The 57,671-nt window shown below is 43.6% G+C and carries 49 protein-coding genes and 1 pseudogene; 32 read left to right on the forward strand and 18 right to left on the reverse strand.

Features of this window, described 5'->3' with window-relative positions; genetic code table 11:
- Positions 1-243: 243 nt before the first annotated feature.
- Positions 244-546, reverse strand: a complete 303-nt coding sequence (locus QUB16_RS03600) for a hypothetical protein (protein ID WP_333304954.1) — start codon at positions 544-546, stop codon at positions 244-246.
- A gap of 200 nt (positions 547-746) precedes the next feature.
- On the opposite strand from QUB16_RS03600, the gene QUB16_RS03605 reads away from it, so the two are divergent.
- The 5 genes from QUB16_RS03605 (at position 747) to QUB16_RS03625 (ending at position 4,870) form a co-directional block, all read left to right on the forward strand.
- Positions 747-1,049 (forward strand): hypothetical protein, encoded by a 303-nt coding sequence (locus QUB16_RS03605; RefSeq protein ID WP_333314074.1) that lies wholly within the window; start codon positions 747-749, stop codon positions 1,047-1,049.
- Positions 1,050-1,165: 116 nt separating this feature from the next.
- Positions 1,166-1,840 (forward strand): hypothetical protein, encoded by a 675-nt coding sequence (locus QUB16_RS03610; RefSeq protein ID WP_333314075.1) that lies wholly within the window; start codon positions 1,166-1,168, stop codon positions 1,838-1,840.
- Between the two features lie 247 nt (positions 1,841-2,087).
- Entirely contained in the window at positions 2,088-3,359 is a 1,272-nt protein-coding gene (gene iscB, locus QUB16_RS03615) for an RNA-guided endonuclease IscB (RefSeq protein ID WP_333314076.1), read from the forward strand.
- An 88-nt stretch (positions 3,360-3,447) separates the two neighbouring features.
- Positions 3,448-3,921, forward strand: coding sequence for a hypothetical protein (locus QUB16_RS03620; RefSeq protein WP_333204904.1), 474 nt, complete (start codon positions 3,448-3,450; stop codon positions 3,919-3,921).
- Positions 3,922-4,213: 292 nt separating this feature from the next.
- Positions 4,214-4,870 carry a response regulator transcription factor gene (locus QUB16_RS03625; protein ID WP_333204906.1) on the forward strand — a complete coding sequence of 219 codons (657 nt, stop codon included), beginning with the start codon at positions 4,214-4,216 and terminating at the stop codon, positions 4,868-4,870.
- Here the strand turns inward: QUB16_RS03625 and QUB16_RS03630 are convergent.
- Together QUB16_RS03630 and QUB16_RS03635 are read right to left on the reverse strand one after the other, a co-directional pair.
- Positions 4,842-6,041 (reverse strand): hybrid sensor histidine kinase/response regulator, encoded by a 1,200-nt coding sequence (locus tag QUB16_RS03630; protein ID WP_333304946.1) that lies wholly within the window; start codon positions 6,039-6,041, stop codon positions 4,842-4,844. The genes QUB16_RS03625 and QUB16_RS03630 overlap by 29 nt on opposite strands.
- A gap of 208 nt (positions 6,042-6,249) precedes the next feature.
- Positions 6,250-8,214 carry a type IV secretion system DNA-binding domain-containing protein gene (locus QUB16_RS03635; protein WP_333304944.1) on the reverse strand — a complete coding sequence of 655 codons (1,965 nt, stop codon included), beginning with the start codon at positions 8,212-8,214 and terminating at the stop codon, positions 6,250-6,252.
- Between the two features lie 246 nt (positions 8,215-8,460).
- Between QUB16_RS03635 and QUB16_RS03640 the strand changes: the two genes are divergently transcribed.
- The gene (locus QUB16_RS03640; protein WP_333314078.1) at positions 8,461-9,549 is read left to right on the forward strand and encodes a DUF5895 domain-containing protein; all 1,089 of its coding nucleotides are present in this window, start codon (positions 8,461-8,463) and stop codon (positions 9,547-9,549) included.
- 190 nt (positions 9,550-9,739) lie between these two features.
- Here the strand turns inward: QUB16_RS03640 and QUB16_RS03645 are convergent, their stop codons facing one another.
- The 3 genes from QUB16_RS03645 to QUB16_RS03655 form a co-directional block, all read right to left on the reverse strand.
- Positions 9,740-10,315, reverse strand: a complete 576-nt coding sequence (locus tag QUB16_RS03645; RefSeq protein WP_333314079.1) for a hypothetical protein — start codon at positions 10,313-10,315, stop codon at positions 9,740-9,742.
- A 28-nt stretch (positions 10,316-10,343) separates the two neighbouring features.
- On the reverse strand, positions 10,344-12,443 hold the full coding sequence (locus QUB16_RS03650; protein WP_333314081.1) for a hypothetical protein: 2,100 nt from the start codon (positions 12,441-12,443) through the stop codon (positions 10,344-10,346).
- Between the two features lie 182 nt (positions 12,444-12,625).
- Positions 12,626-12,847, reverse strand: a complete 222-nt coding sequence (locus QUB16_RS03655; RefSeq protein ID WP_333314082.1) for a hypothetical protein — start codon at positions 12,845-12,847, stop codon at positions 12,626-12,628.
- A 201-nt stretch (positions 12,848-13,048) separates the two neighbouring features.
- On the opposite strand from QUB16_RS03655, the gene QUB16_RS03660 reads away from it, so the two are divergent.
- A complete protein-coding gene (locus QUB16_RS03660) occupies positions 13,049-15,061 on the forward strand; it encodes a bifunctional 3'-5' exonuclease/DNA polymerase (protein WP_333314085.1) in 2,013 nt (670 codons plus the stop codon).
- A 193-nt stretch (positions 15,062-15,254) separates the two neighbouring features.
- Complete coding sequence (locus QUB16_RS03665; protein ID WP_333314087.1) at positions 15,255-15,488, forward strand: hypothetical protein; 234 nt, start codon at positions 15,255-15,257, stop codon at positions 15,486-15,488.
- A gap of 152 nt (positions 15,489-15,640) precedes the next feature.
- Here QUB16_RS03665 and QUB16_RS03670 read toward each other — a convergent pair whose 3' ends face one another.
- Positions 15,641-17,314: an AAA family ATPase gene (locus QUB16_RS03670; protein ID WP_333314088.1), complete on the reverse strand. Its 1,674-nt coding sequence runs from the start codon at positions 17,312-17,314 to the stop codon at positions 15,641-15,643.
- A 163-nt stretch (positions 17,315-17,477) separates the two neighbouring features.
- Between QUB16_RS03670 and QUB16_RS03675 the strand changes: the two genes are divergently transcribed.
- From QUB16_RS03675 to QUB16_RS03685, 3 genes are all read left to right on the forward strand, one after another.
- Positions 17,478-18,203: a hypothetical protein gene (locus QUB16_RS03675; protein WP_333314089.1), complete on the forward strand. Its 726-nt coding sequence runs from the start codon at positions 17,478-17,480 to the stop codon at positions 18,201-18,203.
- Between the two features lie 283 nt (positions 18,204-18,486).
- A complete protein-coding gene (locus QUB16_RS03680) occupies positions 18,487-18,846 on the forward strand; it encodes a hypothetical protein (protein ID WP_015179737.1) in 360 nt (119 codons plus the stop codon).
- Positions 18,847-19,027: 181 nt separating this feature from the next.
- Entirely contained in the window at positions 19,028-19,549 is a 522-nt protein-coding gene (locus QUB16_RS03685; protein ID WP_333314091.1) for a hypothetical protein, read from the forward strand.
- Positions 19,550-19,681: 132 nt separating this feature from the next.
- Here QUB16_RS03685 and QUB16_RS03690 read toward each other — a convergent pair whose 3' ends face one another.
- The 5 genes from QUB16_RS03690 to QUB16_RS03710 all read right to left on the reverse strand — a co-directional run bounded on the left by QUB16_RS03690 (position 19,682) and on the right by QUB16_RS03710 (position 24,227).
- Positions 19,682-19,969, reverse strand: coding sequence for a hypothetical protein (locus tag QUB16_RS03690; RefSeq protein WP_333054956.1), 288 nt, complete (start codon positions 19,967-19,969; stop codon positions 19,682-19,684).
- A 216-nt stretch (positions 19,970-20,185) separates the two neighbouring features.
- Complete coding sequence (locus QUB16_RS03695) at positions 20,186-21,244, reverse strand: DUF6753 family protein (protein WP_333314093.1); 1,059 nt, start codon at positions 21,242-21,244, stop codon at positions 20,186-20,188.
- A 106-nt stretch (positions 21,245-21,350) separates the two neighbouring features.
- A complete protein-coding gene (locus QUB16_RS03700; protein ID WP_333257340.1) occupies positions 21,351-22,196 on the reverse strand; it encodes a mobilization protein MobD-like protein in 846 nt (281 codons plus the stop codon).
- Between the two features lie 68 nt (positions 22,197-22,264).
- Positions 22,265-22,795, reverse strand: coding sequence for a hypothetical protein (locus QUB16_RS03705; RefSeq protein WP_333314095.1), 531 nt, complete (start codon positions 22,793-22,795; stop codon positions 22,265-22,267).
- Positions 22,788-24,227 carry a ParM/StbA family protein gene (locus QUB16_RS03710; protein ID WP_333314097.1) on the reverse strand — a complete coding sequence of 480 codons (1,440 nt, stop codon included), beginning with the start codon at positions 24,225-24,227 and terminating at the stop codon, positions 22,788-22,790. Before QUB16_RS03710 ends, QUB16_RS03705 begins: the two co-directional genes overlap by 8 nt.
- Before the next feature lie 627 nt (positions 24,228-24,854).
- Between QUB16_RS03710 and QUB16_RS03715 the strand changes: the two are divergent.
- Positions 24,855-25,769, forward strand: a pseudogene (locus QUB16_RS03715) (two-partner secretion domain-containing protein); the annotation flags it as partial.
- Here QUB16_RS03715 and QUB16_RS03720 read toward each other — a convergent pair.
- Positions 25,733-26,059: a ParA family protein gene (locus QUB16_RS03720; RefSeq protein WP_333314099.1), complete on the reverse strand. Its 327-nt coding sequence runs from the start codon at positions 26,057-26,059 to the stop codon at positions 25,733-25,735. The pseudogene QUB16_RS03715 and the gene QUB16_RS03720 overlap by 37 nt on opposite strands.
- An 846-nt stretch (positions 26,060-26,905) precedes the next feature.
- Here QUB16_RS03720 and QUB16_RS03725 point away from each other — a divergent pair.
- Together QUB16_RS03725 and QUB16_RS03730 are read left to right on the forward strand one after the other, a co-directional pair.
- Positions 26,906-27,604, forward strand: a complete 699-nt coding sequence (locus QUB16_RS03725; RefSeq protein WP_333314102.1) for a leucine-rich repeat domain-containing protein — start codon at positions 26,906-26,908, stop codon at positions 27,602-27,604.
- 683 nt (positions 27,605-28,287) lie between these two features.
- Positions 28,288-29,436, forward strand: coding sequence for a tetratricopeptide repeat protein (locus tag QUB16_RS03730; protein WP_333314104.1), 1,149 nt, complete (start codon positions 28,288-28,290; stop codon positions 29,434-29,436).
- A 223-nt stretch (positions 29,437-29,659) separates the two neighbouring features.
- Here the strand turns inward: QUB16_RS03730 and QUB16_RS03735 are convergent, their stop codons facing one another.
- Entirely contained in the window at positions 29,660-29,956 is a 297-nt protein-coding gene (locus QUB16_RS03735) for a type I restriction enzyme endonuclease domain-containing protein (RefSeq protein WP_333314106.1), read from the reverse strand.
- Positions 29,957-29,962: 6 nt separating this feature from the next.
- Here QUB16_RS03735 and QUB16_RS03740 point away from each other — a divergent pair, with 6 nt between their 5' ends.
- From QUB16_RS03740 to QUB16_RS03770, 7 genes are all read left to right on the forward strand, one after another.
- On the forward strand, positions 29,963-30,196 hold the full coding sequence (locus QUB16_RS03740) for a site-specific integrase (RefSeq protein ID WP_333314107.1): 234 nt from the start codon (positions 29,963-29,965) through the stop codon (positions 30,194-30,196).
- Positions 30,197-30,446: 250 nt separating this feature from the next.
- Positions 30,447-32,858, forward strand: coding sequence for a dynamin family protein (locus tag QUB16_RS03745; protein WP_333314109.1), 2,412 nt, complete (start codon positions 30,447-30,449; stop codon positions 32,856-32,858).
- Complete coding sequence (locus QUB16_RS03750) at positions 32,855-35,071, forward strand: dynamin family protein (protein WP_333314111.1); 2,217 nt, start codon at positions 32,855-32,857, stop codon at positions 35,069-35,071. The genes QUB16_RS03745 and QUB16_RS03750 overlap by 4 nt, the downstream gene beginning before the upstream one ends.
- Positions 35,072-35,111: 40 nt before the next feature.
- Entirely contained in the window at positions 35,112-36,164 is a 1,053-nt protein-coding gene (locus QUB16_RS03755; protein WP_333314112.1) for a diguanylate cyclase regulator RdcB family protein, read from the forward strand.
- A 6-nt stretch (positions 36,165-36,170) separates the two neighbouring features.
- The gene (locus QUB16_RS03760; protein ID WP_333314113.1) at positions 36,171-37,178 is read left to right on the forward strand and encodes a patatin-like phospholipase family protein; all 1,008 of its coding nucleotides are present in this window, start codon (positions 36,171-36,173) and stop codon (positions 37,176-37,178) included.
- A 314-nt stretch (positions 37,179-37,492) separates the two neighbouring features.
- Positions 37,493-37,789: a transposase gene (locus tag QUB16_RS33470; protein WP_445251091.1), complete on the forward strand. Its 297-nt coding sequence runs from the start codon at positions 37,493-37,495 to the stop codon at positions 37,787-37,789.
- A 20-nt stretch (positions 37,790-37,809) separates the two neighbouring features.
- A complete protein-coding gene (locus QUB16_RS03770; RefSeq protein ID WP_333314115.1) occupies positions 37,810-38,331 on the forward strand; it encodes a transposase in 522 nt (173 codons plus the stop codon).
- 458 nt (positions 38,332-38,789) lie between these two features.
- Here the strand turns inward: QUB16_RS03770 and QUB16_RS03775 are convergent, their stop codons facing one another.
- Both QUB16_RS03775 and QUB16_RS03780 read right to left on the reverse strand, forming a co-directional pair.
- Positions 38,790-40,379: an ATP-binding protein gene (locus QUB16_RS03775; RefSeq protein ID WP_333314117.1), complete on the reverse strand. Its 1,590-nt coding sequence runs from the start codon at positions 40,377-40,379 to the stop codon at positions 38,790-38,792.
- Positions 40,376-44,299, reverse strand: a complete 3,924-nt coding sequence (locus QUB16_RS03780; protein ID WP_333314119.1) for an N-6 DNA methylase — start codon at positions 44,297-44,299, stop codon at positions 40,376-40,378. The genes QUB16_RS03775 and QUB16_RS03780 overlap by 4 nt, the downstream gene beginning before the upstream one ends.
- 255 nt (positions 44,300-44,554) lie before the next feature.
- On the opposite strand from QUB16_RS03780, the gene QUB16_RS03785 reads away from it, so the two are divergent.
- The 4 genes from QUB16_RS03785 to QUB16_RS03800 all read left to right on the forward strand — a co-directional run bounded on the left by QUB16_RS03785 (position 44,555) and on the right by QUB16_RS03800 (position 46,495).
- Entirely contained in the window at positions 44,555-44,938 is a 384-nt protein-coding gene (locus tag QUB16_RS03785) for a GGDEF domain-containing protein (RefSeq protein WP_333314182.1), read from the forward strand.
- Between the two features lie 196 nt (positions 44,939-45,134).
- Positions 45,135-45,296, forward strand: a complete 162-nt coding sequence (locus QUB16_RS03790; RefSeq protein WP_333304888.1) for a hypothetical protein — start codon at positions 45,135-45,137, stop codon at positions 45,294-45,296.
- A 10-nt stretch (positions 45,297-45,306) separates the two neighbouring features.
- Positions 45,307-45,636 (forward strand): hypothetical protein, encoded by a 330-nt coding sequence (locus QUB16_RS03795; protein WP_333314120.1) that lies wholly within the window; start codon positions 45,307-45,309, stop codon positions 45,634-45,636.
- Positions 45,637-46,357: 721 nt separating this feature from the next.
- Positions 46,358-46,495, forward strand: a complete 138-nt coding sequence (locus tag QUB16_RS03800; RefSeq protein WP_333314122.1) for a hypothetical protein — start codon at positions 46,358-46,360, stop codon at positions 46,493-46,495.
- Between the two features lie 736 nt (positions 46,496-47,231).
- Here QUB16_RS03800 and QUB16_RS03805 read toward each other — a convergent pair.
- Entirely contained in the window at positions 47,232-47,414 is a 183-nt protein-coding gene (locus QUB16_RS03805) for a hypothetical protein (protein ID WP_333314124.1), read from the reverse strand.
- Positions 47,415-47,628: 214 nt separating this feature from the next.
- Between QUB16_RS03805 and QUB16_RS03810 the strand changes: the two genes are divergently transcribed.
- From QUB16_RS03810 to recG, 5 genes are all read left to right on the forward strand, one after another.
- On the forward strand, positions 47,629-49,386 hold the full coding sequence (locus QUB16_RS03810; RefSeq protein ID WP_333314126.1) for a hypothetical protein: 1,758 nt from the start codon (positions 47,629-47,631) through the stop codon (positions 49,384-49,386).
- 51 nt (positions 49,387-49,437) lie between these two features.
- Positions 49,438-49,761: a plasmid mobilization protein gene (locus QUB16_RS03815; protein WP_333314128.1), complete on the forward strand. Its 324-nt coding sequence runs from the start codon at positions 49,438-49,440 to the stop codon at positions 49,759-49,761.
- Between the two features lie 29 nt (positions 49,762-49,790).
- Positions 49,791-51,500, forward strand: a complete 1,710-nt coding sequence (locus QUB16_RS03820) for a relaxase/mobilization nuclease domain-containing protein (RefSeq protein WP_333314130.1) — start codon at positions 49,791-49,793, stop codon at positions 51,498-51,500.
- A gap of 138 nt (positions 51,501-51,638) precedes the next feature.
- Positions 51,639-53,237, forward strand: coding sequence for a BRO family protein (locus QUB16_RS03825; RefSeq protein WP_333314132.1), 1,599 nt, complete (start codon positions 51,639-51,641; stop codon positions 53,235-53,237).
- A 78-nt stretch (positions 53,238-53,315) separates the two neighbouring features.
- Positions 53,316-55,385: an ATP-dependent DNA helicase RecG gene (gene recG, locus QUB16_RS03830; protein ID WP_333314184.1), complete on the forward strand. Its 2,070-nt coding sequence runs from the start codon at positions 53,316-53,318 to the stop codon at positions 55,383-55,385.
- A 140-nt stretch (positions 55,386-55,525) separates the two neighbouring features.
- Here recG and QUB16_RS03835 read toward each other — a convergent pair whose 3' ends face one another.
- Positions 55,526-56,503, reverse strand: a complete 978-nt coding sequence (locus tag QUB16_RS03835) for a hypothetical protein (protein WP_333314133.1) — start codon at positions 56,501-56,503, stop codon at positions 55,526-55,528.
- A 101-nt stretch (positions 56,504-56,604) separates the two neighbouring features.
- Between QUB16_RS03835 and QUB16_RS03840 the strand changes: the two genes are divergently transcribed.
- Together QUB16_RS03840 and QUB16_RS03845 are read left to right on the forward strand one after the other, a co-directional pair.
- Entirely contained in the window at positions 56,605-56,787 is a 183-nt protein-coding gene (locus QUB16_RS03840) for a hypothetical protein (RefSeq protein WP_333304871.1), read from the forward strand.
- Positions 56,787-57,431, forward strand: coding sequence for a siphovirus Gp157 family protein (locus QUB16_RS03845; RefSeq protein ID WP_333304869.1), 645 nt, complete (start codon positions 56,787-56,789; stop codon positions 57,429-57,431). The genes QUB16_RS03840 and QUB16_RS03845 overlap by 1 nt, the downstream gene beginning before the upstream one ends.
- The last annotated feature ends 240 nt before the right edge of the window (positions 57,432-57,671 follow it).

The following is a 57,671-nucleotide window of genomic DNA, read 5'->3' on the forward strand; positions in this document are numbered from 1 at the left end:
TGCATGGATGCCAAAACCATTAATCTATCAATCGCTATGCACCCTAAACGCCGATAATTTAGGGTGCATGGATGCCAAAACCATTAATCTATCAATCGCTATGCACCCTAAACGCCGATAATTTAGGGTGCATGGATGCCAGAATTACTAATCTATCAATGTCTATGCACCCTAAACGCCGATAATTTAGGGTGCATAAACGTCAGAATTACTAATCTATCAATCGCTATGCACCCTAAAAACTTAAGGCTTGAGCTTGCCCAGATAGAACGAATGATGCGTGCCGCCCTTACGAAATCTCAAGTAGGCATAGGGGCCGCATCCTTTGATTGTCTTGGATTCGATGTATCCCGTACTACCGCGCGCACCAGTAGCAGCCATTTTTTCTTCCCGTTTTTCTTCCCAGTCTGAGTCGGCTTCCAACTCCGACAACCTTTTCTCTTCAGCGTCAATTAGCACGTCAATTGCATCGAGAAGGTACTTGAGCTCTTCCAGCTTAAGTTGATAGCAATCCTGCAACACGCTGTGCAGCGTTGCAATTTTCACGGAACAACTGCGCTTTTTGGGCATAACCAGTCAAATTTATGGGGCAAAAGCGATAGCATACTCTGCAAATATCGAGTCATTGCACCCTAAACTGATAGAGCACAAGCGGGCTAAAGTTTCCACTCACACCTCGTGTCTTGTACAATTTTTAGTATAGGCTTACCGCTTGTTAAAACTGTAGCACAGATATAAGGTCGAGCATGGGACGGAAACAGAGATCGCCTTCAGGCATTGTTTTTCGGGCACGAGTTGCACAACAGACACCAGAAAAACTTGAAAAGCTAGCAGCTTCTATGGGTCACTTGTACGGAGGGAAGGGAAAACCCGGTGCCCTACTAGATATGCTGGCATCGGGAGATTTGGTTCTCGTACCCAAAACCGCAACAGATGTCATCAAATCTGTGGCACAGTTTTTAGAAGAAACCGAGCAGCCAACCGTCAAATTGGATCTTTTGCATGGGGACGGTAGTCAAACAATTCCTGCAGGGTCACAGCAAATCTAGACCAATCTGTTCCTGATCGTGAGCAGATGTGGCTATAAACTTTTAATCCTATTATGCGCTCTCGGACTTTTTCTGCGGCGATCGCCACTATTGCTCAGCCTTTTATGCTCTGAGCAATGTATCTTCTTACTCTGTCCAACCTCAATCAAACTGTCCAGCCTAACCAACTACAAAAACCATCTTTAGTTCCCAACTATCTCCAACAACATTTGCAGCTACTTGTCAAGCAAATTTTAATGGGATTACCTGTTGAGCCAATTCTCAATAACTATCCGCAGTTACAGCAGTGGGTTAACGAACTTAAAGAATTATCGCCAACACTATTTTTACCGCAGCGAAAACTGTTTGTTGACATTACACTTCAAGCAAAACTACACCTAAGAAAGCAGGGAGAAACAGTAAAACACCCTTCCCCTTCATTTAAAGTAATACAAGTTCCTGCAAATGTTGGTTTTGTCAAAGAACGACCAAAGCTATTTGAGTGGGCGATTCGGCATCCTGTAATGACTTGGGAAGACCGGGTAAAGTTATGGGTAGCTGCTCAATTCTTTAAGATAGAGCCTGAAAAGCTGCAACTAATTGTTTTGGCACTGCACCCAACTCAACCTGCACAAAAAGTTAAATTTGTCTGGGACACTAAGCAACATCGACAAACCAGAAATTGGTTGCAAACCCAAATTCATTCTCAAACAATCAGTGAATTTGTTAGTTTCGGTTATGCTTTAGGGGCAAAACCAGAGTCAATAGCAACTGCTATTAATTTCGATGAAATCGATGAAGTTACGCTTTAACTCGTTCAGTCAGTAACTCAGGGCTAAGTGCCACTGAGCTTGTAAGAAATTGCAAGCTATGCTGACCAGCCTAAGATTCTCGAAATCTACGTTATTTGAGTCACGACACCCTGTGGATGCGAAGCTAGTCCCTTGCCCTGTCATCTGCAATTAAACAGCCTTAAAGTCACTGAGGCAGTGTTGCAGGTTTAAAAAGCTCTTATAACATTGGCGAAGCTAACATTACACGCAAGTGGAGGACACAACAATGTCCAATTTTATTTTCGTACTCGATACAAACAAAAGACCACTAACACCTTGCAAACCGTCAATGGCTCGCAAATTGTTAACTGCCGGTAAAGCGGCTGTTTTCAGAATGTTCCCAATCACAATTATCCTCAAAAAGGTGGTAACAGCAACGATTAAATCAATCACTCTCAAATTAGATCCAGGTTCAAAAACTACTGGTATCGCATTATTGCAAGGTGAGAAAGTAATTTTTGGCGCTGAACTAACTCATCGAGGTCAAGCCATCAAAGCAAGTCTTGATTCCCGTCGCGCACTACGTCGAGGGCGACGAAACCGTCATACTCGCTACCGCCGAGCAAGGTTTTTAAACCGTACCCGCCAAAAAGGATGGTTAGCGCCATCCTTGCAGCACCGGGTAGAAACCACCCTAACTTGGGTTAATAAATTACGCAGACTTGCACCAATCAGTTCGATCATTCAAGAGCTTGTCAGATTTGACCTACAACAACTAGAAAACCCAGAAATTAGTGGGCTGGAATACCAGCAAGGTATTTTATGTGGGTACGAAATTCGCGAATATTTATTGAACAAGTGGAATAGGAAATGTGCTTACTGCAACATTGAAAATGTACCCTTGCAAGTTGAACATATTCATCCAAAAGCTAAAGGAGGAAGTAATCGAATTTCTAATCTCTGCCTTGCTTGTGAGAAGTGTAACCAGAAGAAAGGCAGTCAAGATATTCAGCAATTTTTAGCCAAGAAACCTGACATCTTGAAGCACATTCTTGCACAAGCAAAACGTCCGCTCAAAGATGCCGCTGCCGTGAATTCGACCCGATGGGCGTTGTTTTCTCGACTAAAAGAAACGGGGTTGCCCGTTTTGACTGGTTCAGGTGGACTGACAAAGTTTAATCGTACTCGACTGCAACTACCTAAAACTCATTGGATTGATGCTGCTTGTGTTGGTCAACTTGAATCATTGTCTGTAGTCACGAGTAAACCATTACTAATCAAAGCAACTGGACATGGAACTCGTCAAATGTGCCGTACCGATAAATTTGGCTTCCCATCTCGGTACGTTCCGAGAAACAAGTTTGTCAAAGGTTTTCAGACTGGTGACATCGTAAAAGTAATCGTTACCAGTGGTAAAAAGATAGGTGAGTATGTTGGTCGGGTTGCGGTTAGATCGACTGGTTCATTCAATATCTCGGCATCAGAATTGGTGCAAGGGATTAGCCATAAATACTGCAAAACTATTCACTCTAAAGATGGGTACAGCTACTCATTTTGAATTTAAAGATTCAAGGCGATTGAAATCGCCGAGCCGTTTTCCTCTCAGGACTGAAGTCGCTGAGTTTCCCACTTACCGAGTGTTTTTTATGAAAGCTGCGGAATTTGAATGTCCCGTAGTTTGTGAAGAACTTGATTTCTCGGCTAAAAAGCAATCCCTAGGAGAGAAAGGTAGAAAATATGCCCGGATGTTGTCGGGCTGGGCATACAGCGAGTTCTACAAACAACTCAATTCTATTTTGTCGAATCGCGGAATTGAGTTAATTGCAGTCAACCCGGCTTATTCGAGTATTATCGGCTTGGTAAAATACCTAAAAATGTATGGCTTAGCCAGCGATGAATCAGCCGCACTGGTAATTGCTCGCAGGGCTATGAAATTAAGTGAAAAAATACCTCGCTCCTTAACCGCCTATTCCGAGATGAACCCGGAAAAGCACGTTTGGAGCGAGTGGAATCAACTGAATAGAAAAATCAAGCGTTCCGCTGTAATATCACGTCGTTGTGATTATTATAGCGTTTCTAACTGGAGTTTCTTGGTCAATCTCGATACCGAGGAAGCGTAAGCGCGCTTGTAAGAACGTTTAAAGCTTATACCGCAGAGCTTACCCAGGTTTGCCTAGGTTTTTATAAGCGGTCATTGATAGGGAGGTGGACTTCAAGGGAGACTAGCTCAACTATAGTTAATGTACCTCCTCCCTACGACTCTCAAACCAAAGACAGACTAGCAGTATTAAAAATCTTCCCAACAGATGAGGACAATACTAGCTTACAAGTTCAACAATTTAGGAACGAGCTAAAGCTTTCTGTCAAATTTCGGCAGAAAGTTCGCCTCCTACCTTTAATCTGGAGAAAAAAATGATCGCTGGAGTAAAAGCAACCAAACCATCAACCATCCTAATTGTCGAAGACGATCCCATGATGCAATTGGGACTATCACGACTCCTAGCAACAGAACCTCAATTTACTATTGTCGGGCAGGTAGAAGATGGCAATTCAGCAATAGATGTAGCTTCAAAGCTAAAACCCGATATTATCCTCATGGATATTGGCTTACCTGATATCGACGGCATTGCTGCTGCCAGTCAAATAAAAGCATTGCTACCCCATACCCGCATCCTCATGCTAACTTCACACACCAGTGATACAGAAGTATTGGCTTCCTTATCTTGTGGAACAGAGGGTTATTGCATTAAAGGGACTAGCACAGAACAGCTATTAACAGCCATCAATGCTGTCCGAGAAGGTAGCACCTACCTAGACGCTAAAATTGCCACTTGTGTCATTCAAAATCTCAGAAAACCCACAACCAACTGCGAAGAATCCCTGTTTACCGCGCGAGAATTGACGGTATTAAAACTAATGGCAGAGGGCAAAAGCAATAAAGATATCGGTTATCAACTGCACTTAAGCCCTAATACTATCAAAGGTTACATTAAAGCGATTTTCAACAAAATGGAGACTAACGATCGCGTACAAGCTGCGGTTATTGCCCTGCGTAGTGGTCTGGTTTAAACACTGGCAAAGTGAACCAAAAAGTAGTACCCTTACCTAGCTCACTCTCTACACCAATTTCTCCACCATGCGCCTCGACTATTTGCTTCGAGATGTAAAGCCCTAAGCCAACCCCAGCAGTACGCTTAACACCACTACCTCGCACGTACAGTTCAAACAATGAAGCACAATGCTCTGATTTTATTCCCACCCCATTATCTCTCACCGTGCAGCGTAGATAAGAGGCCTCTGGCTCCAGCGATGCACCTAATGTTAACGTAAATCCAATTGGATTGTATTTGAGAGCATTGCCAATCAAATTTTCAAAGACTCGCCTGAGCTGAGCGGAATCGGCATTAACTAAAGGTAAATCAGGAGTAAATTGATAATTGAGGACAACTTGGCGTTTTGCCAACATTAATTCCCACTCTAAGAGAATGCTGCGTGTCAAACTGTAGAGATCCATTGGCTGTAACTCCAAAGGGACACCTACAATATCACCCTGCTGCATTTCAATCAGAGAATTAATCAGTTTGATTTGGCGCAAACAGCTTTGCAGGATACTTTCTAAACTTGACTTATCAATAACAACTTCATTTTCTCCTACCACTTTCTTCGGTTTAACTGACTGCTCTTTGAGGAAACATTGCAAAATAATTGACATTCCTGTAATGGGATTTCGCAAGTCGTGGGAAACAGCGTGCATAAAAACTTTCAAACCCATTTCAGCCTGTTGTCTTTCCTGAATTTCCTGAGCGAGTTGGCTATTTTGTGTAACCAGTTGTTTGTTAGCACAAAGAAGTTGCTGCTGCAATCGGCTCATTTTTAGCTGAGCTTCCACTCGTACCAGCACTTCCATCGGCTCAAAGGGTTTAATAATGTAGTCAGCGCCACCTGTTTCAAACCCTTTTACTTTGTCAAAAATATCATCCAAAGCACTAATAAAAATAATCGGAATTTCTGCCGTATTCTCTTGTGCTTTTAAGTGACGGCAGACTTCATAGCCATCCATCCCTGGCATTTTTACGTCCAACAAAATTAAGTCGGGAGGCTGGAGGCTCACTGCTTTTAACGCTCGCTCTCCACTAATGACCTTCCTGACTTTGTAGCCACTTTCAACCAGCACTTTAGACAGTAAGTGAATGTTGTCACGGCTGTCATCTACAATCAAAATATCAGCTTTTATTTGCATAATTTAAGAGGGGGAGGGGGAAGGGGAAGGGAAGGGGAAGGGGGGAGAAAGGGAAGGGAGGGGATTAGAGGTTTACTTCCTACTCACTTCTTTGTACTTTTGAGAAGGCGAGGGGAAAGGAGAAGGAAGGATAAATTTTCGCTTTTCTTTATTCAATAAAAGCAGGATTTACGCAATTGGTACATTATCCCCAAATAATCAGCTTTTTCTACCCTTCCCCTTCCCCTTCCCCCTCCCCTTCTTTCCCAATCTCAGCATTTAGCAGTTTCTTCCTAAGACTGCTAAAAATTAATGCTTCCGCAGCCAGAGACTTAGAAGAATTGGCAACATTCCTAACCTCCACCTCTCCAGTTGTCACTGGTTCATCTGGGTCATTGGGATGAGGCAGCATTTTTTCAGCAGCTCGAATCCGATTTTCCAATTCCTGATCGATATTAATTAATTGTCCTGTCAATCGGTTAACAGACAGCAAGGCTGCTCTTTGAGACAACTGCGGACAGATATGACTGTCCCAGAGAGCTTCTGACTCTTTAGCTTGCTTTAAGTCTCGTTGTCGAACCGGGATTTTCAAGGAATAGGGAAACAGAGCTTCTGAATCCGAACTGTAAGCCGGTGAAGTGATAACGCACTTCCCTTGCGGAAACCTCAGAATCTCATCGGCACTCAAAAGCGGTTTCTTTTGCAACTGCTCGCTCCAATTGACAGAACGGCTTGTTTGTTGCCCCGTCGAGCTACCTGTAGAGCGATTTTTTACCAGCACTTCCACTTCCCCATACCGCTTAGAATACTTCTCCGCTGTATCAAAATCACCGGGGTTGAACAACACATGAGTTGACAAAGCACTTGCGATCGCCGCCCCTTTTTTATCCCCATAGAGATTATAGAGTTGATTGAGGGATTGAATGCCAACAATCGGCACGCCACCAGCCGAACGATATTCGTTAGCCCACTGATCCATTCTATCGAACTTGAGAGACGGAAACTCATCGAGACAGTACACAAATGGGTCAGAACGTACTCGACTCAAATTAGACACTACACATAAGTGAATAGCAGCAGCTAATAGCGGCCCCACTACAGTGCGCCTTTGGTCGTCTAATTTAAAAATAATGCACTTTTTGCCCGACAAAACAATGGGAATTGTACTGTGACCAATAAATGCCCGCAGCAAATCTTTTTGAATAAAACTTGAATAAGTTGCCTCTGCACTTGCCTTGATACCCGCCACTGTTTTTTCAGCATCTTTTGAACTTAATAACTGTGAAAAACTAGAGGCAATCCACCTGTCCATTTTGAGAGGATGACCCTCCGGGCGGTGGACAGCATGGTGAATGCGACTAACTAAATCGGGAAGCTGAATAATCGCATAAACAAAAGCCAAATCCGGGTAAGGACTGCCTTTTGCTAACTGCACTAAACCCTTCGCCATTAACTCCCCTGCTTTCTCAAAAAACTCATTACCTTTACTCTCTCCCGGACTTGCATTGCGAGCAATAACTTGCCCAATTTCTGCTGCCATTACAGCATCTTGTGCATCCCTCATAAAATCCAGAGGATTAATAGTACCACTGTAAGCTTCCCCCGGTGCAAACACTTGCACGTCATAGCCGTAGCGCACTGCCAGGGGCGCGTGCAGCTTCATCTGGTCTCCTTTTTTATCGTAAATAATCACAGGAAAGCCTTGCTGAAATGCACTCTCAACCATCCGATCAATCACACTAAAGGTTTTGCCAGAACCCGGAGCACCAATTACTAAAGTACCGCGTTCAGCATGAGGAAACCAAACAGTAGGATTTGCGCCTAATAGCGTTTGTAACTGAGCGCTCAATACCTTTATATTTTTGAACCAATAAGTCGGCGTGCCGCTCCATAAAGTAACGGGTTGCCGCTTTTTTTCTTTCATTTGTTTGAGCGCTAAACTGGTCGCTGCCATCTTTTCAGCCGTACCGCACAACCGACCGGAAGTAACTTTCCCTTTGCCACTTCCAATGATCTTGGAGAAAACAAACAAAGCTAGTAATAAGCCTAGCATTGAAAGTCCTTCTGGATTGATAAATTGACCAATCAAACCCTTGAAGTCTATACCAATAAGCGGGCGTTTAGTGACAGGCTGGGTTTGGACTTGAAGCACTAATTTTGGGTTGTTTTGAGAAAACAATTGAAGATTTTTCATAGGAAGGGGAAGGGGAAGGGGAAGGAAAAACTAGGTTATTGGGGGAGGGGGAAAGGAGAAGGGGAAGAAGAAGGCTGCGCCGTGAGATATACCGAACGGAAAAACAGGTTATTGTTAGCTTTTATTGCTACTAAGCTGTCATCTACAAACCTGCAATCTGCTGTATCCTTCCTTCCCCTTCCCCTTCTACATTAAAAGAACGGCTATCGCCTATGAAGGGTTGATAACGACTCAAATAAGTAAATAATGGTCAGAACTAATAACGCCACACCCCAAACAAAGACTAAAATATCAACACCTAAAAGTGCAAAGGAAGCTACTCAAGAAAACACAACTTCTGAAGCATATCAAGTTGACCCAGAACTATTCGGCAGTGGATACAATCAAGCACGCAAACCGTCTTTACCCTACGGTATTGTCATCAATGACAACCCTGCTGGCATCTTAATTCCTACTGACCAACTCATCAAAGCTGAGTGGTACTCCATCCCGTCTGAATCAGACTTAACAACAGTTGAGTTAACTGAAGAAGTGACAGGATTGCTGCTCCAAAAAGTGAAAATTTTGGTATTAGCTTTTATGCCAGAGTACATTCGATACAAGGATATTGAAGAAAATGGTGAATTAGCTGGTGCATTTGTTGGATTGTATGACGAATACCGCCATAGTTTCAACAAAAAGATGCAGGAAGTCTGTTCAGAACACGCTCTCATTTTCTTAAATTCCCAGAATTTACCATTGCACAAATCCCCCATAGTAGTGCGGTTCAAAAATGTATCTCTTTGGAGCTTTAAGAGTGCTAGAGAAGAGTTTTACCGCAACTTAGAAAGGGCATTTGCTGATTACTTTGAGGTAGAATACAGTGGCAAAAATGACCGATGGCGCTCATTAGGAGTTTTGAATGTTCACTTCCGAGCTATCAAAGAAGGGGAAGGCAAAAATAAATCGTTCTGCTGCAAAACTTACAGCATTACTAAGCCAACTCAGGCGAATTTGCCTAAACTATATCTCGGTAAGCCGAAGCAGAAAAAAGAGGTTTGGAATTTACACAATAGCATTGGTGGCTTTCTTGAAGCTGGAGAAGCTCAATTACCAGCTTTAGCGGCTGATACTGATAACCAACCAGAACGTTCAGCATCCCTTAAAGTTCAGGTGTTGCCTGCTTTAAGTAAAAATTCAGACCACCGTAAAGGTCAAGCGAAAAGTCAATCCAAGCTACCTCGTAAAATAGCACAAGTTGAGTCAGAATTTGATACAGAACTAGAGGAATTGGATGACTTTGAAGAACCGACAGAGGTTCAAATTGAGGTGGATGGAGAAACTGACCTTGATTAAGTTTTGAAGAACAGAGGGAAGGGGAAGGAAAGATAATTTTAGCTTTCCTTTCTTCAATCAATACTTCGGAAAGTTTGGGGAAAATGACTACAAGGGTTAATTGGCTCTTGGTGGTAATTTTTCTCAAACTCTTATCCTGTCGTTGGTCATCAAAAACTGTCCGATACTCTCCATTCTGCATTCCCCTTTTCTATGTCAATTGATAGACAAGCCCATTATAGCAAAACTTCAGCCTGCGTTGGCTTTTTTTCACGAGTTGGTTGACCAGTAAACAGGGCAATTCCACGTCACCTTGTTCGCCTCTTTCAACTTCAAATAAAGCTGTTTTTGGGGCAATATTGGGGTTAAGGTAAGCTGTGAAAACTTCGCTCTGAGCCTGATTTTTATCATTAGGGATTAAGTAGCCAACGTAAAGACAGCCCATCTTGCCACACAGCTTGGAATTGTTAAAGTCGTACAAATTTAGTTGACCTTTCTTACCCGTCACTTGTTCGACACGCATAGTGGCGATCGCTTCTTTTGGCTCCAAAATACTGCCATGAGATTGTACAATCTCGATCAAGGTTTCTGGGGGAACAATTCTACTAGCTTTCTCCCAGGATAATTGAGAAAAAGTTGTCTCGCTACTTGCACTACAAGCTGCGGTTCCCAATAGCATGGCTAAACCAATAAAGATTGTTAAACCAATGCGAAACCAATAGCCAGCCCGATTCAACCAAGCTGGGGGTTTACTGCATTTGACTACCTGTTCATTCAAGTCTTGCATATTTTCCTCTATTCAGACACTAATAAATTCAATGAGTGAGTGTAGTTGCCGCTATTGCTACTGCTAAACCCAAGATGACTTGTAGTAGGAATGATTGTTTCGGGCGTACTGAAAATTCTCCCCTAAAGAACTTTATTGACCCTAAAACCATGCTGATAGTCGCGGCTATTGGCAACCAACGAGTACGCCAACTCCATGTCTCACCGCCAGAGTGGTTGCTGATCGAACTCGAAATGCAACTGCTATTGTTGCGGTTATAGTTGTAAAGCGTTTTGACTTTTTCTCCGTACTGCTTAAGCGAGTAGCCTCCTAAAATATCCGAGTAGCTGGCATCCACCTTACTGCTAGAACCGCCAAAGTGCTTTTGTGCCACTCGTTCAATTAAGCGATCGCCACTGAATAACTGCGTACTTCTCGGGTCAATTTCCTGCTGCGTGCCAACTACACTCTCAGCCAGAGAATTTTGCAAAACCCGATCTTGAACCGCTGGGGGAAAGTATTGAAAAAGCTCCTCTGAAGTAGGCTGGGTGCCACTATTAACTTTTTTGAGGAACTCCGCACCCCCAGGTACAGAAGCGATCGCCTCCTGCACATCTTCCCGGTAGCTCATCAATTGATAGCGACCGAATGCCCGCCCGCAGTTGCGATCGCCATCTGCACAGGTAGCAGTACCGATTGCTTCGTAGTCACCACTACCTGCACTTTCCAAATTGGCGATCGCCTCGGATAAAGCAGCCACATCAACATTGTTAATGTAGGTGGCAGGTTGGACGCAATCTCCCTTTGATTCGGGAATGGCCTTCTTTGTGGGCAGACGGTTTTGTTTAAGCTGAGACGGCTGTTGATTTGAGCCTTTTGGTTGGGAAAGTTTTGGTGAGGATACAGCATCAGTAGGGCGAGAAATACTGTTAGAAGCACCCCCCTCCACTTTGCCAACAAAGATAGGGGAATTTGTTTGGTAGGACAAGAACGGAAATGGGCCAATAATGTAAGGCGATTTCCCACAAGGCAAACTAAACCTGAAGTACAGAGCCGTGTCAACAGTATCGCTGGTTTCTGATGGCTCCATTACCACTACTTTAAACGCATCTCCAAAGGGATGCCGACCCGTTGGTTCCCAACCAGCCAAACAGCCAGAACCGCCTTGCACTTCCTGATATTTACCGCTAATCCACTGCTTCCCTTCCAGTTTTGATGCAAGCTTGCGACCGCTGTTTTCTAAGTCATCAAGTTCAATGTAAGCGCAATCTTTCTCGCACGCTACCGCAAATCCTTCTACGTTAGAACCTGAGATTGTATTAGAGCGCTTACTTTCAGCCGTCCCATAGATCATGTCAATTCGCATCGCAGTTAAACCCAGTTCTCCCACAGGAATTGGGAAACTGCTCAAAGGCACTTGATTGAGTAAGGGAATGTCAGCAATCCGCTCTGATATCCATCCCTCAAACTGTTCTAAATTGACACTTGACAAAGAGGGAATGTCCATTAAAGAAAACCCAGAAAGGTCGATTTGGTTGAGAGAAGCTTCAGCGAACTGGGGAAATTTAGACATAAGTTGACTGAGCGGGAGTTCGCCAGCATTAGAGACATTGATGAGCGAAGTTTGAGAAGCTAAAGATGCAAGAGGGGCAACTTCTTTCAATTTGAAAGAGCTTAAATTCGGCACAATTTGGATGAGCTTCTCTACCTTTTGTCTGCCCAAGAGTGGAAATGCTGCTAGAGAGATATTTTCTAGGTTTGTTCCTCCTGTTGCTAACTGTTCAATGCTTTCAAGAGAAAGAATTTCTGGTTTGAGAGCTTCGCTGAGGTCTCCGAGTTGCAAGATTTGGTCAGGAGTGTTGCCTTGTGACCAACTCCGGCCTCCCCAACTAGATGAATTAGAAACTGGTGGTAAGCTGCTAAAAGTAATTTGGCTCCAGTCAGGCAATAAAACTCTTGTAGCAGACTTTTGTTGGTCATTACCAGGAATTTCCCAGATCCGAACTGGTAAGGAATTTAACTCAGAAGCATTAGCAATCCCTGGGAATTCCAGTGCTAGTGCAACAGAAATTAACCCAATTGCTGTAGCTCTTATTAAGAGCCAAATTAACTTATTCAGGTCAAAGCGAACATTATTTAGCACTTTCATAGCATTGGCAGTTCCAATAAGTAGAGCGGTTTTCAGTTGCCTGATAACAGGGTAGTTGCTAATTGCTAATTGCTAATTGCTAATTAAAAGCAGTACCTACCCAATTGAAAACTGCTATAAGTGGGAAGGTTGGGTTGCCTATGTTATGAGTGTCATAAAGCTGCCCTTCCCACTCCCAACTGTTAAATTTCTAGCTCTAACTGTGGATTGGGATGAGATGCTGTGTCCGTCCAAGCATGATCGGCTAGATTAGACTCGTCGTACACATTTTCTTGATAGCCGTCTTCAAAGTTACCTTGTTGAGATTTCTGAGGTAGTGAATAGCCGGCTGATTGATAGCCCTCTGACTGGTAGCCAGAAGTGTTATAGCTTGATGTGGATTCGTCTGGGTAATGAGGGTTCATAACAATACATGAAACTAGAAAACACTTCTAGCCTAAGTTAACGATAAAACGAATGCCATCACCACAATCGACAATATTTGATAGCTCAACTGGATCGATCCTAATGGAGGGGGATAGGTTTAACTATAAACAACAATCTTCTTTAGCAATAGCTTGCTACCGATTGCGGTTGCCAACAAACTATTAACTAATCCTGGCATTATGAATTCTTTACCTATCCATCCTCAAAACCTGTACGAGAAACTATTAACTAATCCACCTTATTCGTGGTTTCCATCATCAGAATTTGTTTTAGAAGAAATGTTAAAATATGCTCAAGTCACTCCTGGCATTGTAGCGTTAGATCCGACAGCCGGAGAAGGCGCTGTTGCTAGAAAATTGCAATCTGCTGGAGCCGTTGTCGATGTCATTGAAATTAATCCTTCTCCCCCTCAAATGAAACTTAACCTAGTTCAAACTCCTTATCAACTGTTAAATAGTGGTTCAGAATTAGAATTAGCTCTTAAACCATTTCAACAAGCTTCATGCTTTGGACTCGACTGCGAAACCGCTTTTGGAATTGACCCATACCGAGCTAAAGTTCGCCTCGTACAGCTTGCTATTCCCGGTATGCCAGTAGCGATCGTCGATCTCTTTGCGATCGCGCCCACCGATCTCAGCCCCCTGCGCTCCCTCTTAGCCGGAAATGCCCTCAAAGTTGGACATAACCTCAAGTTTGACTGGCTGATGCTGACTAGGGCTGGGCTTTCACCATCCAAGCCTTTTTTTGATACTTATCTGGCTTACCGGGTGCTGACAGCCGGACTCAAGCGCACTTCGTCTCTGGAAGCTGTTGCTGATAAATTGCTGAAAGTTAAGCTAGACAAAGCACAGCAGGTTAGCGACTGGTCGGGAGAACTGAGTAGAACTCAACTGCAATATGCTGCTACTGATGCTGCAATTTTACTACCGCTATGTGAGGTACTTCACCGCCAGCTTTATTCAGCAGAACTTTGGCAGACTGCGAAACTAGAATTTGCCTGTTTGCCTGCGGTGGCTTCTATGGAACTAAATGGAATGCTTTTAGATAGAGAACAGTGGGGTATTTTAGGAGAGAAACTCGCGACTAAACGCGATTCCCTTTTAAGACAAATTAATTCACAACTCCATCGACCTAACCCTCATAAACAAATCTCTCTACTGCCGGAATTTACAGATACAATTAATCCTCGTTCTCCGAAACAAGTCTTAGTGGCTTTGCAAGAGAAAGGCATTCCTGTTACTTCCACTAATTCTCAACACTTAATTCCTTTGCAGGGCGAGTATCCCGTTATTCAAGCACTCTTAGAATATCGCAGTTTATTTGCTCGCATCAACACTTTTTCTCTGGGTTTACCAGAACATATTCACCCAATTACAGGGCGCATTCATCCTAATTGGTTTCAGATTGGTGCTAGGTCAGGGCGGTTTAGTTGTCGAAAGCCTAATTTAACAAATATCCCCAGAGATAAAGAAACCAGGCAGTGTTTTAAAGCTGCACCCGGTTACGTATTACTTAAAGCTGATTACAGCCAGATTGAACTGCGAATTATGGCGAAAGTGTCAGGGGATATTAGGATGGTGAAAGCTTACTCTCAAGGAGAAGATTTGCATTCTTTGACAGCTTCCTTGGTGTTGGGAAAACTTTTAGCTGAAATTACTATCGAAGATAGACAACTCGGCAAAATTATTAACTTCGGTTTAATTTATGGCATGGGAGTTAGGAAATTTAAGCTTATGGCTCAAGCAGAGCATGGAGTCATTTTAACGCTGGAACAAGCTTCGTACTTTCGTAAGAAGTTCTTTGAATCCTATACAGGTATCAAACAATTTCACGCCAAAGTTCGGAGCGCATGGAGCCGAGGTATTCGAGAAAGTCGCACCGTTTTAGGCAGAAGGAGATTATGGTCAAAAGAGACTAAGCCGTTACTTAATGAGATGTTAAATAACCCCATTCAAGGGATGAGTGCTGACATTACTAAACTCGCTCTTGCTCTATTGTTTAAGCCTCTAAGTTACACGGGGGCGAGACTGGTTTGTGTCGTTCACGATGAAATTTTAATCGAGTGTCCTTTTGAAAAAGTGTCGTCAGTTAAAGCAATGCTTGAAAAATGTATGGTGAGAGCCGGGAATAAGTTTCTTTCTCCGATTCCTTGCCAAGTAGAAATTAATGTGATTGAAAGTTGGGGAGGGTAATAGATTAAGGGGCGACGATTTTTGATCTCGTTTTTGGTTACATTTAATCATTAAAAAACCGCAGAGGCACAGAGAACGCAGAGAAAGAGAAAAAGAGGACTAATTCCGATGTAAGCAAATTTGATATTACCCAACCTCCCACCCATAAACAACGATTGTTGTGGTGCAAGTGAAGATTTGAGTTCAAATCAAAATGAATGTAATTCTCACAGTTAGCAACAAAGCCGCAAATATTGTTGGTAAACTATCAAAATATGCCATTGCTATGCTGCAACAAGCTGAATATAGCGTTATCAGGCAGGAGGGCGATCACGGCTACACGACCAATGCTTTAACGGTTCCGCTTGAAGCAGAAACTGGATTAACTTGGCAGGGAGTCAAACTATGCCTTGAAAATTGCGGCTACCACGTCCAAGTTAAGTCTTAGCTTATACGATAACCAGTGCATCTGTTGTTAACCGGATGTACTGGTTATTATTAAACCGAGATACAGACTGGACGATTCTACTAGAACGGTGTATCCAGCCTGTATCCCGGTTTGACATTTCAATATCACTAAACGGAGAGTCTAATCCTTAATCAAATTGGATCGTAAGCAGGTGGCCGGTACTCAAACAATTCTTGTTCTCCTGCTGCAAACAAAGAGCGATCGCGACCAGTTGCAGGTCGAGCAAAGGACGCTTTATTACGAATCCCCTGGATATCTTCAGAAGAACGCTCAGACGACAGCACAAACTGAGTTCTCTGATAACGCAGATCGGCCAATTCAATTTTACCAGGTCGCCCTTCACAATAAGCTCGCTCAGCACAGCGTTTAACTGCGATCGCAATTTCAGCACTCGTTGCTCCCGCATAATCAGATAGTAGTGAATACCACTGCCTGTCGCTCCAAAGGTTCTCTTTTCCTTCCCCAAACTGCTCTGGGAAATACTTAGCTAAGTGCAAATTGAAAATCTCATAGCGAGCGCCGCTGTGTGGCAAATCGACAAACCAGATTCCGCCGTCGTCAAATCTGCGGATAAGTTCAGCCGGCAGCATTTCTAAGCGGTTAACAGTAGCTAACATTAACACGGGGCTTTCATGCTCCTGCATCCATGTGAGCAATTTCTGCGACAGCCGCCTAGCTACACCGCCATCAGCATTTGATTCCCAGCCAGAAAAACCCTTGTCAAAATCGTCAAAAAACAGCACGCAGCCGCCCAAATTATCGGCTGTATCCAGCATTTTGTTGAGAGCGCGATCGGGATTAGAAGAACCTAGAATATTGCCCCAACTTGCTGCTAAAAGCGCATAACCTAGCTTCTTAGCAGCTAGCTTTGCACTCAAACTTTTGCCCGTCCCCGGCGGCCCCCACAGCAGCATTCCTTTGGGAGGTCTGAGGTGATATTTCTTGGCATCAGCTTCTGACAGCTTTACGACTTCGCTCAAATAAGCGTCTAATAAATCTAAACCGCCAGCATGAGGCACGTCTGGAGAAGCAATGAACTCCAACCCCTGGTCTCGAAGTTGCGATATTTTATGCTCCAATACCAACTGTGCGATTTGGACAACTGAAGCGGTCACAGAGAGCGATCGATCTAACACCAATTCAATTTCAGCAGTTGGCAGCCCTAGACTAGACACAGCCAGCCGCTTTTTAGCAGCTACCGCATCTAAACCAAAATCAAGGGAACAATTGCGATCGCAAAAATTATCTACAAGAACTTCGACTTCAAAACGATCGGGTAACGGACATTTGAGTAGAGGAATTAATGGACTTAGCTTTGATGGCAGTTGGATGTACTCGCCCAGCAGTACCCAATATTGGTCGGCCCAACGCCCTTTCAGCTCAAAGAATGCGTTAGCCAATTGAGAATAACGTCGGACAAGAGGCTGTTCGGTACTGTCTGACTCCAAAATGTCCTCTAACAAAAAGATACCGGGGCAGTCATTTTCCAGCAGAAATTGCAGGACATCACTCTCGACAGATAGCTCAGTTTTACATAAGACGCATTCACTATTATACATCTGGGAAATATCTGAAACGCTTGTCCTATCTGAATGACAACCTAAAGTCGGGAGATGTTTATCTAAACACCGCACCTGTTGAAGAGTTGCATAGCCAGGATTCCAATAATAAACAGGTAAACAACACTCACTGGCGTACTGATGAAATGATGACAAGATTTTTTGGCGATCGGCACTGTAATATTCGAGGGCAACAATGGGAGTTTGAATAACTCTTAAATTTGACCAATTATTGAAATTTTTCATGATTCATATACAACTAAATACAGGATGTTTAACATAATAATTTAACTAACATAATTAAGATTTAACTTCCTGCTAATGAGCGAAATACGCCCCCTCAACCAGAGGGGGTAATTGTGCCTAACGGCACTAATAAATTGATGTTAAACAAGTTAAATTGTCAATCATGGTCGCAACTAAAAAACAAACCGCAGCCACTCCTATTCGCTCTCAGTCACCAGTGCCTGCTAAATCTAAACCGTCTGAAAAGCAGAACAGTCAAACAGTCGGCAGTAACAATGGAGCCAAATCAAAACCTCAATCTAACCTCAGCCCGGAGCAACTTGCTGGCGAGCTAGTCAAACAGATTCGGAATACAATTCATAAGAAGTACGGTGTGACAATCCAGCGTCGCGATAGCCGTATTTCGACAAAGGTTGGCCACGCAGTTCGCGAAAAACTGGGATTGGATATTCAAGCTCAGTTGAACAAGCGCAACGGCAATGGCAATGGTAAAAAGTTCGACTGGCAAGAGTGGAACAATACTGTGTTTCCCAAGCTAGTTGGCCGACCCGATGAACTCAAGTATGGTGTCGAAGTTGTTGCCTTAGCGATGAGCCAACTTTACGATACAATTGCTGACAATCCACAAGCTGCCATTGCCGATTTAATGGAGTTCAATGCTCAAAGCTTAAAGCGTCGCAATGAGTTAGCTAAATCCTCAGAAGAAGATACTGAAGAACTCGATGAGGACGACGAACTCGATGATGAAGATGATGAAATTGATGACATACTCGATGAAATTGATGACGAAGACGAAGACTCCGAAGGCGATGAGGATGAGGATGATGACGATGAGGAGGATGATTTTAGTTTAGACGAAGACGAAGAATTTGAGGAAGACGACGAATAATCGCTAAAGTTTGATTAGAAAGCTCTGCTGAAAAAGCAGAGCATTTTTTTGCCTCTATCGAAGCCTTTTCCACGAATTGCGATGCTGGGTAATGATTGTCGCCACCGTCCGAATCAGGACGCTCTGGGAAGCATACCCAACAAATTCACAATCAAGGAAATTTTGACCTTGGTTGTGAATTGGATTTTACCCACCCACCCACCACTAATTTTTTTGAATTAATTGTAATTAGCGAACTGTCGTCGCTTTAGTTGTGAATAAAAAACACGCTTGAGGGTTAATCATGGCTAATCGCAAATCCGCTCCAACTCCGATGCAAAAGCAATTTGCAGAAACTCTTGAAGAACAGCGCTTCGAGATGTTTTTGCACGTTGCCCGCGAGTTAACGGGACGTGCCAAACAACGACAGTTGCAGAAAGGTAAAGCTCTTGACTGGGAAGCGTTCAATACTTGGTTTAACAAGCAATATGAAGGCTACTCGGCTGACGAGATGCTTGAAGAAATCTTGAGCAATGTTTACTGGCTTTCATCTGAGCAAGCAGTGATTGACTTGCACTTCCGTTATATCGAATCGGCAGTCAAAGCTTCTCATAAGAAAAAGGCAACTGACGATAATGAAGAGATTGATGATTTTGTCAAGTAATCAATGACGACCCCCGATAAAGGGGATAAAATCCTGCTCCAAGCAGGATTTTATTTACCCGCCCACCCACCGCACCAGTTCCCTTTGCGATATTTGCGATCGCATTCTCAGAAGACTTTAGTAAGGTTTTGATATTAAACGCGAGCGCGTTTTAGAGATGTTCCACTTGCAATTTATAATCATGTATCAACCTATTCAGCATTTTCTCACCCTCGCAATTGAAACTGTGGTAATTTTTGGTTACGGTGGCTTAATTGTTCACTATCTCGCTACGCTGTTAGCATCGAAGCGGATGAATCATTCTGAAAAACTCTCAGCAGAACTTGCCCCAGATTTTGTGCCTCTTCTCAATGAAATTGCTTCCTTTCCTGCTGTTGCCGAATGTGCAGCAACTCCAGAACCCACAGAAGAACAGCGCCTCACCTCTTCGCTACAAGTTCAAGCCGAATTTGCTTCTAATATTCAACTCGATGCTGACCCATTAAATCAACCCTTCATTCAAGTCGATAGCCTCACTCTTCGACAATGCCGCACCGTTATTCGAGCACTCAATTCAACTTTGTCTAAAAGCGATCCCATTCGTCTTAAACTCAACAAAAAAGACGCACCCACAGATTGGTTGAAAACACAAATTAAAAAGCAGCTTGAGAATCAACCACAGCAGGTTTCGCTAATCATTGAGGATGTTTTGAAAGTCGGCTAATTCAACGGGACTTTGACAATATGAAAGGGAAGGGGAAGGGGAAGGGAAGGAAAAACGCAGGCTATTGTTAGCTTTTATTAAAGAAAGAAAAGCAAAAATCTATCTTCCCTTCCCCTTCCCCTTCCCCTGCTTTTAATCCTGCTTAACCCCAAATATTGACTCGATTAATTGCTGTTGAGATGATAATTGCCTCAACGAATAAAGAGCAATTGCCTTGACTCGTTCGGGGGATTTGCCTGCTGCCTTTGCTGCAAAAGGAGCCCAGAAAGAACTGAGAACGATTTTTATGTGTTCGGGAATTGGAAAATTTCGGCTGGCACAGTATTTCCACACCATTGCATCAAGTGAATTATCAATCGGAATAGAGACTTCGGGTAAATTTTTATTAGCATCCTGCTGAATATACTTTGGGTTTTTCATAAATTCTCCTTACGTGACAAATACGTTCAAATCTGCTTATTGACTCACAAATTGACCTGCTTCAATTGTTACAGAACGAAGGGGAAGGAAGAGGGGAAGGGAGAGTGGGGGAGGGGGAGAAGGGGAGAATTTGACGCTTACTTCCTTCCTACTTGTTTGTTGCCTCTTTGTACTTTTTCCCTACTCCCTTCCCCTTCCCCTTCCTCTTCCCCTTCATTAGGGAACAAAAACTCGCTCTTTAGGATTTCTCGTCCACAAAGTACAGAAGCCATCTGTCGCCGCTTTACCTTCTACAGTTAGCGTCACTCCCAATCGATTCACCTCACTTTCACACAACATTTTTCCATTTTTTTCACTCAACAAAGCTTGATTCCAACTCATAAATTGTTGAGCATATTTTCCATCACTACTCATAGCCCACTTTATAGCTTCTGCATTTTTCATTGCAAATTGTCCTTCAGCACTCAACCCCCAATTCATTGCCACAGCTTCTTTGAGAGTTAACTGGCGAGGCCCTTTTGGATCGAGGGGTGTTGCTGGAGTAAACTTGGGAATTGCCAACCCGATAAACACGCCGATGGCTATTGCCCCTAATACGGCTGTACTTCCAAAAATTACTGACCAAATATCGTGAGCAACTTTCTCTAAAGCAGCTTGCTGAACTAACGTTTTAACTGAACTAGCAATCTTTCGGTGCTGTACGTTGACTGCTGCTTTACCCTGTCGTTCTAAAAACTCCCGGCTATCCTGTTCCCAGTTATCAATTAGCTGCCGTACTTGTTCTAGTTCTTGAGAGATAACAGCTTCAGAGTCTTTTAATTCCGCTTGCCATTTTGACTCCCAACTCTTGAAAAACCTATCGATTTCTTGAGGCTTTTTTTCGAGGAGCAATTCAAGCTGACCCGTTGCTAGAAGCACAATAAACAAAGGGTCATTTTTATCCAAACCGTAGCGGTAAGCATTGTTAATAACTTCGGAACGAAATTCAGCACTTTTGCCCTTGAGTGCCTGACTGATAAGAGACTCACGCTCATGCTCAAAAGCCGGCGGTGCAGCTAATTTGAACAAGTTATCTCCCGCAGAAGTTTTAGCAGTAGTTAACTCCTGGTCTATTTGCTGCCACAAATATGAGTCACTATTTTCATCTTCCTCACCCTCCAAATTCTCATCATTTACTAAATGCTCTACAGTCTCCTCAGAAAAATCATGATTAAGCTCAACTTCTGACAAATTTTCAATCTTTCTATCGCTAACTCCGGTTGCATCATCTGACATAAGTTCCTCTCATAATCCCTGAAATTACAGTGACACTCCCACCCCTCTCGACTCCTGAAGGGGCGATGCTTACGGCGCGGTCAAACTCTGTCAATAGTTTCTCAGTTCAAGTGGTAGAATCTGGTACGGCTCCTGCCGACTGATGTTCCTCGGTATCTAACACAGCTTCATCTGATGGCTGTTTCTTAATATCTTGTACCACTACTGACCGTGAACGATTCTCGCTTTTTAGATTAGGTCGATAGGGAGCTTGATTGAAAATTCTTGTTGCCTCAATTGCATCACAAGTATTTTCTAGAAAAGTGTACATTCGCTGTTGGTTGAGTAAATGAAAGCTGGGATGTGATAGCGCACCTGTTAGAGACAGGCTTTTATTAGTGTCGAGCAACCTTCGTTCTAAAGCACTGAGTTTAGGCAAGTCAACAACTAAAATGCTGTGTTCTTCAAGCAGCTTATTTAGGTTTTTATGGCTGCTGAGGTGAGACCAATCTTTGCACACCCCAAAATTGCGGACTAAAATGTGTTTCAGTCGGCCTTGAAAGCGGTTAACTGATTCCAAAAACATCTCGATACTATCAGCACGCCCACTGCACAAAAACCATTTGCAAACATCTATGCCTGACTTTTCTTTAAAAGAAGCAGTTAACAAACCCGCCGTCTCAATCCAGCCATCTATGATAGAAGAAACACGAGCCGGTAAATTGACAATGACAGGAGCCTGCAAAGCTGTCTCGAAAATGATGTCTGCCTCAAAGTTTTCTTCATCTTCCGCCAAAGTAATAATCTTCGCGGACTCTGGATAACGCTGCTGGACGTTGGGATTGCCAGCATCGCCATCAATTAGGGTATAAAGAAAGTCGTACTTGTTGTTGTACTCTACGAGAAGGCAACTCCACATAGACTTACCAACACCACCAATTTCTCCATCAACTAAATGAATCATATTAGTCATAAAAAATCTCCACAATGTTGCTCGTAAATAAAAACCTTGGACAAGGTAAAAATCATCTCAATAGATTCCTAGCTAAAGGTGGGTCCTAGCATCGCCGGATCGAATCCTGCTAGATTAACTGTGTCACCCTCGCTGGGGTCGGCTTCTGAGTCTGTCACCTCTTCTAGTTCTAAAACCGAACTGGTAGCTTGTGGCGCAGGAGAAAATTGACGAGATGGCTTAAAAGGAACTGACTCGCTTGCTGTGGTTAAACCTGCACTTGGTACAAAACTGGGAAGGTAGCCGGGGAGGTGAGCGCACCCGCGAGAAACCAGCAAGGCTCCAAGTTGCGAACCGTCGAGTTCGAGGCGAGTGCGAATGTAATCAACTTGATTGAGCAAAGAATTGATGCAATCCCAGCCTAGTATCCGCACTTCTTCTTCTGAACCTGCACTTTGCGCCTGATACGCCAAAGCTTTCCAAAATGCCTCAAATGCCTCAAATGCTGCTCGCTTTGAGTCGTAAACGGGATGGTGCAGGAGATAATTGAGTAAAATGCCGTCGGGGGAGTCAGCGTAGGGTTGACACCGCAGGTAATAGTTCGTTCGCTCTTTAGCCATGTCTCTCCTCCTCTAATGCTGTGCTAGACTGTCCCACGATAGGCGATCGCACTCCTGCTATTTCTCCCCAATTACGCTCCTTGAACTTTGGCGATCGATAGGGGCCTGCTACTGCCGAGACTTCGCCCTCTCTTACGCTTTCCGCACTTAAAAGGGATGAACTAGAGCGGTCATATTCGGTTACAGGAGTAGGTAAGGTTTGTCCGAATGCGCGATCGCTAGAACAGTCGGTATCAGCAACCTCTAAGTAGTCATTGTCTTGCTTGTTTTCAGATTGAACGCTGTTAGTGGCATCCAATGCTAAATTCATTTTCTGGTTCCCAGAGTCCGAAGTTGCAGCGAATTGAGAACTGAAATAGCTCCATAGCCCCCATAAGTCTGCTAACCGATATCCCAAGCCTTGAGGGTCTAGGTTGGGTGGTACTGTAATCCCAGCGTGCCAAGAGTAGGCAACGCGGGCATATGCTCTCAATTCCGGCTCCAGATAACCGCAAGTACCGCCACAGAACACTATTTCATCTAGATCCGGTGGTAGCACTTCATCTAGCCAACTGGTCAGGATTCGAGCGTAGTCTCTCCTTGCCAGTTTCACCGCTTCAATCAAACGGTCAACTTCAGTGTCCCGCGCTCCTGCGTCATGGTTACGAGCAATGCGGTAGAAGGGAGGGCGGTTAAAGCGATCGCCTGATGTAGCTATGGCTGTTGCTAAACGAGATAAATCGTAGCCAGAGGTACGCTCTTGCACTAACTCGCAGCACCTCACCATGCCTAAATCGGAGGTTTTGCCTTTGCCTACGGCTCCCCGTGCTGAAACAATGACGGAGGCATTGCGGAAACCTACCATGACGAAAGCTGTTACTTGGTGCTTGAAAGCGGCCCCCAGTTTGCTGTTGTAAGCAATACAAATACCGCCTCCTTCTTGAAGCGCCTGGGTTTTGTCTAGCGTTACCTGCATCATCCCGGAAGGCGTTTCAAAGGCGTTAGCTGCTTGCCTGAGCAGTGTAAAAAACTGCTGGGAGTCGTTGAACTCGCCTGGAGGTAAGAAGACGGAGAGCGCAGCGCTGAATTGATTGCCCAAATCTAGTTTGCAAGAGGCTACCCACAAAGCTGCTAGTGCTTTGTACAAGGCTGTACTGTATTTGAGTCCGGCTAAACCGATGTGAGCGTTGAATTGGGAAGCCGCTAGGTAACCTACAGCGCGGCATTCATCACCGATGGCAACCCAGGCAATATTTTCGGGGGCTGCCGATGTTAAATTAGGTTTCGTGAAGGCATTGGCTGTGTCTTGGCTGATAGTGCCAACTTGGGATTCCATTACTAATGAATGAGCCAGCATCTCTGAACCCTTACGGTAAAAGGCGCGAGTTGATAAACCGCCAAAATCTATGCTCAGGATGACATTCGGATTGGATATTTTCTTGACTCTTGGCATTATATTCGGTGCCTATCGTGTGCTTTACACGCCATCTTAGGGACTATGCTTTTTATTTGACATCACCACAATCAGTGGTTTTTATTAGCCCGTTTGGAGCGATCCTTTGGGATGGTTAGCCAATTTTTGATTTGAGATTGAGCAGCACAAAAGTTGAGGTAGAGCAACTCAACCATTCTTAGCCTGCTTTTTGACAATTTTTTCAACTTTCAGCCTTGTCTAATTAAGGAAGGTATTTATTACGTTCAAATAAATTTAATTCAATCCTTAAATAAATCTGAAGTGTACCGAATTAGAAAAGAAAGCAAAACTTAACAATTCTTAACTTTAAAGTATGAGTTTTTGTGAGTTATTTTGCTATTGGTACTTATAGCTGTGAGCTTGCTTGCTATTTCTTGCACACAGTGTTAAGCAACCTAGAGTATTGTTGATACTGTTTTTGTGCATAAAACCTCACATTTACATGAAAAATAAAGGTACAATCTCACATTTACGGAAAAATAGAGCTACTTAAAAAAAGTAGGAAAGGGCAGTAGCAATAGCAATGTTCAGAGATATATTTATACTGGGATAGAAAATTAATAGCCTAATTTCTGAAGTGGATGGTGCGATCGCACTGCTAACCTATTTCTCCTCAACCCGAACGGCATTATTTTTGGCCCCAACGCCAGCTTAAATATTGGTGGCTCCTTTTTGGCGAGTACAGTGAGTGCTGTCAAGTTGGCAGATGGGAAAGAATTTAGCGCGATCGCTCCTAATCCTCCCTCCTCTTTACTCAGAGTAAACGTACCCATTGGCTTGCAATATGGTTCAAATCCCGGCAGCATCGTCAATCAATCTAGGGCGATCGATAGCAAAGGTCAAATTTTCGGACTCCAAGTGCTAAGGGGACAAACCATAGCCATTGTAGGCGGTGAAATTCAGCTACAGAGGGGTCAAATAACTGCCCCCCAAGGACGCATAGAATTTGGCAGTATTGCCAATAATAATTTAGTCAGCTTACAGCCAATAGAAACAGGTTTTGCTTTAGGATATAGGGGTGGGCAAAATTTTCAAAATATCCAATTTTCCCAACAAGCTGCTATCCCTACCACAACTTTAAGGTACTGCCAACCGACCCACATAAATATGAATCGAGATGCGCTGGTAGTAGGGATTAACCAGTATCCTTTCCTGAAAGATACTTCAAGCAGTAAGGCAAAACATCTGAAGACTCCTGCTAACGATGCCGAAGCGATCGCGCAACGCTTAGAAGAGTATGGCGGGTTTCGAGTGCGACGGCTGCCGGAAACGATTCAAGACGGGCAGCGTCGGGTTGCTGGTGCAACAGGAGCATTAGTACAGGCAGATGCTTTAGAGGATGCCATTATTCAGTTGTTTAATCCAGTAGGAGAGCGCATCCCCCAGACGGCTCTACTGTATTTTATCGGTCATGGGTTGCGAAAAAATCGGGGTGGAGTTACTGAAGGTTTTTTGGCGACCAGCGATACAGATCCCAGGAAGAATCAGTGGGGAGTTTCTCTGCGATGGTTGCGGGAATTGTTGCAAAAGAGTCCAGTACAGCAGCAAATTGTGTGGCTGGACTGTTGCTGCCGCTCGTCAACCACTTCAAAGGGCAACTGTCCTCGCTTCGCCCATCCCGTCGCGCTGCGGTTGGGGTCGCCGTCAATTAGAATTGCATCGCCCTTAGCTGCCAGGTAAGCTGCCAGGTGGACGGCCGTCGTAGTTTTTCCCACGCCTCCCTTAAAGGATGCCACTGTGTATATTGCAATGAGGCTCACCTCCCTCGAAATTCTATTTTCTAGCAGATTACCATAATTCTGAAAATCCACTAATTCGCTTATCCGTTAATTCAAATAACCAGTTATGCGGATTTTCGGATATCCGATTATTCAAGATTAAATAATTTCAATAGTCGCGATCGCTGATTTCCACAAGGAATAAGTTACCTAACAAAATAGGTAACTCAAAGCAAGTGCGCCGCGTTTTTGCTTCATAGGCTCTGCTAGTGGCGATCGCCTGGGTGAAATAGCAGCAAGGCGACAATATAGGGGTAAAACCGAGATACCTGCATTCAGAGGACGTGATATTAAGAAACGTAACAAATAAGTCCCTACGTAGCTTTCGAGGAAGCTTGAAAGCACAAAAGCATCCTAAATTAGCTGATTATACAACCCAGTTTGAGGAGGCAAAGTATTAGTTATACTCTGCCTTCGTACAAACCCAAACAGCGGGAATCTTTAATTGAGTCTTCGTGTCCTTTAGGATTGGGCATAACAGTTGAATCCCTTGTGTCAGGCGTTTCATTTTGTCTATCAGTAACGCCAAGTAGTGTCAAGCGCGTGACACACTGACTTTGATGTCCTCAGCCGGACGGGCAGGCGGCTATTTTTCCGATGGCCGATTTTTTAATTGTGACTATGAAAAAGACAATGGCGGCCAGTCGTAAAAATCTCGCTAGAGGTTTAGACCGGGAAGGGTAATTCCCCACTCACTCCAAAACCTTGTTCTAGGCGGGGATAACATTATTTCCCCGCCTAGAGCGTATAACCCTTGCTGCTACATCAGGAGACTCAAATTTCCCCGCCTAGGACGTGGAAGTGCTACTACTAGGCGGGGAAAACAGTAAGTTAAATTTATTGCCACAATAAATTAAATACTATGGAGAGAGAAAGGATATGACACTAGATGAAATAGTGGCGCGAATTGATGAAGCAGCCGAGAAAGAATTGACTGAACTGGATTTGTCGAGACTTTGGTTGGAGGAATTGCCACCAGAGATTGGCAAGTGTACGCATTTGACAGACCTCAAACTCAGCGGAAATCAGATTACGTGCATCCCAGAGTCGATCGGCCAATTGTCCAATCTAAGAGTGCTTTACCTTACAGGCAATAAAATTACCGAGATCCCAGAAGCGCTTGAGCAATTGTCCAATCTGGAAGTGCTTTACCTTCTGGACAACGATATTACCGACATCCCTGAGTGGCTCGGACAATTGTCTAATCTGAGAATACTTGACCTCAGTAACAATATGGAAATGACCGACATCCCAGAGTCGCTCGGACAATTGTCAAACCTGACAACCCTGGACATTCGGAACAATGAAATTACCAACATTCCAGAGTCACTCGGACAATTGTCAAACCTGACAACCCTGGACCTCAGTGACAATGAAATTACCGACATCCCAAAGTCGTTCGGGCAACTGTCTAATCTAACGCTGCTTCAGCTCAGTTACAACAACATTACCGAAATTCCAGAAGCGCTCGGACAACTATCCAATTTGAAAGAGCTTTGGGTCAAGGGAAATTACATTACCGAAATCCCAGAAGCCCTAAGACAACTGCCACAGCTAAAAATATATAGGGCTCGGTGAATAAAAGCAGAAGGCAGGCTAGATAAGGGTTTTAATCTTTTGTGGAGCGAGAAAGTGCAAGGTGTAGCATAAGCGAGGTTCAAAACCCTTGCACTTTCGTGGGAAGTTGCTGGGTAAATTTGAAAAATAAGCGACGGATCTACTATTTTTCAAGCTGTGTGGCGCGAGGCTATTCGCTCTCCAGACTTTTTCAGCAAGCCCTATATAAAGGCTAAGAGAGGCGTACCAGTTTAGAGTCATAGATTTGGGAAAGGGTATTTCCTCATCTATGACTCTAAACAAGTGCTGTTAGGTCAGGTTAGGTACATATCTTGACCCAGGGCTTAAAACTAGCTACAGCTTCATCAGAATTAACAGCTTTCCCGCCTATCCTCACTAGACCTCTTGCGAAAATAGCTGGCACGGGCTCTCCGGCCCGTCCCACAAAAATCTTTTTTCTTGTGGGATGGGCTTCTAGCCCCTTCCAAAATTTGATTAAAACGACTTTTGCAAGAGGTCTATTATCTGAAATCCTTGCAGGCAAAGAGTTTGACAAAAAGAAATGATTATGTTTATCATAGTAGAAAATAAAGCTACAAACCCCATCCCAGTAAGAATTTTAAACAGTGCTTTTGATTTTTGTTTTCGGACAGTGACAAAAGAGGGTTAAAGACCCCCAAAGCGAGGGAAGGACTCTGAGAGATATGGGAAATGCTTACGATAACCTCGGCGACTACGCCAAAGCCATCGACTTCGCTCAGCAGTGTTTGGTGATCGCGCGAGAAATTATTAAAGACCGCCAAATCGAGGGGGAAGCTTTGGGAGCTCTGGGAAATGCTTACCGTAACCTCGGCGACTACGCCAAAGCCATGGACTACCAACAGCAGTCATTGGCGATCGCCCGAGAAATTGAAGACCGCCAAAGCGAAGGAATAGCTCTGGGAGCTCTGGGAAATGCTTACTTTTCCCTCGGCGACTACGCCAAAGCCATGGACTACCAAAAGCAGTGGTTGGCGATCGCCCGAGAAATTAAAGACCGCCAAACCGAGGGGAAAGCTCTGGGAAATCTGGGAAGTGCTTACACTTCCCTCGGAGACTACGCCAAAGCCATCGACTACCAACAGCAGTCATTGGCGATCGCCCGAGAAATTAAAGACCGCCAAACCGAGGGGAAAGCTCTGGGAAATCTGGGAACTGCTTACACTTCCCTCGGCGACTACGCCAAAGCCATCGACTACCAACAGCAGTCATTGGCGATCGCCCGAGAAATTAAAGACCGCCAAAGCGAGGGAATAGCTCTGGGAAATCTGGGAACTGCTTACGCTCACCTCGGCGACTACGCCAAAGCCCTCGACTACCAACAGCAGTGGTTGGCGATCGCCCGAGAAATTAAAGACCGCCAAAGCGAGGGAGCCGCTTTAGGAAATTTGGGAACTGCTTACACTTCCCTCGGAGACTACGCCAAAGCCATCGAACACACTCAGCAGTCATTGGCGATCACCCGAGAAATTAAAGACCGCCAAGGCGAGGGAATAGTTCTGGGAAATCTGGGAACTGCTTACGCTCACCTCGGCGACTACGCCAAAGCCCTCGACTACCAACAGCAGGGGTTGGCGATCACCCGAGAAATTAAAGACCGCCACAGCGAGGGAAGGACTCTGGAAAATCTGGGAAGTGCTTACTTTTCCCTCGGTGACTACGCCAAAGCCATCGAGTACGCTCAGCAGTCGTTGGCGATCGCCCGAGAAATTAAAGACCGCCAAAGCGAGGGAATAGCTCTAAAAATTCTAAGATTGGCTCGCTCCAAATCTGGCAATCTCTCAGCAGCAGAGAAAACCCTACTCGATAAGTAGACCTCTTGCGAAAATAGCTGGCACGGGCTCTCCAGCCCGTCCCACAAAAATCTTTTTTCTTGTGAGATGGGCTTCTAGCCCGTCCCAAAATTTGATTAAAAGGACTTTTGCAAGAGGTCTACTGTACTCAAAATGGCGGGTTTCCTTTACCTTTGGCAACCTATACCATCCTTATCTCTATGTTACAGCTTCGCTACTTGAGTTTTAATCTTCCTGCGTAATATTAGGAACGATTTGTCTCTACTTCAAACTCGGTGAAAACCTTTGCCTGCTCTAACACTAACTCGATCGCAAGAGCTTGCATATCGGGCGGATAGCCGTATTCTCTCAATAGACGTTTGACCATCACCTTCATTCTGGCTCGGACGCTTTCTTTGAGATTCCAGTCGATAGAAGCGTTTTTACGTACCCGTTCTACCAGGACGATCGCCAATTCTCGCAGTTGGTCTTGTCCCATCACGTCCCGCGCACTCTGGTTTTGAGCCAGGGCATCATAAAAGGCGAGTTCATAGGGTTGCAACCGGTGATGGCAATTCTCCTGAAGCGGGGGGTGCAAGCAGGAGTGCTGGACTTTTCGCCTCACGACTTCCGCCGCACGTTCATTAGCGAATTGTTAGACGCGGGTGCGGATGTTTTGACGGTAAGCAAGTTGGCGGGACACGCTGACCCGGCGACGACTCAAAAATACGATTTGCGGGGCGAGGAAGCTAAGCGTAAAGCTGTGCAGTTGTTGCAGATTCCTTATCTAGGTAACTCTTGATAGTTACCTAGATAAGTTACATACCGAGTTGGATAACTTACAAGCTGATAACCTAGAGTTACAGAATCAGTGATCGCGTCCTATCCTAATTCGTTTGTCGAGATTGATTTGCGCGATCGCATTGCCGTTAGCGGTTATATTAAGCATTGAGCCGAGATAGTTGCAGTTAATCCTGGCTGAGTTTTCTGGGAATTCTAAGAAAAGCTCCTCCCAGGGCTGTATTTCTTCACCACTCAACAAGGCTGGCCAAATGACTTCCAATCCGCTCAAGCCAAATGTCCAAGATCTGCAAACAGACGTTATCGAGTTACTGGGGCAAATCAGCACCCTGATGTATCGCGCCAGTACAGCCCTTAGCTCAGATCGGGATAGTAAAAAATATGCAGCCTTCAAAAAGGAAGTGGATGATGCTAACCGGAATGTGGACAAACTGGAATTGAGGATGGCCATTGTCGCGCCGATGAAGGCTGGCAAATCTACGATTGTCAATGCCATTGTCGGTCAGGATATCCTGCCCAGCCGTAACGCTGCAATGACAACACTTCCTACTGAGATTGTCTTTAATGCAGAGTTACTAGAGCCAGCTTTGAGGCTAAGTCCTGAAATTTTAACCGTATTCCAAGAAACACTTCTCACTATCCAGCGCCAAATTCGGGAACTAGGTACTGAGGGAATTGGGAAAAAGATGGAGCAATACCCTCATTTAAACGAGTTATCAGAGCAAATTCGGGATGGAATATGGGGCTTATTAACCAGTCCAAAGACTTCTGGGCGCGAGCAGATTGTCAAAGCTCTGACAGGTTTAAACGATATTATCCGTCTGTGTAGTTTAATAGCTCCATTAAGCGATCCTTTAGCACAACTTACGGATGTACCTTGCATTGAGACTCCCTTCCGGCGATCTCAAGAAGCTGAGAAATCAGAAAAGCTGGGAAACCTCGCGATTGTCGATACACCGGGGCCAAATGAAGCAGGAGAAAACCTCAAACTAGCAGCGGTAGTAGAAGAGCAACTTCGCAAAAGCTCAATTGTTTTAATTGTCCTTGATTTCACGCAGCTAAAAACGGAAGCAGCAGAAAAAGTGAAGAAGGACGTTCAAAAGGTAATTGATTTACGAGGTAAAGAAAACCTTTACGTCTTAATTAATAAGGTTGACCAACGCCGAGAAGGAGACATGACCCCGGAACAGGTGAGGCAGTTTGTGGCAGCTGAATTCGGCATTGGAGATCCTAGCGATGACGAGCGGGTGTTTGAAATAGCTGGTAGGAGAGCGTTTGTCGCGGCTAACTTCATGCAGGAACTAGAGCTAAATCCAACTGTACCACCTAAACAGATGCAAACAGGACGCGCTTTGGCTCAAGAAGTTTTCGGTATTGATTGGGAAGATGACCTGGAAGACGCAACGATAGAAGAATTACAGAAAAAAGCTCAAAGACTATGGAAAAAATCAGGCTTTGACCTGTTTTTAGAAAAAGCAATAAAGGCACTGATAGAACGAGCGGCTCCTCAATGTATGAGTTCTGCTCTCAAACTCAGTCGTAGCCGACTTGTAGAACTACGGGATGATGTAGAACTCCGCAGTCGTGCCATTGCCCAAGATGCAGAGAAACTACAACGTGAAGTTGGCTCATTAGAAACAGATTTGAAAAGTCTTGAAGCTTGTCGTACACGCTTGCAGGAAGTAGACATAATTAAGACACAACTCAATCGAAATCTCCAAAAAATTCTTCAAGACCTCAAAAAAGCCGCTAAAGTTAGCCTTGAAGACTATTTTGTAAAAGAGGAATATCAACGGTCTGACCGGATCAAACAAATAGATATAGAAGTAAGAAGTTCGTTGCTGTCTACAGTTGCTGACTTTGAGTTTTTCCCTAAATGGGTTTCTAAACGAATGAAGTCAACGTTAGAGTTTAAACCTTCTGGATTGTTTGAATTTAAGACCCAAGCAGAAGCAGAAGAATTTGCTAATCAAGCAATTACATACGCTAAGCAAAGGGCTGACAGCTTGCTATCGGGAGTTCGTCAAGAAACAGCCAAAGAAATTGAACTAGCACGCACGGGTTTGTCCAACTTTTTAGAAAAAGAGACAAAGCCCATAATTGAAAGAGCGAGAACTCGTCTAAATGAAGCTTTTAATGTAAATCTTTCGTTACCACAACCTGCTTTAAAAGCTGACGAATTACAGTTGGTTAAAGCTCGTGTCAATACTAAAACTCGTTATGTGGATCAGGGATATGAGGAAAAAACAGTAAAAAAACGTGATTTGTGGCATTGGCTTTGGATTGTTCCTTATGAAGAGAAAGTAAAAGTAAAGCGGCCTGACAAACAAGAGAGTTATTACAGTATTTCTTTGGATGAGTTAATTAAGGATGTAAACCAATCCATTGAAACAGGTATTAATAGTATAAGCCAGGGAATAAATAAATACCTTGACGAAGATTTTCAAGAACGAGTTAGTGAATTTTTTAAAGCTCTAGAAGACTATTTAGGTAACTATCGAAATAGTTTAAAACAAGCACAAAATGACCAACGGCTTTCTCTTGAAGAAAAAGAGAAATTGGTGGGCGAACTTAGTTCTTTAGTACCAGAAGCTAACGAATATCTTAAAAAGACAGACAAGTATCTGGAATACACTATGGAATTGATGAAAAAGACAAAATGAAAGAAACTTCGGTAGATTCTGAGGCGCTGAAATTTCATCTTTGCTCTCTACAGAGAAACGTTATCGAGTTGCTAGATAAAATCAGCGACCTGATGTATCAGACCAGTGTAGCAGTTGGCTCTGAGGAAGCTAGCCAGAAGTATATAAAATTTCAGCAGGAAATTGTTCAAGCTAGCCGTAATGTACAAGACCTAAAACTGAAGCTGGCGATTGTCGCACCGATGAAGGCTGGTAAATCCACCATCATTAATGCAATTATCGGTCAGCCTTTACTGCCAAGTCGCAATGCGGCAATGACAATGCTTCCCACTGAAATCTTATTGAATGCTAAACTAAAAAAGCCAGTCTTAATCCTAAGCCCCGAATTTCTCTCAACATTTGAGCAGATGTGGTTGGCGGTGAGGCATTCCATTACTGAATCCGGTATTGAATCAATACTCAAACAAACTAATCACTATCCCCATCTAGCAAAGTTAATACAAACAATATTTGTTCAGGAAAAGTTTCCTATTCCTGCCAAAATTTCAGGGTGTAAAGCTGTCAACGAAACACTTACTTACCTGAACGATATTATCCGTCTGTGCCACCTAATTACACCACAAATAGAACCTCTTGAATCTCTCACTGATTTTCCGCGCCTGCACACACCTTTTTGGCGAACTTCTTATAAATTTGACCAACCTGAACAACTGGGGAATTTAGTAATTGTCGATACGCCAGGGCCAAATGAGGCGGGGACACATCGACTAGCGGCTGTTGTAGAACAACAACTACAAAAAAGTTCGATGGTATTGATTGTTCTGGACTTCACCCAACTAAAAACGCAAGCATCTGAACAAATAAAAGAAGAAGTACAGAAAGCAATCGAGTTAAGAGGTAAGGAAAACCTGTACGTTTTAATCAATAAAGTTGACCAACGCCGAGAAGGAGATATGACTCCGGAACAAGTGCGGCGTTTTGTGGCATCTGAATTGGGAATCGGCGATACTGATGATACCGAACGGGTATTTGAAATATCTGCAAGATTTGCATTCGCGGCGGCTAACTTTTTTATGGAATTGCAGCAGCATCCGCGTATAGCAGTGACCAAATTACAAACAGCACGTCCTTTAGCTCAAGAAGTATTCGGGGTAGATTGGGAAGAAGACCTAGAAGATGCAACGGTAGAAGAGTTACAGCAAAAAGCTCAAAAGCTTTGGAAAAAATCAAGCTTCGCTCCTTTCTTAGAAACAGCAATTGATGCTCTGATTGAACGCGCTGCCCCCCGGTGCATGAAATCAGCACTAAATATTAGTAATAGTCGCCTTTTACAACTTTGTAATGAAGCTCGATCTCTGCCTAGCTCTGTGACCAAACCTGCTAAACGTTTTAGGTCGGAAGCTAGAAGTATAGCTGAGGATTTGATTTTAATTGACCTATGGCGTAAAAGTTTGATTGAGTTGGAGGAAATTAAACCTTTACTCCACGAACAAATTCGGGAAGACTTGGAAATTATCAAGAATAAAACTTTGGTAAATTTGGAAAAATATTTCTTCTATGAAGAGTACCAGCGAGCTAGCGTTATCACAAGATATGCTACATCTTTTTTTGTGAAATTGAATAACTTAGAACGCTTTCCCCAAGCTCATATCGTACAGCGTTTTGGCCGTTGGTTACTATCTAGATTACAGTTTGCTCCCACAGGAGTAGTCTATTTAAAAACTCCTGAAGAGGCAGAAGAATTTTATGATTATGCTTTGAACTATACCAAGGAAAAATTAGATAATTTAATAGAAGTAAGCTCCCAAGATATCAGTATAAAGTTAGAGCAGAAGCGGCAAGAGTTACAAAATAGGTTAGAAGAGGAAATTTCTAAGTTTAGCAAAAAAGTAAGAGACTACTTTCAAAATAACTTTTCTTCAAATAGCAGTTCACCAAATATTTTTATTAAACCAGATGGAATAAAAATTTGGGGAAGTCTATTCAGGACTGAAATCGAGTCAGTAGAGAAATATCAAAAGAAACAAGTAAAAGCGTGGGGTAGATTGAGCTTAATTAAAATGAATCGAACAACGGCGGTTAAATATGCTGTTTTTTTATCAGAACTGAGCGAACAGGTTAACCAATTAATTGAGCAAAGAGGTGAAAGACTAAAGCAGCGGGCTAATGAGTATTTAGAGCAAGAATTTAAAATAGATATGGAAAATCTATTTAAAGAATTAATCCAACTATAGGTACTCCATTAAACAGCACAAGTTAACTGAGATCGAACCAATGTCTAATACTTTTTATTCTGAACAATTTGGTTTACAGAAACCCCCCACTGGTTCTCCAAGCCCGTCTACACGCTATCTGGAAGAACTTCAGCACCGAATCCCTGTTGTTGGTGACAAAGCCCTAATTGACCTGGTTAATGGTATTCAAGTCAGTAAAGACATCATCCGCTATCGCAAGAATCGAGGTTTTTTTGGTCGATTGATGGACACATTGGATGGAAGCGATCGCCAACGCCAAATCCTCCTCGATGGCAACCTCATTGCAGGTCAAGAAGCCCTACATCAGTGGGTACTAGAACTGAGTGATTCCCTTCGCATTAGTCAAGTTGCCTTGGAAGTTACCCAGCAATCTTTACTAGAAGCGCGGGATGCCATTCGCCAACAAAAGCGAAGCTTACAAGAACAAAAACAAGCCCTGCTAGCACTCAGCAAACAGTTCGAGCGACTCGCTCAACAAGTTGGTACAAGACTCAACCAATTAGAAGCGCGAGTGCGTTCGTTAGAGGTGCGGGTTGCTGCTAATGAGGATTTAGACAGAATTGTAACTGCTTGGGCAGCAGAACAAACCTATACTAAGCTACCTTGGCCTGTGCAAGTTGTCTTGTTAGCGCGGGAAGTCTTTAGCAGTTCGGTCGCGATCTATGAATTAGAAACGGGCGATACAACCCGGTTTCGCCCGTTACTCGTAAATAAAATACTGTCTACCAGCTTCCAGATGCCTAAAAGTTTTTTTGGGCTGGCTGACTTGTTAGATAGCTCTTGGGGTGAAATGGGAGAGAGCGATCTCGTTCTTACAGCAGCCTTACTAGAAATTCGCTCTCTCCCAAAACATCGACTCCTGAACGCACCCCTCCTGTTTACGATCGGTACAACCCTAGAACTAGCAACCCTTCCAGAAGAAGCTAGACCTGCAAAACCCGGACAGTGCGCTCTGGCACTCTGTCGCACCCAAATTGATTCCATCTCTCGCACCACTGACGCACGGGAATTCGTCACTGCTGTGGTTGAAGAAACTGCCAATGATTGTTTAGCTATGACAGCCAGGAGTTGAAAGAACATGAAATCAGCTACTCCCGACTTTGGACTTGTACTTACTGGTGGCGGTGCTAAAGGAGCCTACCATGCGGGCGCTCTTAAGTATCTTGCCGAACTGGGAATAGAACCCCAAATCATTGCCGGAACAAGTATTGGCGCTCTTAACGGTGCTGTTTTGTCATCTCACGGGTCATTCCAACAGGGTGTTCGTCGTTTGAACGAACTATGGGAACAGTTGGGGACTGCCCCAATCCTTCGCCCGAATACTGGTGCCTTGCTCCATACCATAAGCTACGCAGCCCAAACTTTTGTCCCAACCCTGCGGGGGTGGATGCTTGATTTCCTGGTGTCGGAAGGGATAGTAAAAGACCGTACCGCCATTTTTGACCCAGAGCCAATTGAGCAGCTATTATACGAAGTCGTAAACCCAGCCCAATTGCAACGGGGCATCGAGTTATGGGTGACAGTCTTTCCTTCTCTGAAAATTCCAGGTTTAGGATACGACTGGTTGATTGATTTCGTCCGCGCTCGTACTGGCACGGATGCCCACTGGCTCTGCGTACAGGATTTAACTGATGAAGAGGTCATCTACAATTTACTTCTTGCCAGTGCTGCCCTTCCTCTGGCATTTCCCAGCCGCGAAGTCAATGGTAAGGCTTATGTGGACGGGGGTTTGGCTGATAATGTCCCGCTAAGAGCGTTGGCAGCGCGGGGCATAACGAGTGCGATCGTCATTCACCTGCAAAACGGGTCGGTATGGAATCGCTACGACTTCCCAGACCAGACCATTATTGAAATTAGGCCAGAACAGCGAATTAACAAGTCTGATACACCGCTCATCGGCTTGGTTGATAGTTGGTTGGACTTTAGCGCCGAACGCATCGCAGAACTCAAACAGCGAGGCTATGAAGATGCTAAGCGTTGCCTTACGCCTATTATCCAAACCTTTAAAGCTGTTAATGACCAGCGTCAGAGTCACAACTCACTGGTTAATTCGACGTGGCGGCTTCTGAATGACCCACTGCTTTAGAATTGAACTTTAGACAAAACCATCAGGCTAACGGGGGTAAATAAGCAGTCGATACTGTTGGCGAAAGCAATCTTTTATGTAATTAATCGTGCTACAATGACAAGAAATCTTGGCTTTGGGGGTTAGTAATACTCTACGTTAAGATGCCTTGTATTACTTTCGCCAACAGTATCTTCGCTATTTCTGGACCTGCTAGTGGCGATCGCCTTGCTGCTATTTCACCCAGGCGACAATATAGAACCCATTTGATATCTTTTGGGCAATCGCGTAGAATGAAGGCGGAGTAGATAAATTCAAGTGAGCTGGGGTGAGAAATGGGATATTCAAGCGATTTGACAGACAAAGAGTGGGAAATAATCGAGCCTTTACTATCCCAGAAGAAGAAAACGCGACCCGCAGTGTGGACAAAGCGACAACTCCTCAATGGCATATTTTATCAGCTCAAGAACGGCTGTAATTGGAGAGATTTACCCAGATATCTACCGCCATATTCAACCGTCTTCTGGCATTACCAAAATTGGTGTGAGGATGGCTCTCTCGAACGGATTGAGACACAATTACATAGCAAGCTACGCGAACAAGTCAAAAAAAACCGCAGTGGACGACTCTAATTATCATTGACTCCCAAGCTGTGAAAAATACTTGTAATGCCAGTATTGAGTCAAAAGGGTTTTGTTTCTATAAATGCACGAATGGCATCAAAAGACATCTAGCGGTAGATATACTAGGTTTTCCCTTCTTTACTCATTGTACCAAAGCCAGTGTATCTGATGATCAAGGCTTAATTGAAATACTCACACACAACATCGATTACTTCAAATCTAAACCGGACGACCTGCCCAAGACCACAATCTTGTTGGATAATGGCTATCATCCTGAGAAACTAACTCAAGCTTTAGAGACGGTTTATCCAGAGATTATGACGAAGATTCAATTTGAACTTTCAGCTAAACCCTCGAAAGCAGAAAAAGCGGCTAAAGGGCAATCTGGATTTGTGCCTGTTGCGGCTAGATGGGTAATTGAACGGTCAAATGCTTGGGTGGAGCGATGTAAAAGTTTAGTCAAGAATTTTGACCGGACACTCCAACGCTCCAACGCCAAGCTCAAGCTGTGTTTCATTCGGCTAATACTCAAACGACTAGCTACCGCCTAAAAAGATATCAAATGGGTTCTATATAGTGACCACTACAGGTCAGCGTGTTACTGGAAAAAAAACAAATATTCAATTAGGAAACCTTAATATAGCTGTACAAATTACGGCTCAAAATCAAATAAAAAATGTTTGTTTGATAAAAGTAAGAAACTTTTTAGGAATTAAAGTGCAGACTATTTATTAAATAATCTGCTTACAGGTTAATTGTAGGAGACCGCAATCATAATCGCTCAAGACCGCAATCAGGATTTTTCCGAGACCACATTAAATGAAACTGAGTCAAAACTTCAGACCAAATTAAGGCTGAAACACAATTATAGTTGCAGTTAATCCTGGCTAAGAAATGTTTTGATTGCAGGTTTGAGCGTTTATGATTGCAGGTCGCTACAACTACTGGTTGTGGTGTCTAGGTTTTCTTGTAGGCTACAAAAGCTAATTGATTTGGTTGCTAGTTCTACTCATGTAGGCAAATCATTAATGAGGCTCTCACATAGACTGATTGCCGATAGGCAATAAGCACTGGCGATACCGACTGTCACTTTGTCACGGGCGGTTGTATGTTGTCCAAAATCAGCTACTTCACGGATATGGTTAACCAAGAGATAGGTGGGCTTAGTGACGTATTTGGAGATTGGATTAAGTTCCGGTCGTGAACCAGTTATTAACTGTAAGATAATGCATTGTCTCCAGGGGCTTGCAGGAAGTTTGCCTCCATCACTAGGAAAGTTAATTGCTTTATATTGCCATTCAGTAATCCAGCAGTTAGGCAAACTTCGATCAGATGGTAACTCATGGAACCAGATAATATCTAGAGCGCGATTTACGACACGACGCATCCAATTTGTAGCGTCTACTGGATTTGGGGATATGTCTCGAATTGCTTTTCTAATTAACTCAAACAGATGTGGATCGCAGCCTTGAATTTGGCTGAGCCGTAATTCTAAAACTTCTTGAATGTTTGTCTCAAAATCCTTGTTGGTTTGAAATAAACGGCGTAGCTCTTTGACGCTTGGTGCTCGCAATTCAGCATATTTTTGCATGAGGCGGCAGCTTGATTTAAGTTTATTGCTGGAAAACTGAAGGAAACCACGTTGTTGCAATGCAGTCTTTCGTTCGTGAGGTAGCGTATTTGCGTCTATATCTTCTATAGCTGCTCTAGCTAAATCCTCCCTCATCTCATCCGTACAGTCATCCCATAAATCCTCTAAAAGTTGACGATGGCTAGCAATCATTACCTCACAAACTGTATCAATATCACTTTTAGTGAGGTTAGTTCCATCTTCAAACTTTTCAGCTAATTCTCTAAGAAGAGCGACCGCAAGAATTGGAATTCCACCAGTCCAATTGCTGACTTCTTTACGGGCAGAATTATCAAGCAAAATATTTCTGACATTCAAAGGCAGCAGAAAGCCATCCCAATCTGAGTCCTCTAATTTTCCCACTAGCAGGGGCATTGGATTAAAAATTTCCCAGAAGTCTGAGACGCGGGAATCTGTTGGCATGAGATCGCGCAGGTTACGCAGATGCAGACGACTACCAGTGACTAGACGCAGACTGCTATGTTGAGCTAAGTTCCTTAGCTGATCCCATAAATTTCTGGTAATTCCTGCCTCTTTAAGAACATGATCAAAGCCATCAAGGATTACAAGTAAGCGATCGCCCTTACTATCCAAATCCTCAAAGACAAAATCTAAAAGCTCGTATATACTGCTGTTCTCATCTGGCTCTAAGTAAGCAGCTAAATCTGAGCTGATTTCGGATAACGTCGTCTTTAACTCTCTAGCAAGGCGTTGTTTGAAATCCTCGTCGGTACTTGGGGGAGAATGTCTTAAGTCAAGATAGACAGCCGCGATATAGGATTCATTACCTTGACGGTATCTCTGTGCCAGATGATGAAGTAAAACACTTTTTCCATATCGTGCAGGACCAACGACACAGACATGATCAGGTGTAGGTTTTAGGAGTTGGCGTTCCAGATTATTCAGTAAATTTTCACGTCCCAAAAAAGAAGGAACATTTACTCCCAGTACTTGATATGAAATAATCATACTTCCTCCTCCGCCTCTTTCACGGCTTTACGCTGTAGATCAGCAAAATCAACATTTCTCCGAATCCACTCTGCCATCATGGGAATTGCAAGAGTGTAGGCACCCTGGCGGTCTGACGAGTCAAGTTCTATCAGTTCAAGTTCCCTAAGGAATTCCAAGTCCGCACCCAGTCCAACCCGCCTAGGAATAGGAATCCCCAATTCCTCAAACTTCACCTCAAGTAACTCAAGGTTGACGGGATCGTCCCCTTCAGCCAATTGCTCACAAAGTGCCAAAATTACCCGTCTGCGTTCTTTCCCAGCATATCCCCATAAGGTTTGAAAATGTTCGTTGTCCCCTGCCATTTCCTCAATGGCTTTTTCAATATGTGATGGAGTGATCGTGCGATCGCCAGTTCGGGCGGCATTCTCAAAGACGTGATTGCAGAGTGACTGGACTAAAAAAGGTTGACGAGCACAAAGCTCTACAATGCGATCTCTAGCTTCGGTTAAATAGAGAAGCCTGCCTTCTACGGGCTCAGTGACGAGTGCCCTTGCGGCTTCCACAGGTAAATCGCTAATTCCAATTCGATATCCAATGCCAAACAAAGCCGACCAGTACTCTTCTCGAAGCCGTTTGAGCCTGCGAGAACCTGTGATGATTGCTGATAAATTGGGGTACTCATGCAGCAAGTAACGAATATTTTCTGGAACTTGCGGGCTGGTCACTCCAGAATCAATACCCTCCTGGAGCTTGTCAAACTCATCCAGCATTAGGAGAAGCCGACGGGGTTGGATGGCTTCCAGCACGGATTGTAGATAGAGTTCAAAGGTCTCAAAAGGATGCTCGGTGGAAAAAACTTTGCTTAAGCCTGAGGTAAACTGTGGTTTGAACGGTTTATTGTTTGCTCCTTCGGTTTGCCCAGGCAACCAAACATTAACACCAGCGTCATGGCAAGCCCACCCGATTTTACGAGCCATCAGACGGTAAACATCCTGGGTTTTTATCCCTACCTGGCTCTGATGTCCCTCTGCACCTTGAAAAGAGCAGTCTACTGGAATCCAGTCTGGTAGAACTCCAGGTTTTTGAAGTTGTTTGAGGATAGAGGTTTTGCCGGTGCGTCGATTACCTTCAAGGAGAATTACATTTGCGCGCTTGCTGGCTGAAAGTTGTCCTTTAATTCGTTGAATGACATCGTTTCGACCAAAAAACATTTCTTCCCGGTCAACTGGACTACCCACGATGTAAGGGCTAGTTCCTAACTCACTAGTTAATGCTGAGTTGCGTGTTGATCGAATCGCAAGGGTTAAAGGTACTTCTTCGTGCATAGTTGTCCCATCTAAGCGGGATGCCGTCCATATCATGTTGAAATTGAACGTACCAAATGCCTGCTGCGGTTCTATAAGCAGAGGAAACTTAACCTCACTGCCATCTTGAAGGTATGCTACCTTTCCACTTCCGACTGCTGGGTTAGTCTGAATTTGTAAATTCCTAATTGCGATTGAAGATGCATTTCGGATGTTTAGGGAAACTTCGTTAGGTATCCCAACAACAACGCTTGATGGAGCGAGCCGTGTTGCAATTTCGACTACTGACAAGATTGATTCAACCTCACGAGCAATTAGCTTAGTCACATTAAGACTAACTTCTCTTGCTCTTTCCACTACAGCAAGAGAGGTACTACCCAGCAATTCAAATGCATCTCTCATCCTACGATGAGCATTTTCCAACACTGCTACACGACCTGTTCCATCCGGAATTTCATGAAACCCTCTAAGAGAAGCAGCAGCAGTAGCGGCAGTAACTAACCAAGGTCTAATCTCTGGAGAGAACGTTCCTTCTAGCCCATGCACTACTCGGTTTCTAAGGTCATAAAGTTCTTTACCAAAGCGATCAAACCACAGTGGCTCTGCCCTACTTCCGGCTTGTTCGGTTTCTGCGATCATTCGCACTACTTTGGACTGTTCAAGCCAGTTCAACACAGGGTCATCACTAGTACCCATCACCATGCGAACCAAGGCACTTAGAGCATCTGAAATCCGTCCTTGAGTACCTTGCCACAGCCGAGCTTGCATTTGAAGGGGGGGTACAGGTATTTTCAGATCCCTTAAAGCCTCCATGGAAAGATGCTGAATAGTGGCACCACGAGCGTGCCCCTTCAACCAAGATTGGTAGGCAGGAGAACGTAAGAGTTCAGCTAGAAATTGAGCCGTAATACCTTTTCTAGGGCGAATGACGGCAAGACCCTGTGTCGCGATCGCACCTATTGTTCCAGCAATATCTGAAATTAAACCAACTTTACCGATCGTCCCTGATTTTGTAACAACAATATCAAAGGGACGCAGGTAGTGCTTCTCTTTAGCCTTAGCTTCTCCAGCTTTAGTCAGAAAGAGTTCTGGAGCTTTAGCACCAGCACCTATCACATCAGAAACCCGAAGCAGCCCTGCTACAGCGTCAGGGGCTTTAGCATCTTTCGTGCTAATAGACTGGTTATAAGAAATTCCTGTGAAAATATCAGCAATTTGCTGAAGCGATCTCAGCTTAATAGTTGGATCAGTTTCAGTTAGGGCTTTTAACTGTTCAGCTAAGGCATCATCTCCTGTTCGCTTTACAATCAGTTCCCAGTCTCGCTGAGCAAGAGTGGTGATTGAAGTGCTCCAAAGATGTGTACTAGATTTGCCATCATGAAATGTCTGAGCAACTCGCTTTGCCAATAATTGTTGTTCACTAGGTGAGAAGAGTTCTCGTTTTCGTAGTCCAGACGGAAAATCTTCGACTAAGAAAAAGCGCACAGAAGAAGCAGGCTCCTCACGTCGAAAGACTATGAGGTTAGAGTTAAGTCCAGTAAATGGGGTAAAGGCACCTGAAGGTAACGCTAGAATTCCTTCAACATAGAAGTCAGACAGTAGCCGTTCACGAAGTTGTTTTTCGGCACCTGCACGAAAGAGAATTCCATCTGGAAAGGCTACGACGGCTCGACCACCTGGACGCAGAGAAGCCATAATGTGTTGTAGAAAAAGTGCTTCTGTGGTTGAGGTAGGGATTGGGAATTCATTTCGATAAGCATAGGCAGATGATCGTTGTCCCCAAGGTGGAACCGCCAAGATTAGATCGAACCCTTCAGAAGCTCGGTTATGGCGCACTGTTCTCTCTAAAGTGTCGCCGAGTTCAAGCCGAGGGCAATCAATGCCTGCTAGAACAATGCGGGTTAGTCCAACTGCGTAGGCAACAGGGTTGATTTCGACCCCAAAAATGCTATTCTCCTGAATCCCCAACCAGTTTCGGGGAGGAAGAAACTTAGCTTGATCCTGCAAGTGACGAGTACAAGTGACAAGCAATCCGCCCATACCAAAGCAAGGATCGTAGATACGATCGCCTGGTTTCGGATCGGCAAGTGCAACCATAAGATCAGCAACTGGTTGTGGGGTGGTAAATTGCCCTGTACTTCTACCACCCATAGAGTCTGAGATCAAAGCTTCTAGGATAGTTCCAGCATTAGCGCGATCGTCTGCTGAGTCAAAAGGCAAAGAATCGATCCAGCGAAAAAGCTCGAAGACTGGTTCTAGGGTAGTTAATGATTCAGATTGCTCAACTCCAATTTGTTCAAGAGCAATACCGATGCGGTAAAGCTGTTGCCCAAGGGGTGTTGAAATAGCAGATTTTAAAGAGGGAACAAGATTGTATTGAAAGATTTTGATAAAGATTTGAAAATTTTGTTGGCGCAATTTAGACCAACGTAAATAGTCCGGTAGTGCATTTGTGTAATGCAATCCATCAAATTCAGCGATTGCATTTTGTTCTTCTTCGTAAAAGTCTACCCACCGTAAGAATAATAGAGCAGCAGCATGAACTACAGCATCAGGAAATCTTCCGACTCTGTGGTAGCCGTTGAGTGCTCCTCGTAGCTCTTTGACTAAATCTCGCTGTTCTAAAGGGTTCATCCAGTAATCTTTAACTCATTTAGGGGCAACAATCATGATGGCAAGAGGGTTTTGAGTTTTGCAATGACTTCAGCCGTTAAAGTCGGTGGGGCTTTGCCAATAAACTCGGCATTGCGGGTTTGCCAATCTAGAGATTTGATTTGGTCATATCACTTGTATCCGATAGGGATTGAGCCGAGATCCGATACTGTTGGCGAAACATTTCTTAACATTAGGACTGACTAAGAACGCAAGCCACAGTCCAGATTTGCAGAAATTGATGAACTAACCGGCACTGCTACTCGGCGTAAATCCATTCAGGAACTAGGGCGATTATTACATCTGGCAGAACATCAAAATCAGCCATTGTGTTTTATTCTGGATTTAGATCGCTTCAAGCACGTTAACGATCGATACGGCCATGCGACAGGAGATAGAGTTCTTTCCGTTTTGGGAAAACACTTAAAGCAGTTCTTTCGGTCTGATGATATAGTAGGTCGTTGGGGCGGCGAGGAATTTGTTTTAGGTATATATGGGATAACGCGAGATTTGTGTGCAAAGCGGCTGAATGACTTCCTAAAAACCTGGGGCGAGCAGAAGTTTACTGCTGTTAATAATCAGACATTTCAGGTGACTTTCAGTGCAGGGGTGGTTGAATAACATGAGTCTAATAGCATAGTACCACACTATTCTGCCCAATTGTTCTGGCGTATAAACAGATTTATCGGTATTAGGATGGTGGTAATAAAAGCGAGCGCGGGGCAACAGACTAATTACCAGCATTTCTCCCACCAACCTATTCAACTCTTAGCCAATACCGAACTGCACCAACTGGCTTGCGTCGTGCAATGCTCCGATGCCGAGTACCCAAGGCGACCTGTACACCAACGGGATCGCTCCTGGCTGGCCTAAAAATAGCGAAGCTGTCATCAACCGCAAAGTAGCACTTCAAACCCTTACCAGACGCGGGAACTCTGCTCAACCAACTCAAGAGCGATCGCAAAAAGTCCAGGGCTGATTTGGCAGATGTGGAGGCAATTTTAGAACTGTTGCCAGAGATGCCAGCACAACAGCCAGAGCTACCCGACCTCTATGCAGCGAGGGATAATCTTTTTGAGATGCCCTCTGTGGGTGGGTGGAAGTTTAGGAAGGGTGAGAATCGCGGTCGCTTCTATGCTTTTGCCTCTGCTCTAATTGCAGAGGCCTCAAAACTTGACCAAAATTACACCATAATCCAGCGCTTGCAATCTGACCTCCAGCAAGCAACCGAGCGGTGCGACGGATACGGCAACCAGTTGAGAGAAAAGACAGAAATTATTCGCAAGCTGGAGGCAAATCTAGGACAACGTCCGTTTTAGGTATTCAACCGATAGATTGATATGCAATAGCTGAAAGGCTATCACTTGGCGGCTATTAAAAAAGCAGCCTTAACAGCTTTCAATTAGTTCGGCTTGCTCAATTGTAAAAGTACAGCTTGCTATAAATGCTACCACTTTTGAGCCTCTGCTACAATTGCTTAAATTGGGGAGTGTAGAGCTTGCTGTTAAATTATTAAATTGATCTTAAGTGTACCGGGACAGGAAAAAACCTCAAAATTAACTTTTTAGGACTGAGTTTTCGTGAGTTTTTAGCTGTTTTTGGCTTTTTTTTCTGAGAATGTGCGAGTAAACTTGTGCAAGCTCAGCTTAATTGTTAGCTAAATTTGCGGGATTGTTAGCAACAAAAACCGCATGAGAACTCAAACTTATGCAGATAGAAGCTTGCACAAAAAGCAGGTATGGGTGGTAGCAAGCAATGTTTTTGTGATCACAAACCTGACTTTTACGTGCAGAAAGAAAAAAGATGCACCCTCCTTTTGCGGAAGCCTAACCGCAACGGAGGGTTTATACTTTTTTAAGCTTTAATGACAATTGTAACTATTCGTACTACGATTCAAGCTGAATATTATATAGCTATAAAAAATTAGCTTTTGCTTGCTGAAGTCCAGGCTACCGCCATTACACCCAAAAAGGATTATCCTATTGACTGCTGTGGTGAGCAATCCCCGATCGCTATCGGAAACTTGCACAAAAAGCAGGGATGAGCGGTAGCAATAGCAATGTTCAGAGATATATTTATACTGCTAAAGAAATTAATCGCCAAATGGATGAAGTGGATGGTGCGATCGCTCCTACAATCGCAATTCAGGCACAAGCGATCGCTGTACTCCCGAAATAGCTCACACCCTTCAACGAGCGTGGAACAGTAAATTAAAGTCGCCACATCTCGGCTATACCCCGAATGGCTATCACTTGGCGGCAATCTTTTAGGCAGCCTTAACAGTCTTTTTAATTAGTTCTGCTTGCTCAATTATGAAAGTACAGCTTGCTATAAATGACACGAGTTACAAGCTTGTCTCTGCTACATTTGCTTAAAATTGGAGTGTCGATTTTGCTGTTAAATTATTAAATTGATATTAAGTGTACCGGGACAGGAAAAAACCTCAAAATTAACTTTTTAGGACTGAGTTTTCATGCCTTTTCCTGCGTTTTTTGCTGTTTTTTCTGAGAATGTGCGAGTAAACTTGTGCAAACTCAGCTTAATTGTTAGCTAAATTTGCGGGATTGTTAGCAACAAAAACCGCATGAAAACTCAAACTTATGCCAGATAAGAAGCTTGCACAAAAAGCAAAGCTCACTGGTAGCAATAGCAATGTTCAGAGATATATTTATACCAAAATATAAAAAACTTCTCAAATAAAGAGGAGCGTTTGTATGGTAGAGCCACAACACGCTCAGTATTGAACAAAAATTCAATTAGACGAACGATCGCCCTCGCAGTTTTAGCAGAATTAGCAGGCTCAACAAATACTTTTCGATGCAGTATTTCAACGGATAACCTGAATATTGACTCTTAGTGGTTGGGTTGAGCCTGTTTGTTTATGCAAGTTCAGCTATAGTTGCTGCTAGAACTACTATAGGGTAAGCTTTGATTCCAATTCCTGCGATCGCTTCAGTTGGTGCGATCGCCAATGATTACCCGCAAATGCGGGGGAGCGAATAGGGAAAACAATTAGGTCAAATTGACCGATAATCAATGCCAATCGCGAGCGATCGCACCAACTGAAGCGATCGCCAATGACTACAGGTTTTTGCAAACAGCAGCTCTATTATTTATGAGCTTGCTGTTTTGATACTGAACTATAACGAAATCGGGGGTATAGCCATAGATCAAAACTCAGCCTTAAGGTGAACCCTCCAAAAGGAGCGATCCAAGTGAGCTAACAAAAACTGCCAGTTGTGGTGAAGTCAAATAATAAACCCAACAAATACCATATTAGTTAATCAACACTTATAACTCGTGTAAACAGCATGGAATCAAATTTTGATTTTCTCAAATATCCGAGTTCTTTCCTATTGCCTGTTCGCTACTATGATTTGTTTAAGAACTCCCAATTTAGGAATACCATTGAAATCAGACTAAAAGACGCATTCGTCAGTAACTTGATGCTCCCCGTTGAGCAAAAAATAACTCATTGGCTCAAAAGAAAAAGCACAGCCACATTAACTTTAGAAGTGGCTCAATCTCTGCAAATTGAACCAGCTTCAGTCCCACTTGATACCCCTCCCTCTCTCGTGCTAGCTACAGCCTATCCAAGCTTAATTCACATTTATCCTATTCATAGCTATTTAGAAAAAAGTATAGCTTGGGTACATTGGAAACTAGGTCTCGACCTAGCAAAATGGGTGAACCCCGAAACTCAAGCAACTCTCGAACAAGCACTCAATCTTTGGAACGACCCAACTATCAACCTAAGTGTTTTTGCCGACAAAAAATGGATTTTAAAAGATATCCCGGAAGGCACTATCGTAACACCACTCAACCCTGACGGCCTTGAGTTCATGCTAGAAAATGGCACAGTAAGTTTGGGAGAAAATTGGAGCAACTTCAAATCAGGATTCAATAAATTCAGTTGCCAAACTTGGGAATTCAGAGGTAAACTGGCAGCAGGAGGCTATACAAATGCCAAAAATTTGTCACTAGAATCCCTCTTCAATCCGCTCGAAGAATATCCAGAACTGTTTACTACCGATCGAGACGGCAAAGTTTGGATTAAAGCAGAAGTTTTTTCCCTAGTGCTAGCAACTTTTACCCAGATCGCTCCCGACTCCTACTCTGAACAGCTAGAAAGCTTTATTGAACTTTGGCAGAACTCTTTCACATCTGCCCTACAACCACTCGCAGATGCTTGTTGGTTTGTCCAAAAAAAGTTGGCGGTACTTGAGGTACTTTTCCAAAATTTCAGTTATATTTCGCCCCACCAAGAGCAATTGTACCGAACATTGACAACCTTAGAACAAGAGTTGACACCTAATCCGATCTTACTTGCTGATATAAGTGCAATCGCTTCTAAAATGCCCGACACAGTGCAACTCCAAACATCCCTGTATCCAGAGAATAGTAAGGATACCAGCAGCGAAGATATTTTAGCCTCAACTGACTACAAAGCAGTGAGGAAAATAGTCGAATTTGCAGGATTTAATTTAGAACTGTTCCAGATTTCTTCAGGAGATTACTATGCCAGCCTCAGTAGTGCTGCCACGCCAATGGAAAAAGAGGCTCAGTCTCTGAACAATTTTGTAGAATCAAAGATAATTAAATCCTTACTCAGTGAGCGTTTTGGTTTAGCAAAAGTTGTTAAAATAACAGTAGCAGGCTCAAAGGAATCAATCAGAGCAGTGCCTTTAGAAATTGTCAGCTTGTACTGGTTAAGACAGTACGAACTTGGCAATCCGCTCGCCAAAACCTTAGTAACAGAAATTTGCCTTGAATTGCTAACTCAAGTTGCAAACCAAGCCTTTATAGTCAAACTATCAGAACAAGAACAACAGCAAAATTTACGGAAGCAGCTAGAAAACTATAGCTCTATTGTTGAGATAAACAAACACTCTGAACTAGAATCAACCTTCTGCAAAGCAATTAATTACTTGCTACAGCAACTCAACCGACTTGAAAGAACAACCCCAGAATATTTTAGCTCCAATGGTCAATCCAACGGTCCAAGTAGCATCAAATCACAAAGCGATCGCACTTTGCCACAAACACCCCCAAACGGATCGATCCATTGAAGCGGATCAAAAGCAGCTCCAACTTATAACTGAGGAGGACACAGTTAAACCATGCCACGCCAACTCCACCGGACAGAAACTTACTTACTACGGCTAACGCCTCAAGAAAAAGAAACCTGGACATCTATGGCAATATCCGCCAGATTAACTATTGCAGAACTCATCAGGAAGCGAATGGCAGGATGTCACATCAAGACCATTACACGCATCAACTTTCAAGTTCACTTATTACTAGGAGAAATCACCCAAAACCTCTTACAAATCAGCCAGAACTTAGACCAGATTGACTATCAAAATGCTAGTCAAATCGACAGTATTGTTAAAACAATTGACAAAATTCGCTTACAATTACTCTCAACTGACACCACAGATTAACTGAAGAACCCAAAACGACCGCACAAACCATGATTGGCAAAATTACGAAAGGTTCTGACTTTGCAGGTTTGACTAATTACATATTAACAAAAGAAAAATCACAATTACTTTGCACAAATCTAGCTGGGTCAACACCGCAGGAATTCTGGCAGCAGTTAGAAGCAACCACTCTGCTCAATCCTGACGTTTCATATCCCGTTTGCCATACAAGTATTAGTTTTGCCATTGAAGATACTCCCAAACTTTCCAGCAACACCCTGTTAACAGTCGTGGACGCGACACGCAAAGGAATAGGTCTTGATTCCTGCCTCTACTTTGCCGCCACTCACGGCGATCGCAAACACTTTCACCTACACCTTGCCGCATCCCGCATTGACGTTGAAGGTAATTGTGTTTCAGACTGGCACAACTTCTACCGCCTAGAGAAAACACTCCGCTCCTTAGAGGAAGAACTCGACCTCAAAAAAATTAAATGTAGTTGGGAAGTAGAACACACTGCACCTAGCACGGGACAAGAGCGAAGGAAAAGGAGAGAAAACGAAGAATTCTCTCAAGGCTTGAGACAAACACCCCCCACTCCGAGTGCGGTAGAGAAAATCCAAGCCACAATTGCGATTAGCATTGAACCTGGCAAAAATCTGAACCAGCTTTTTGCTGACTTGAAAAACGAAAACATTTTCCCTCGCCTTAAAGTTAATTCAGGCGGTCAAATTTTAGGAATATCTTACTTAGCAGATGGGGTAGCAATCAAAGGAAGCAAATTAGGAAGGGGCAAAGGAGCTTGTACTCTGGCAGGGCTGGCTCACCGAGGGATAATCCTAGATTTAGAACTCGGCAACAAATCAATCACCACTCAAGCGCTTACATCGCCCCTAGAAATATTAGCCGATACCCAAGAACAGCCCATTCTTAGAGAAGCTTTTAAAAAGCGTTGGGAGCAAACTCGCACCAATCGTCAAGCACTCCATAAGCAAGAACAAATGTCTCAGAAACAGCAAAAGCAAGAACAACAGAAACCCCACCAGTTGTGGGGAGATGAAATTGCACCAATCGTACTCGCTCTCCTTGATTCTTATCAAGCAGATAGTCTTGAAAGTAACAACAAACGCTATCAAATCGATCGGTTTCTAGAAAGCTGCGATGTTGTAGTTCAGCGTGTAGATACTCTTGAACCCGTACCGAATTGTACACAGGTACTCGGTTTTAATTACTCCAAAAAAGCACTAAAAGTTTGGCACAACCTGCTAACTCAAGAGGATGTAGAACACTTTCAGGCCGTTGACCAGCAGTTGTCGGATAAGCAGCAACAACTACAACAGCAACAAACACCACAGCAGCAAATTTTAGAAGCTCAACAAGAAAACCTACAAAACCGCACCATAGCTGAAGAGATCGTTCCTATTGCAGGAGCAGCATTAGAACACACACTACTTACTACTAAAACACCAGCACCATCAATAGATTGGAACCAGTATCGCATCTCCTGGAATCGCCAAGAGCTAGAACTTGCCATAATCGTTTCTGACGGTAGAGGCGAGATTCTTCGAGCCAGTTTTGAAGACGACGGAACCTATCAATTACCAGCTTGCTCCGTTACACCAGAAGATGTGAAAAACTTTCAAACTTTGCGCCAAGAATTGCAGGAACAATTGCCCTACAAAGTACCCCAACCACAAAAAAGTTTATCCAACCAGCTACAGCGACAACCGCCTAGCCGCAAACAAATTGAACTCGACTAAACTTATCCCCCCAATTGGAGCGCTCCGATTTTACTGTTAAGATTCACTCTCTTAGCCGTAGGCAAAAATCCATTTAATATTTTACAATCGTCGAAAGTTACCCGGAAGCTATTCCGATTTACGCTGCAAAATTTTACCATGAAACCATCAGAAATTACACCAATAATTACCCCATACCGTTCCCTCCAAATTGGCGAATCTTTAATCGAAATCCTCAAAGTAGAAGACGAATATTGCCTATCTCAGACTCAAGCAGAACGAGCCATTGGCAAACAAGATAACTCTACTTTAAGATACCAACTCGAACGAGCGCAACTGTGGAAATCCCCTTGGAATAACTCTCTCAAAGTTAAAAAGCAAGCCCCCGACGGCAAACTCGATCAAATCCGTACTATTCATCCCATCCCTCTCGAAATGGTCTATTTATATTGGCAACTTCAAGCCCAAACCCGACCCCAAGCTAAAGCCCTAATTGAAACACTCGGAGAAAATGGTATTGAACAGTTTAAACAAATTGTTGATAGTGCTTTCACCAGTTCTGAGCAATCGCAACCCCCTATTTCCTACCAAAGTAATCTGCCATTGAAACCAGAAAATATCGTGCCAATACACTCGCAAACGAAAACCCAAATTCAAACACCGCAACCAGTGGCTTTCACAACTATAGACTCTATAGAGGAAATTCCTTGTGGTAAACTACTTAAGTTCAACAACTTTGAGATAGAAGTCTTCAAGTTCCATAACATCTACTGCCTTTCTCAAAAAGAAGTCTTTAAGACCATCGACAAATCACCTGCGGGAGCCGACATAGAATATTGCCTCCGACGATTTAAACTTTGGCACTCAACCTTACCGGAATTCATTATTATCAAAAAACTCTGTTGTCCACCTCCTAAATATTTTTTAATCAATTTCCGCCTAGAAGCTGAACGAAACAATCGCATAAAACCTGTTCCTTTAGACATGGCTTACCTTTACTGGAAGGTTCAAGCTATTAACGGTCAGCTTCCAGCTATCGAACTAATGGAAGCTTTAGGAGACAATGGTTTAGAACGACTCATGGAATTAGCTGATGCTAGTTTTAATGCCACTGTTGAAACCGAAGTAAAAAACGCCTTAACTCCCCAATCTAGCTATTCAGAAATAGTCACATTATCAGCCATTGACAAACCTGAATATCCTCCAGTTCAACAAACAAGCCAAACTCAGAACTTTCATGAATGGCAGCAATTCAAGTTTGAAGGAAAACAAGTGCGGATGGTAGGAACGCCCGATACCCCTTCATGGATAGCTCAAGATGTTTGTGATGTCTTAGGGATTGCTGAAGCTAGATCCTCAATGCGGGATTTTGATGAAGATGAGAGAGGCGTGCATACTATGCACATCACCGAAATTACTGGAAAACAACGCTTACAGTCAATGCTAACTGTTACCGAACCTGGAATGTACAGACTGCTCTTAAAATCTCGCAAGCCAATAGCAAAGCGGTTTAAAAGGTGGGTTTTCCACGAAGTGCTACCAGCTATTCGTAAAACAGGCTACTATAGTACCGATCGCTCTCACGACAATTCTGAATTCTCTGAACTGGAACAGTCCTTAGAGAGAGCAAAGCATGAAATCAAACAATATCAAGCAGAAAGCTACAAATTGAGATTGTCAATCGAGCGAACCAAATTTTCTTTTAACCATTTAGTTCAAGAAACAACCCACGTTTTCTCTCTCTTAAATAGCCTATGAGATATTGAGGGTAATTGTAAAAACCGCTGTCCATGTCGGTGAGGGAGCCGCTGAAAGCGGCTTAGTAGAGCTCACTCAATCCATCAGGAAATGAACCTAGCTCTCACCCTAAAACACCTTCCCGGTCTTAGTCCAACTGAAGTTAAAAAACTGAGCCAAATGGGAATTCGCACCATTAGCGACTTACTCTACTATTTTCCCACAAAGCATCTCACCTATAAACGCACTCGCATTACTGAAGCAGTAGCGGGAAGTTACGTAACAATTGCAGGCAAAATTGTCAGTCACAGCATCTTCAACTGCCGAAACAACCCCAAACTCACCTTACAAAAGTGGATTATTCGCGATAAAACGGGTCGAATCACCTGCACTCAATTCTACCACCATAGCTATTACCAATCCCTTGCATGGCGTTCCGAGCAAATCGAACTTTACACCTCTGGTTCAATTGTAGTAGTGACTGGCCTCGTTAAAGAAGACAGCTATGGCAAAAACATCAACAATCCTACTATTCAAGTATTAAGTCTGAGTGATGCCAAAGCCAGCGCAACTTCCATTGTACCTATCTACAAACAATGCAAAGGGATTGCGTCAGAAACAATCGGAAAATGTACCCGCATAGCAATTAACTGCGTTGGTGAAATTACCGATCCGCTACCCAAAAAACTTCGGGATCGCTTACAACTTACCCCTTTGAAGGAAGCGATCGCGTACATCCACTTCCCCCCTGACCATGAGGCGTTAGAAAGTGCAAGGCGGCGCTTAGCCTTCGATGAATTTTTCTACTTGCAACTAGGACTGTTGCAGCGCCGATATGCCTTGCAGCAACAGCCGGGATGCCCCTTGGCTGCAACAGTCGAATTGCTAGGCAATTTCTACAAAACGTTACCTTTTGCCCTCACCAAAGCGCAGGAACGAGCCATTCTTGAGATTTTAACAGACATGGAACGCCCTGTACCCATGAATCGCCTGCTGCAAGGGGATGTGGGTGCTGGCAAAACTGTAGTAGCCGCAGTTGCTATGCTGGCTGCCGTTGAATCCGGCTATCAAGCAGCACTCATGGCACCAACAGAAGTTTTAGCCCAGCAGCACTACCGCAAAATTAAGCAGTGGTTAGAACCATTGGGGGTAGAAGTCGCCCTACTCACTGGTTCCACTCCGACTCAACAACGCCAATACCAACTGAGGCAGTTAGAATTAGGGCAAATTTCCTTGCTAATTGGTACTCATGCACTGATTCAAGACACCGTAAACTTTAAGAAACTGGGAATGGTTGCGATCGATGAACAGCACCGATTTGGAGTTCAACAGCGACTCAAATTGCAGCAAAAAGGCGTTAGCCCTCACATTTTAACAATGACAGCTACACCCATTCCCAGAACTTTAGCACTAACACTACACGGCGATTTAGACATCAGCTTACTCGACGAAATACCACCGGGGAGACACACAATTCAAACCCTGCTATTTACAAGTAGAACTCGTCGCAAAGCTTATGAAATAATTCGGCAACAACTCCAACTCGGCCATCAAGCTTATATCATTCTGCCTCTTGTCGAAGAATCTCAAAAGCTTGACCTCAAAGCAGCCATTGAAGAACACCGACAATTGAGTGAAAATGTCTTTCCTGATGTTAATATCGGGCTACTACACGGCCGCATGAGTTCAGCAGAGAAAGAAACAGCGCTCGCCAATTTTAACGCCAATCGAACTCAAATTCTAGTATCCACCACCGTCGTTGAAGTAGGAGTTGATGTCCCCAACGCCACCGTCATCTTAATTGAACACGCGGAACGATTTGGCCTTTCGCAATTGCATCAACTCAGAGGTCGGGTAGGACGAGGTACTGCACAATCTTACTGCTTACTGGTGAGTGATTCCAAATCTAGCAATTCCAGAGAGCGACTTACGGTGATGGAGACTTCGCAAGACGGCTTTTTCCTAGCTGAAATGGATTTGAGATTGCGAGGCCCTGGTCAAATTCTGGGTACTCAACAAACCGGTCTTCCTAAATTTGCTACTTTGGATTTAGTCAACGACCAAGCCATACTAGAACAAGCTAGGAAAGCAGCACAATTAGTTACCCAAAAAGACCCTACTTTGAAACGGTGGCCTGAACTCTCGAAAGAATTGTTCCGGCGACAATAGGTTAATAAGGGAAAGGGGAAGGGGAAGGATAAGTTTTCCCTTTTCTTCAATAAAAGCTAACAATAACCGGGATTTTTCCGTCCCTTTACCTTCCCAAGTAATCAGCTTTTTCTCCCTTTTCCCTTCCCCTTCCCCTTCGTTCAGCTTAAATAGCTAAGACGATAATTAGTTTTAGCCATCTTCCTAGCTTCTGCTGTTGTCCAAGGTTTAACCGGAAGCAAATCAGGTTCAGATTCTAACAGCTTATAGGAAAAGAGATCGCCCGTTACTTCAGCAATGACAAAAGCAATAAACTTGCAACAGCTTAACGGCGCTTGTACTACCTGCTTCTCAGTAAATCTAACCACAATCCAATTCCACTCTAAGAATAATTGATTGCGGCGGACATCGCCCTCAGCATCGCAACAGTGAGTCGGCTGCTTAGATTTACCTGCATAAGGTTCATCAATCTCCACATCAATTCCTATCCCCGATGGAGTGTGAATTACAATAAAATCTGCTGAATAGCTTCTTCGAGATGACGGAATTTTAAACTCTGCTGCTTGGACAACTTCCTTAAAATACCGTTGTAAGTATTGCAAAAAGCGCTCTTCACTCACCCCTTGTCGAGCTTGAGAACAGCCAATATAACTAACCCGAAGTGACATCAAATCCTTGAGCAATCTATTTCTGGAATCAAAGTCAACTTTTACGCTTTTTAAAACTGTCTGCAACCCTTCTTTTTCCAGCTTAAAACTAGAAAATTCCGGCTGCTTTTTGGATAATATCTCTTGTTGCTTATACTCCAAAACCTGCTGCTTATATCTAGATAACAGTTTTTGACGGCAACCAAACACATAACTATAAGCAGCCGCAATTAAACATGAATAAGCCACCACTACCAACAGCATTTCCCACCATAGCCAACCCCAGGATATAGCAATCAGCGGGAGAGCGATCGCACCATAGAGCCAAAACACCCAAATTAACCACAGCAACTTGACAGGTAACACTACAGGCGGTTGAGGCGGAGTCAGCAAAACAACAGGCTGCCTGAATTGTTGAGTTTCTTCAACTTGGGATGAGGTAGCACCACTAGAATTTACCTCTGACAAAGGATATTGATTGCAGAACTGCATTACTTTTTTTGGGTAAAAAACTATGGGGTAATTCATCTCTTTAAATCCTCTTTTTTTAAGAGCGCTATCGCGCTATTTGTCAGAAAATATTTTTGACCTGTATGCCCAAACCACAAGCATCAAATTCCCAAAAAACAACTGATTTTCCACCAGTTATCAAGATTAAAAACCACAAACAAGATAGGCATCTTGCTCTTGAATTTGACCCAGAAACAATAGCTGCAATTACTCAAATTGAAGCTCGACATGATTACTACCACACCTGCATTAACGGACGATATTGATGAATCTTGCTACTCAATCTCTCGCTCAAACCTCCCTAGCTGCTGCTCAACTTTGGCATCAACTAGAGTCAATAGAAACTCCTGAAGAAATTGACCAACTGCTGCAATCCCTTTGGCAAACCCAAGAAAGCCAAGAACTTGCTGTTGACACCCACGCGGACTTAGCTGACCAAATTGATGCCGAAATTGCTGCAATCAAGGCTCGAATGCAGTATTTGATAGAACTGCATTCCACAGCTATCAACAAACTCCAAGGGTGGAGAGAACGCTTAGACAAAACCGTTCTCTACTTCAACGAGTGCGGCGTGTTAACTTCAGAAACTATCGGTAAACACCACCGCATTACTGTTAAGGAAAATCCGCCTACCTGTGAAGTTTTAGTTGACGCTTCTCAACTACCAGAACCCTATCGCCGCACCGAGACAAAAATCGTAATCTCGGCTGACAAAAAAGCGATAGCAGATGCTTGGAAACAAGGAATGCCTGTAGATGGCACTAGGGTTTTCCGCAAACGCCGAGTTGTTTATAGCCTACTCAAAGGCAATAACTTGAATGCCTACCCAGCTAATTTAAACTCCCAGTTGCCAGCCGCAGCATCGACCACTCAACCAAAAGCAAAACGCCAAAAGCGCCACTCTCCTTAGATAGGAAAATGGGAAGTTAGGAGGACACAGAAATTTCATTCGCTGCGCCTTTTTCTTCCCTTTCCTCAGCTAAACCTCGCTCCAATAGCTCAAATCATCAAGCTCCTCTTCTGTTGCACCAAAAGTATTAATCCACCTCATAGCTCGCTCAAATAAGTGGCTATTTAACCGCCGCTTATCGGCATCAGACTGAGGCGGATTAGACCCCTGCCAACAATTATCACCCAGCTCAATTTTATC

Origin of the sequence: Microcoleus sp. D3_18a_C4 (assembly GCF_036702415.1) — a bacterium.
GTDB lineage: Bacteria > Cyanobacteriota > Cyanobacteriia > Cyanobacteriales > Microcoleaceae > Microcoleus.

Bases quoted from the DNA above. Each gene is read 5' to 3' on its own strand.
- QUB16_RS03605 (WP_333314074.1), top strand. From the start codon at position 747: ATGGGACGGAAACAGAGATCGCCTTCAGGCATTGTTTTTCGGGCACGA.
- QUB16_RS03610 (WP_333314075.1), top strand. From the start codon at position 1,166: ATGTATCTTCTTACTCTGTCCAACCTCAATCAAACTGTCCAGCCTAAC.
- iscB (WP_333314076.1), top strand. From the start codon at position 2,088: ATGTCCAATTTTATTTTCGTACTCGATACAAACAAAAGACCACTAACA.
- QUB16_RS03620 (WP_333204904.1), top strand. From the start codon at position 3,448: ATGAAAGCTGCGGAATTTGAATGTCCCGTAGTTTGTGAAGAACTTGAT.
- QUB16_RS03625 (WP_333204906.1), top strand. From the start codon at position 4,214: ATGATCGCTGGAGTAAAAGCAACCAAACCATCAACCATCCTAATTGTC.
- QUB16_RS03630 (WP_333304946.1), bottom strand. From the start codon at position 6,041: ATGCAAATAAAAGCTGATATTTTGATTGTAGATGACAGCCGTGACAAC.
- QUB16_RS03635 (WP_333304944.1), bottom strand. From the start codon at position 8,214: ATGAAAAATCTTCAATTGTTTTCTCAAAACAACCCAAAATTAGTGCTT.
- QUB16_RS03640 (WP_333314078.1), top strand. From the start codon at position 8,461: ATGGTCAGAACTAATAACGCCACACCCCAAACAAAGACTAAAATATCA.
- QUB16_RS03645 (WP_333314079.1), bottom strand. From the start codon at position 10,315: ATGCAAGACTTGAATGAACAGGTAGTCAAATGCAGTAAACCCCCAGCT.
- QUB16_RS03650 (WP_333314081.1), bottom strand. From the start codon at position 12,443: ATGAAAGTGCTAAATAATGTTCGCTTTGACCTGAATAAGTTAATTTGG.
- QUB16_RS03655 (WP_333314082.1), bottom strand. From the start codon at position 12,847: ATGAACCCTCATTACCCAGACGAATCCACATCAAGCTATAACACTTCT.
- QUB16_RS03660 (WP_333314085.1), top strand. From the start codon at position 13,049: ATGAATTCTTTACCTATCCATCCTCAAAACCTGTACGAGAAACTATTA.
- QUB16_RS03665 (WP_333314087.1), top strand. From the start codon at position 15,255: ATGAATGTAATTCTCACAGTTAGCAACAAAGCCGCAAATATTGTTGGT.
- QUB16_RS03670 (WP_333314088.1), bottom strand. From the start codon at position 17,314: ATGAAAAATTTCAATAATTGGTCAAATTTAAGAGTTATTCAAACTCCC.
- QUB16_RS03675 (WP_333314089.1), top strand. From the start codon at position 17,478: ATGGTCGCAACTAAAAAACAAACCGCAGCCACTCCTATTCGCTCTCAG.
- QUB16_RS03680 (WP_015179737.1), top strand. From the start codon at position 18,487: ATGGCTAATCGCAAATCCGCTCCAACTCCGATGCAAAAGCAATTTGCA.
- QUB16_RS03685 (WP_333314091.1), top strand. From the start codon at position 19,028: ATGTATCAACCTATTCAGCATTTTCTCACCCTCGCAATTGAAACTGTG.
- QUB16_RS03690 (WP_333054956.1), bottom strand. From the start codon at position 19,969: ATGAAAAACCCAAAGTATATTCAGCAGGATGCTAATAAAAATTTACCC.
- QUB16_RS03695 (WP_333314093.1), bottom strand. From the start codon at position 21,244: ATGTCAGATGATGCAACCGGAGTTAGCGATAGAAAGATTGAAAATTTG.
- QUB16_RS03700 (WP_333257340.1), bottom strand. From the start codon at position 22,196: ATGACTAATATGATTCATTTAGTTGATGGAGAAATTGGTGGTGTTGGT.
- QUB16_RS03705 (WP_333314095.1), bottom strand. From the start codon at position 22,795: ATGGCTAAAGAGCGAACGAACTATTACCTGCGGTGTCAACCCTACGCT.
- QUB16_RS03710 (WP_333314097.1), bottom strand. From the start codon at position 24,227: ATGCCAAGAGTCAAGAAAATATCCAATCCGAATGTCATCCTGAGCATA.
- QUB16_RS03725 (WP_333314102.1), top strand. From the start codon at position 26,906: ATGACACTAGATGAAATAGTGGCGCGAATTGATGAAGCAGCCGAGAAA.
- QUB16_RS03730 (WP_333314104.1), top strand. From the start codon at position 28,288: ATGGGAAATGCTTACGATAACCTCGGCGACTACGCCAAAGCCATCGAC.
- QUB16_RS03740 (WP_333314107.1), top strand. From the start codon at position 29,963: ATGGCAATTCTCCTGAAGCGGGGGGTGCAAGCAGGAGTGCTGGACTTT.
- QUB16_RS03745 (WP_333314109.1), top strand. From the start codon at position 30,447: ATGACTTCCAATCCGCTCAAGCCAAATGTCCAAGATCTGCAAACAGAC.
- QUB16_RS03750 (WP_333314111.1), top strand. From the start codon at position 32,855: ATGAAAGAAACTTCGGTAGATTCTGAGGCGCTGAAATTTCATCTTTGC.
- QUB16_RS03755 (WP_333314112.1), top strand. From the start codon at position 35,112: ATGTCTAATACTTTTTATTCTGAACAATTTGGTTTACAGAAACCCCCC.
- QUB16_RS03760 (WP_333314113.1), top strand. From the start codon at position 36,171: ATGAAATCAGCTACTCCCGACTTTGGACTTGTACTTACTGGTGGCGGT.
- QUB16_RS33470 (WP_445251091.1), top strand. From the start codon at position 37,493: ATGGGATATTCAAGCGATTTGACAGACAAAGAGTGGGAAATAATCGAG.
- QUB16_RS03775 (WP_333314117.1), bottom strand. From the start codon at position 40,379: ATGATTATTTCATATCAAGTACTGGGAGTAAATGTTCCTTCTTTTTTG.
- QUB16_RS03780 (WP_333314119.1), bottom strand. From the start codon at position 44,299: ATGAACCCTTTAGAACAGCGAGATTTAGTCAAAGAGCTACGAGGAGCA.
- QUB16_RS03790 (WP_333304888.1), top strand. From the start codon at position 45,135: ATGCCGAGTACCCAAGGCGACCTGTACACCAACGGGATCGCTCCTGGC.
- QUB16_RS03800 (WP_333314122.1), top strand. From the start codon at position 46,358: ATGAGCGGTAGCAATAGCAATGTTCAGAGATATATTTATACTGCTAAA.
- QUB16_RS03810 (WP_333314126.1), top strand. From the start codon at position 47,629: ATGGAATCAAATTTTGATTTTCTCAAATATCCGAGTTCTTTCCTATTG.
- QUB16_RS03815 (WP_333314128.1), top strand. From the start codon at position 49,438: ATGCCACGCCAACTCCACCGGACAGAAACTTACTTACTACGGCTAACG.
- QUB16_RS03820 (WP_333314130.1), top strand. From the start codon at position 49,791: ATGATTGGCAAAATTACGAAAGGTTCTGACTTTGCAGGTTTGACTAAT.
- QUB16_RS03825 (WP_333314132.1), top strand. From the start codon at position 51,639: ATGAAACCATCAGAAATTACACCAATAATTACCCCATACCGTTCCCTC.
- QUB16_RS03835 (WP_333314133.1), bottom strand. From the start codon at position 56,503: ATGCAGTTCTGCAATCAATATCCTTTGTCAGAGGTAAATTCTAGTGGT.
- QUB16_RS03840 (WP_333304871.1), top strand. From the start codon at position 56,605: ATGCCCAAACCACAAGCATCAAATTCCCAAAAAACAACTGATTTTCCA.
- QUB16_RS03845 (WP_333304869.1), top strand. From the start codon at position 56,787: ATGAATCTTGCTACTCAATCTCTCGCTCAAACCTCCCTAGCTGCTGCT.